Annotated in this window: 62 protein-coding genes and 3 tRNA genes (2 of these 65 cut by a window edge); 43 read left to right on the top strand and 22 right to left on the bottom strand. The window is 67.7% G+C overall.

Going from position 1 to position 53,741, the window contains the following annotated elements; translation table 11 throughout:
• The 15 genes from ACODTB_RS17305 to ACODTB_RS17235 all read left to right on the top strand — a co-directional run.
• Window positions 1-444: the 3' portion of a hypothetical protein gene (locus tag ACODTB_RS17305; RefSeq protein WP_488929546.1), read on the top strand. Its footprint begins 78 nt before the window's first position; 444 of the gene's 522 nt are visible here — the last part of the coding sequence; its start codon lies beyond the left edge, outside the window; it ends in the stop codon at window positions 442-444.
• 164 nt (window positions 445-608) lie between these two features.
• The gene (locus ACODTB_RS17300; RefSeq protein ID WP_488929545.1) at window positions 609-875 is read left to right on the top strand and encodes a hypothetical protein; all 267 of its coding nucleotides are present in this window, start codon (window positions 609-611) and stop codon (window positions 873-875) included.
• Window positions 872-1,306 (top strand): hypothetical protein, encoded by a 435-nt coding sequence (locus ACODTB_RS17295; protein WP_488929544.1) that lies wholly within the window; start codon window positions 872-874, stop codon window positions 1,304-1,306. The genes ACODTB_RS17300 and ACODTB_RS17295 overlap by 4 nt, the downstream gene beginning before the upstream one ends.
• Window positions 1,303-1,593 (top strand): hypothetical protein, encoded by a 291-nt coding sequence (locus ACODTB_RS17290; protein WP_488929543.1) that lies wholly within the window; start codon window positions 1,303-1,305, stop codon window positions 1,591-1,593. The genes ACODTB_RS17295 and ACODTB_RS17290 overlap by 4 nt, the downstream gene beginning before the upstream one ends.
• On the top strand, window positions 1,590-1,913 hold the full coding sequence (locus tag ACODTB_RS17285) for a hypothetical protein (RefSeq protein WP_488929542.1): 324 nt from the start codon (window positions 1,590-1,592) through the stop codon (window positions 1,911-1,913). The genes ACODTB_RS17290 and ACODTB_RS17285 overlap by 4 nt, the downstream gene beginning before the upstream one ends.
• Before the next feature lie 150 nt (window positions 1,914-2,063).
• On the top strand, window positions 2,064-2,381 hold the full coding sequence (locus ACODTB_RS17280; protein ID WP_488929541.1) for a hypothetical protein: 318 nt from the start codon (window positions 2,064-2,066) through the stop codon (window positions 2,379-2,381).
• A gap of 43 nt (window positions 2,382-2,424) precedes the next feature.
• A complete protein-coding gene (locus tag ACODTB_RS17275) occupies window positions 2,425-2,781 on the top strand; it encodes a hypothetical protein (protein WP_488929540.1) in 357 nt (118 codons plus the stop codon).
• 3 nt (window positions 2,782-2,784) lie between these two features.
• Window positions 2,785-3,216, top strand: a complete 432-nt coding sequence (locus ACODTB_RS17270) for a hypothetical protein (RefSeq protein ID WP_488929539.1) — start codon at window positions 2,785-2,787, stop codon at window positions 3,214-3,216.
• Complete coding sequence (locus ACODTB_RS17265; RefSeq protein WP_488929538.1) at window positions 3,209-5,173, top strand: ParB/RepB/Spo0J family partition protein; 1,965 nt, start codon at window positions 3,209-3,211, stop codon at window positions 5,171-5,173. The genes ACODTB_RS17270 and ACODTB_RS17265 overlap by 8 nt, the downstream gene beginning before the upstream one ends.
• A complete protein-coding gene (locus ACODTB_RS17260) occupies window positions 5,170-5,682 on the top strand; it encodes a hypothetical protein (protein WP_488929537.1) in 513 nt (170 codons plus the stop codon). The genes ACODTB_RS17265 and ACODTB_RS17260 overlap by 4 nt, the downstream gene beginning before the upstream one ends.
• A gap of 7 nt (window positions 5,683-5,689) precedes the next feature.
• The gene (locus ACODTB_RS17255) at window positions 5,690-6,067 is read left to right on the top strand and encodes an ASCH domain-containing protein (protein WP_488929536.1); all 378 of its coding nucleotides are present in this window, start codon (window positions 5,690-5,692) and stop codon (window positions 6,065-6,067) included.
• On the top strand, window positions 6,064-8,085 hold the full coding sequence (locus ACODTB_RS17250; RefSeq protein ID WP_488929535.1) for a DNA cytosine methyltransferase: 2,022 nt from the start codon (window positions 6,064-6,066) through the stop codon (window positions 8,083-8,085). The genes ACODTB_RS17255 and ACODTB_RS17250 overlap by 4 nt, the downstream gene beginning before the upstream one ends.
• Window positions 8,082-8,576 carry a Lar family restriction alleviation protein gene (locus ACODTB_RS17245; protein ID WP_488929534.1) on the top strand — a complete coding sequence of 165 codons (495 nt, stop codon included), beginning with the start codon at window positions 8,082-8,084 and terminating at the stop codon, window positions 8,574-8,576. The genes ACODTB_RS17250 and ACODTB_RS17245 overlap by 4 nt, the downstream gene beginning before the upstream one ends.
• Window positions 8,573-8,791: a hypothetical protein gene (locus ACODTB_RS17240; RefSeq protein ID WP_488929533.1), complete on the top strand. Its 219-nt coding sequence runs from the start codon at window positions 8,573-8,575 to the stop codon at window positions 8,789-8,791. The genes ACODTB_RS17245 and ACODTB_RS17240 overlap by 4 nt, the downstream gene beginning before the upstream one ends.
• Window positions 8,791-9,234 (top strand): hypothetical protein, encoded by a 444-nt coding sequence (locus tag ACODTB_RS17235; RefSeq protein WP_488929532.1) that lies wholly within the window; start codon window positions 8,791-8,793, stop codon window positions 9,232-9,234. Before ACODTB_RS17240 ends, ACODTB_RS17235 begins: the two co-directional genes overlap by 1 nt.
• A 163-nt stretch (window positions 9,235-9,397) precedes the next feature.
• On the opposite strand, the gene ACODTB_RS17230 is transcribed toward ACODTB_RS17235, so the two are convergent.
• Window positions 9,398-9,598, bottom strand: a complete 201-nt coding sequence (locus ACODTB_RS17230) for a hypothetical protein (RefSeq protein ID WP_488929531.1) — start codon at window positions 9,596-9,598, stop codon at window positions 9,398-9,400.
• A gap of 53 nt (window positions 9,599-9,651) precedes the next feature.
• Here ACODTB_RS17230 and ACODTB_RS17225 point away from each other — a divergent pair, with 53 nt between their 5' ends.
• The 4 genes from ACODTB_RS17225 to ACODTB_RS17210 all read left to right on the top strand — a co-directional run bounded on the left by ACODTB_RS17225 (window position 9,652) and on the right by ACODTB_RS17210 (window position 12,569).
• Window positions 9,652-10,167 (top strand): hypothetical protein, encoded by a 516-nt coding sequence (locus ACODTB_RS17225; protein WP_488929530.1) that lies wholly within the window; start codon window positions 9,652-9,654, stop codon window positions 10,165-10,167.
• Window positions 10,164-11,015, top strand: a complete 852-nt coding sequence (locus ACODTB_RS17220; protein WP_488929529.1) for a DNA adenine methylase — start codon at window positions 10,164-10,166, stop codon at window positions 11,013-11,015. The genes ACODTB_RS17225 and ACODTB_RS17220 overlap by 4 nt, the downstream gene beginning before the upstream one ends.
• The gene (locus ACODTB_RS17215) at window positions 11,012-11,236 is read left to right on the top strand and encodes a hypothetical protein (RefSeq protein WP_488929528.1); all 225 of its coding nucleotides are present in this window, start codon (window positions 11,012-11,014) and stop codon (window positions 11,234-11,236) included. Before ACODTB_RS17220 ends, ACODTB_RS17215 begins: the two co-directional genes overlap by 4 nt.
• A gap of 217 nt (window positions 11,237-11,453) precedes the next feature.
• A complete protein-coding gene (locus ACODTB_RS17210) occupies window positions 11,454-12,569 on the top strand; it encodes a tyrosine-type recombinase/integrase (RefSeq protein ID WP_488929527.1) in 1,116 nt (371 codons plus the stop codon).
• A gap of 103 nt (window positions 12,570-12,672) precedes the next feature.
• Here ACODTB_RS17210 and ACODTB_RS17205 read toward each other — a convergent pair.
• From ACODTB_RS17205 to hrcA, 3 genes are all read right to left on the bottom strand, one after another.
• A tRNA-Arg gene (locus ACODTB_RS17205) sits at window positions 12,673-12,749 on the bottom strand.
• Window positions 12,750-12,777: 28 nt separating this feature from the next.
• Window positions 12,778-12,854: transfer RNA gene (locus ACODTB_RS17200), tRNA-Ile, on the bottom strand.
• A 21-nt stretch (window positions 12,855-12,875) separates the two neighbouring features.
• Window positions 12,876-13,895: a heat-inducible transcriptional repressor HrcA gene (gene hrcA, locus ACODTB_RS17195; RefSeq protein WP_291113961.1), complete on the bottom strand. Its 1,020-nt coding sequence runs from the start codon at window positions 13,893-13,895 to the stop codon at window positions 12,876-12,878.
• A 100-nt stretch (window positions 13,896-13,995) separates the two neighbouring features.
• Here hrcA and ACODTB_RS17190 point away from each other — a divergent pair, with 100 nt between their 5' ends.
• Genes ACODTB_RS17190 through rapZ form a run of 3 tightly spaced genes read left to right on the top strand, consistent with a single transcriptional unit; the run spans window position 13,996 to window position 17,551 of the window.
• Complete coding sequence (locus ACODTB_RS17190; protein ID WP_297394066.1) at window positions 13,996-14,907, top strand: NAD kinase; 912 nt, start codon at window positions 13,996-13,998, stop codon at window positions 14,905-14,907.
• Window positions 14,908-14,966: 59 nt separating this feature from the next.
• Entirely contained in the window at window positions 14,967-16,610 is a 1,644-nt protein-coding gene (recN, locus tag ACODTB_RS17185; protein WP_291113966.1) for a DNA repair protein RecN, read from the top strand.
• Between the two features lie 17 nt (window positions 16,611-16,627).
• Window positions 16,628-17,551, top strand: coding sequence for an RNase adapter RapZ (rapZ, locus tag ACODTB_RS17180; RefSeq protein ID WP_291113969.1), 924 nt, complete (start codon window positions 16,628-16,630; stop codon window positions 17,549-17,551).
• Here rapZ and mutY read toward each other — a convergent pair.
• The 3 genes from mutY to mutM all read right to left on the bottom strand — a co-directional run bounded on the left by mutY (window position 17,548) and on the right by mutM (window position 21,517).
• Window positions 17,548-18,597 (bottom strand): A/G-specific adenine glycosylase, encoded by a 1,050-nt coding sequence (mutY, locus tag ACODTB_RS17175; RefSeq protein WP_291113970.1) that lies wholly within the window; start codon window positions 18,595-18,597, stop codon window positions 17,548-17,550. The two genes, rapZ and mutY, sit on opposite strands and share 4 nt — an antisense overlap.
• 44 nt (window positions 18,598-18,641) lie before the next feature.
• The gene (locus ACODTB_RS17170; RefSeq protein WP_291113972.1) at window positions 18,642-20,588 is read right to left on the bottom strand and encodes a dynamin family protein; all 1,947 of its coding nucleotides are present in this window, start codon (window positions 20,586-20,588) and stop codon (window positions 18,642-18,644) included.
• Window positions 20,589-20,701: 113 nt separating this feature from the next.
• Entirely contained in the window at window positions 20,702-21,517 is an 816-nt protein-coding gene (mutM, locus tag ACODTB_RS17165; RefSeq protein WP_291113975.1) for a bifunctional DNA-formamidopyrimidine glycosylase/DNA-(apurinic or apyrimidinic site) lyase, read from the bottom strand.
• 92 nt (window positions 21,518-21,609) lie between these two features.
• Here mutM and ACODTB_RS17160 point away from each other — a divergent pair, with 92 nt between their 5' ends.
• The 7 genes from ACODTB_RS17160 to pth all read left to right on the top strand — a co-directional run bounded on the left by ACODTB_RS17160 (window position 21,610) and on the right by pth (window position 27,495).
• Window positions 21,610-23,385, top strand: coding sequence for a tetratricopeptide repeat protein (locus ACODTB_RS17160; protein WP_291113977.1), 1,776 nt, complete (start codon window positions 21,610-21,612; stop codon window positions 23,383-23,385).
• On the top strand, window positions 23,382-23,888 hold the full coding sequence (locus ACODTB_RS17155; RefSeq protein ID WP_291113979.1) for a lipoprotein insertase outer membrane protein LolB: 507 nt from the start codon (window positions 23,382-23,384) through the stop codon (window positions 23,886-23,888). The genes ACODTB_RS17160 and ACODTB_RS17155 overlap by 4 nt, the downstream gene beginning before the upstream one ends.
• 14 nt (window positions 23,889-23,902) lie before the next feature.
• Complete coding sequence (locus ACODTB_RS17150; RefSeq protein ID WP_291114049.1) at window positions 23,903-24,781, top strand: 4-(cytidine 5'-diphospho)-2-C-methyl-D-erythritol kinase; 879 nt, start codon at window positions 23,903-23,905, stop codon at window positions 24,779-24,781.
• Between the two features lie 90 nt (window positions 24,782-24,871).
• A tRNA-Gln gene (locus ACODTB_RS17145) sits at window positions 24,872-24,948 on the top strand.
• A gap of 97 nt (window positions 24,949-25,045) precedes the next feature.
• On the top strand, window positions 25,046-26,020 hold the full coding sequence (locus tag ACODTB_RS17140) for a ribose-phosphate pyrophosphokinase (RefSeq protein ID WP_291113981.1): 975 nt from the start codon (window positions 25,046-25,048) through the stop codon (window positions 26,018-26,020).
• A 99-nt stretch (window positions 26,021-26,119) separates the two neighbouring features.
• Window positions 26,120-26,755 carry a 50S ribosomal protein L25/general stress protein Ctc gene (locus ACODTB_RS17135; RefSeq protein WP_291113984.1) on the top strand — a complete coding sequence of 212 codons (636 nt, stop codon included), beginning with the start codon at window positions 26,120-26,122 and terminating at the stop codon, window positions 26,753-26,755.
• Between the two features lie 71 nt (window positions 26,756-26,826).
• Window positions 26,827-27,495, top strand: a complete 669-nt coding sequence (pth, locus tag ACODTB_RS17130; protein ID WP_291113986.1) for an aminoacyl-tRNA hydrolase — start codon at window positions 26,827-26,829, stop codon at window positions 27,493-27,495.
• On the opposite strand, the gene ACODTB_RS17125 is transcribed toward pth, so the two are convergent.
• The 5 genes from ACODTB_RS17125 to ACODTB_RS17105 form a co-directional block, all read right to left on the bottom strand.
• Window positions 27,441-27,743: a YfhL family 4Fe-4S dicluster ferredoxin gene (locus tag ACODTB_RS17125; RefSeq protein WP_291113989.1), complete on the bottom strand. Its 303-nt coding sequence runs from the start codon at window positions 27,741-27,743 to the stop codon at window positions 27,441-27,443. The two genes, pth and ACODTB_RS17125, sit on opposite strands and share 55 nt — an antisense overlap.
• 92 nt (window positions 27,744-27,835) lie before the next feature.
• A complete protein-coding gene (gene coaD / locus ACODTB_RS17120) occupies window positions 27,836-28,354 on the bottom strand; it encodes a pantetheine-phosphate adenylyltransferase (protein WP_291113992.1) in 519 nt (172 codons plus the stop codon).
• A 36-nt stretch (window positions 28,355-28,390) separates the two neighbouring features.
• Entirely contained in the window at window positions 28,391-29,005 is a 615-nt protein-coding gene (rsmD, locus tag ACODTB_RS17115) for a 16S rRNA (guanine(966)-N(2))-methyltransferase RsmD (protein WP_291113995.1), read from the bottom strand.
• 20 nt (window positions 29,006-29,025) lie between these two features.
• Entirely contained in the window at window positions 29,026-30,363 is a 1,338-nt protein-coding gene (locus ACODTB_RS17110; protein ID WP_291113998.1) for a M16 family metallopeptidase, read from the bottom strand.
• A gap of 18 nt (window positions 30,364-30,381) precedes the next feature.
• Complete coding sequence (locus ACODTB_RS17105; RefSeq protein ID WP_291114001.1) at window positions 30,382-31,845, bottom strand: M16 family metallopeptidase; 1,464 nt, start codon at window positions 31,843-31,845, stop codon at window positions 30,382-30,384.
• A 41-nt stretch (window positions 31,846-31,886) separates the two neighbouring features.
• On the opposite strand from ACODTB_RS17105, the gene ftsY reads away from it, so the two are divergent.
• From ftsY to ACODTB_RS17080, 5 genes are all read left to right on the top strand, one after another.
• Window positions 31,887-32,915 carry a signal recognition particle-docking protein FtsY gene (gene ftsY / locus ACODTB_RS17100; RefSeq protein WP_291114004.1) on the top strand — a complete coding sequence of 343 codons (1,029 nt, stop codon included), beginning with the start codon at window positions 31,887-31,889 and terminating at the stop codon, window positions 32,913-32,915.
• Between the two features lie 59 nt (window positions 32,916-32,974).
• On the top strand, window positions 32,975-33,814 hold the full coding sequence (locus ACODTB_RS17095) for an undecaprenyl-diphosphate phosphatase (RefSeq protein WP_291114006.1): 840 nt from the start codon (window positions 32,975-32,977) through the stop codon (window positions 33,812-33,814).
• Entirely contained in the window at window positions 33,811-34,131 is a 321-nt protein-coding gene (locus ACODTB_RS17090) for a hypothetical protein (RefSeq protein ID WP_291114010.1), read from the top strand. Before ACODTB_RS17095 ends, ACODTB_RS17090 begins: the two co-directional genes overlap by 4 nt.
• Window positions 34,132-34,138: 7 nt before the next feature.
• Entirely contained in the window at window positions 34,139-35,278 is a 1,140-nt protein-coding gene (locus ACODTB_RS17085) for an FAD-dependent oxidoreductase (protein WP_291114013.1), read from the top strand.
• A 109-nt stretch (window positions 35,279-35,387) separates the two neighbouring features.
• Entirely contained in the window at window positions 35,388-36,176 is a 789-nt protein-coding gene (locus ACODTB_RS17080; protein ID WP_291114016.1) for a DUF4399 domain-containing protein, read from the top strand.
• Window positions 36,177-36,184: 8 nt separating this feature from the next.
• On the opposite strand, the gene ACODTB_RS17075 is transcribed toward ACODTB_RS17080, so the two are convergent.
• The 3 genes from ACODTB_RS17075 to selD are packed head-to-tail and all read right to left on the bottom strand — an operon-like array spanning window position 36,185 to window position 38,370.
• On the bottom strand, window positions 36,185-36,892 hold the full coding sequence (locus ACODTB_RS17075; RefSeq protein ID WP_488929526.1) for a haloacid dehalogenase type II: 708 nt from the start codon (window positions 36,890-36,892) through the stop codon (window positions 36,185-36,187).
• Window positions 36,889-37,272: a RidA family protein gene (locus tag ACODTB_RS17070; RefSeq protein ID WP_488929525.1), complete on the bottom strand. Its 384-nt coding sequence runs from the start codon at window positions 37,270-37,272 to the stop codon at window positions 36,889-36,891. Before ACODTB_RS17070 ends, ACODTB_RS17075 begins: the two co-directional genes overlap by 4 nt.
• Window positions 37,273-37,293: 21 nt before the next feature.
• Window positions 37,294-38,370, bottom strand: a complete 1,077-nt coding sequence (gene selD / locus ACODTB_RS17065) for a selenide, water dikinase SelD (protein WP_488929524.1) — start codon at window positions 38,368-38,370, stop codon at window positions 37,294-37,296.
• Window positions 38,371-38,548: 178 nt separating this feature from the next.
• On the opposite strand from selD, the gene ACODTB_RS17060 reads away from it, so the two are divergent.
• On the top strand, window positions 38,549-39,823 hold the full coding sequence (locus tag ACODTB_RS17060; RefSeq protein ID WP_291119613.1) for a hypothetical protein: 1,275 nt from the start codon (window positions 38,549-38,551) through the stop codon (window positions 39,821-39,823).
• Here the strand turns inward: ACODTB_RS17060 and egtD are convergent.
• From egtD to ACODTB_RS17030, 6 genes are all read right to left on the bottom strand, one after another.
• A complete protein-coding gene (gene egtD, locus ACODTB_RS17055; protein WP_291119616.1) occupies window positions 39,798-40,799 on the bottom strand; it encodes an L-histidine N(alpha)-methyltransferase in 1,002 nt (333 codons plus the stop codon). The two genes, ACODTB_RS17060 and egtD, sit on opposite strands and share 26 nt — an antisense overlap.
• A 9-nt stretch (window positions 40,800-40,808) precedes the next feature.
• Window positions 40,809-42,140 (bottom strand): ergothioneine biosynthesis protein EgtB, encoded by a 1,332-nt coding sequence (gene egtB / locus ACODTB_RS17050; RefSeq protein WP_291119620.1) that lies wholly within the window; start codon window positions 42,138-42,140, stop codon window positions 40,809-40,811.
• Between the two features lie 4 nt (window positions 42,141-42,144).
• Entirely contained in the window at window positions 42,145-43,278 is a 1,134-nt protein-coding gene (locus ACODTB_RS17045; RefSeq protein WP_488929523.1) for a PQQ-dependent sugar dehydrogenase, read from the bottom strand.
• Window positions 43,279-43,350: 72 nt separating this feature from the next.
• A complete protein-coding gene (locus ACODTB_RS17040; RefSeq protein WP_291119626.1) occupies window positions 43,351-43,938 on the bottom strand; it encodes an NnrU family protein in 588 nt (195 codons plus the stop codon).
• 82 nt (window positions 43,939-44,020) lie between these two features.
• On the bottom strand, window positions 44,021-44,989 hold the full coding sequence (locus ACODTB_RS17035) for a DMT family transporter (protein WP_291119627.1): 969 nt from the start codon (window positions 44,987-44,989) through the stop codon (window positions 44,021-44,023).
• Complete coding sequence (locus tag ACODTB_RS17030; protein WP_488929522.1) at window positions 44,986-45,756, bottom strand: FadR/GntR family transcriptional regulator; 771 nt, start codon at window positions 45,754-45,756, stop codon at window positions 44,986-44,988. The genes ACODTB_RS17035 and ACODTB_RS17030 overlap by 4 nt, the downstream gene beginning before the upstream one ends.
• 141 nt (window positions 45,757-45,897) lie before the next feature.
• Between ACODTB_RS17030 and ACODTB_RS17025 the strand changes: the two genes are divergently transcribed.
• The 8 genes from ACODTB_RS17025 (at window position 45,898) to ACODTB_RS16990 (ending at window position 53,489) form a co-directional block, all read left to right on the top strand.
• Window positions 45,898-46,707 (top strand): NAD-dependent epimerase/dehydratase family protein, encoded by an 810-nt coding sequence (locus ACODTB_RS17025; protein WP_291121105.1) that lies wholly within the window; start codon window positions 45,898-45,900, stop codon window positions 46,705-46,707.
• A 14-nt stretch (window positions 46,708-46,721) separates the two neighbouring features.
• Window positions 46,722-47,627 carry an SMP-30/gluconolactonase/LRE family protein gene (locus ACODTB_RS17020; RefSeq protein WP_291121107.1) on the top strand — a complete coding sequence of 302 codons (906 nt, stop codon included), beginning with the start codon at window positions 46,722-46,724 and terminating at the stop codon, window positions 47,625-47,627.
• Between the two features lie 75 nt (window positions 47,628-47,702).
• A complete protein-coding gene (locus tag ACODTB_RS17015; protein ID WP_291121109.1) occupies window positions 47,703-48,665 on the top strand; it encodes a TRAP transporter substrate-binding protein in 963 nt (320 codons plus the stop codon).
• 72 nt (window positions 48,666-48,737) lie between these two features.
• The gene (locus ACODTB_RS17010) at window positions 48,738-49,226 is read left to right on the top strand and encodes a TRAP transporter small permease (RefSeq protein WP_291121111.1); all 489 of its coding nucleotides are present in this window, start codon (window positions 48,738-48,740) and stop codon (window positions 49,224-49,226) included.
• Window positions 49,217-50,506, top strand: coding sequence for a TRAP transporter large permease (locus tag ACODTB_RS17005; protein ID WP_291121113.1), 1,290 nt, complete (start codon window positions 49,217-49,219; stop codon window positions 50,504-50,506). The genes ACODTB_RS17010 and ACODTB_RS17005 overlap by 10 nt, the downstream gene beginning before the upstream one ends.
• Window positions 50,507-50,527: 21 nt before the next feature.
• Complete coding sequence (locus ACODTB_RS17000) at window positions 50,528-51,499, top strand: Bug family tripartite tricarboxylate transporter substrate binding protein (protein ID WP_488929521.1); 972 nt, start codon at window positions 50,528-50,530, stop codon at window positions 51,497-51,499.
• Between the two features lie 8 nt (window positions 51,500-51,507).
• On the top strand, window positions 51,508-52,419 hold the full coding sequence (gene kdgD, locus ACODTB_RS16995; RefSeq protein WP_291121117.1) for a 5-dehydro-4-deoxyglucarate dehydratase: 912 nt from the start codon (window positions 51,508-51,510) through the stop codon (window positions 52,417-52,419).
• 5 nt (window positions 52,420-52,424) lie between these two features.
• Complete coding sequence (locus ACODTB_RS16990; RefSeq protein ID WP_291121119.1) at window positions 52,425-53,489, top strand: aldose epimerase family protein; 1,065 nt, start codon at window positions 52,425-52,427, stop codon at window positions 53,487-53,489.
• Here ACODTB_RS16990 and ACODTB_RS16985 read toward each other — a convergent pair.
• Window positions 53,479-53,741, bottom strand: partial view of a hypothetical protein gene (locus ACODTB_RS16985; RefSeq protein WP_291121121.1) — the 3' portion only. 226 nt of this gene lie beyond the right edge of the window; 263 of the gene's 489 nt are visible here — the last part of the coding sequence; its start codon lies beyond the right edge, outside the window; the stop codon is at window positions 53,479-53,481. The genes ACODTB_RS16990 and ACODTB_RS16985 overlap by 11 nt on opposite strands.

Raw genomic sequence — 53,741 nt, 5'->3', positions numbered from 1 at the left:
GTCACACTAAGTGCGCCCTTCGACACAGCTCAGGCAGCTTCGATGCTTCAAGATGGTTTGAACACCATTAAGGGCAATGCGTTCCTGCGTCAACGTGGCGGCGGCGTTGTAACTTGCGCAGGTTCGATTGTGTATTTGGTTCCAGGAACCGAACACGCCAAACAGCGATTCGCTGCGCTTTACCCCGGTGGCGGTAGTGCAGGAATCAACCGACGCTTTGACCCCGTGTTTGTGCCCGACTCGAGCGAATATAAGTCAGCAGTCAAAACGACGAAATGCGATTCCCAGGGCAATTTCTTATTCGATCGGGTCGCCGACGGCACCTTCTATCTCACGACGACTGTCAACTGGCAAGTGGGAGGAATCAATCAGGGAGGCAACTTGATGCATCGAGTTCAAGTCAAGGGGATAGAAACAGCGAATCTCGTAATGACCGGGGACTGAGGCTCAAACCACCCGAACCGCCCGCAGCAAGCGGGCTTTTTTTCGTCCGCGTGCAACTACCGTTCATCGGAAATCTAGCCATGACTCTAGCCATTGGCTCGTGATAGGCTAGCTTTGGGCTAGACTTTCTCCAGCGCGTCCATCGACGCCATGTGGAGCAAGTCATGCCATCTCAGCGGATCTCGAATCAGGAGGCCAGCCAGGCCCTCCAGACCCAAGCGGTCACTGTCGTCGAACTGGATGAGCGCGAGAGCGGCTTCGCGCTGCTGACGCAGTTCGGCATCACCGATTTCGCAGACACCGAGCCGGCCGAGCTGGCTCTGGTGCCGATCGAGGCCGACCACCTGCGTCGCCAGATTGATCGCGCTGCGGGCCACTCGCGCTACGACGACTCGGCCTTCTCCGTGCAGCGCATGGAGGTCTCGCCGTGAGCAAAAGCCTTCGACCAGGTGCGGCCAGCACCAAATCCCGCCGCGCCAAACGCGCACTCGTCCCGCAGGTGTCTGCCACCGTTGCGAAACTGATCGCGACGATCCAAGCCGAGGCCGAGGCAGCCACTCTGGAAGCGCTCAGCGCCAAGGACGGCATCCTGGTGCTGCAGCCCATTGAATCCGGTTCGGCGCATTTCTCGGACTACGGCGAAACCCTGGTGTTCCGGGACGCGCATGGCGCGGCGGTCCGCTACTACCAACGGCTTGAGCTTCCTGAGAAATGGCGTGGTAGTGAGCTTGAGCGCACCTGGCACCCGTCCCATTTCCGGGTGTACGTCACCCGCGTCGACGGTGAAGGCCGCCAATGGGAGGCCTGCCTTGGCATACACGTCACCGACGAGTTCGGCACTCTCGTGGCGGTGCCGGAATGAAGCGCCGCACCCTTGTGCAGACGTGTGCACGCTGGCTCCTCGGGCCGCTGCTCTTCCTGGCGCTCCTCGCCCTCGGCGCCATCCTCGACGACCCGCGCGCGGCCCAGGCCAGCGCCGACGACATCGCGCAGGCAGAGCGCGACGCACAGCAGCAGGCCGACGATGACGCGTACTGGCTGCGGATCTGCCGCCACCAGTTCGGCGCAGGCGCCCTGCTGCTGCGGACGCACGACGGCGACGTGGTCTGCAGGCCGGCGACGCACGTTGCGAGAGGCGGTGCCCTGTGAGCGCGCAGCACACATCGGGACCGCTCCTCGGTCTCTTCTTCAACGGCGCTCAGATTCGCCTGCCCAAAAGCGGTCATGTGGCGGACAGCCCTGGCGCTCCCGGATCTACCGTGATCGCTCGGCTCGAAGGCATCGACGAGGCCAAGGTTTTCGCTGCCACTGGCCGAGCAATGGCCGCCGCGCCTGAACTACTGGCCGCTGCGCGAGTTCTGGCCGCGCGCGGGTTTTTCACGCCGACGTCCTGCGCTGATGCGGCAACTCTGAAGGACATGGCCGCGATGCGCGCCGCCATCGCCAAAGCCACCGGGAGCGCGTCATGAACCCCGGTACGCCCAGCGAAGGTCACGACTGCGCCGTTCGGATCATGCGCATGCGCGGCCTTGTGCTCCGCGGCACGGCCCTGGAGCCCATCCCCTTCCGCCAATTTCCGCCTCCGATCTGGAAGCGCGAGCCCATCCCGGAGCAAGGCCATGAACAGCCCAGCGCCCGCCGCCCTGCCTGAGGTCGATGACGAGTTGCTGCGGCGCGCTTGGCGCCTGCTGCGCCCTCCATGCTGGCCGGAGACCTATGAGGCCTCCATGCGCGACCCCCTGCGCGCGCAGATGGTCCAGATGTACGCACGCCAGTTGCTGCGCTCGGACGCCAAAGCGAACGCCCGCGCGGCCTGGCCTGCAACCGCGCTCACCACGCCCGCGCTGGCACGCGAACGGCGCTGGCCAGCACCCGTATCCGTCTCGCACGGCGTCGACCGCAAGCGCGCAGCTGCTGGCGATCGAGACGACGACTGATTTCCCCACCCCTGTCCAACCACCTTCAAAAGGAAGGAAGCCCATGCTTTCGCCCAATCCTGAAACCGAACGCCCCGAGGTGCGTTACCCCGTGCTCAAGCTGCCGAAGCTGGAGCTGTACTTTGCCTGTGGTTCGCTCCTCTGGCTGCGGCAGATCAACAACGACCCCCTGGTGCGCGTGATCGAGCATGAGGGCAATGTCACCGCCGTGGATCTGCGCGATCTGTGCCCGTCGCTGGAAGCGGACTACATCAACGCACGCGAGAACGATCGTGCCGGAGTCATCTACTTTCACCTCAAGCTTACGTTCAAGACGCTGCCCGAATTCCTCACTGCGGCAGCGGCCATGCCCCTCAACCGCCGCCGTGTTCCGGCGCGGGCGAAAGCCGGGATGCACTGAGCAATGCCGGCTACCGCCCCCATCACCATGCAGGTGCTCCAGCACCTGTACACCCACGGCGCCAGCACGCGAGCCCAGATCGTCGCAGAGCTGGGGCCCGTGCCCTACAGCACACTGAGCAACCTACGCGTGCTCGGAAGCATCACGATCGACAAGAGCGCCTCGGCCGCGACGTACAGCATCACGCCCCGCGGACAGAAGAAGCTGCTGGGCCTGCGCGGAGCACCTCACCTGCGCCAAGAGCAAGCCCGTCGCACCGAGCTGATGCGCCAGGCCGCGTCCTATCACGGCACCGAGACCACACAGCCGAGCAACCGCCCTGGGTCGATGGACGCATTCGCGCTGCCCAGCCGCATCGGCGACCGCCTTTTCTGGCCGGACGGCCGAGTCACTCGCATCAACCCCACCACCAACGGAGAACGCAGCCATGGCTGACGAAGAGATGAACACGGGCGCGGCAGATGCTGCCGTTGCCGAAGAGAACCTGATCGGGCGCCAGGTGCGCATCAAGGACGATGCGAAGGACACGGGCACCGAGAACCCGCACATGTGGGCCGGTCTGTATGGCGCGATCGACAGACCGTCGCCGTTCGGTGGCTGGATGGTGGCGATCGGGAAGAAGTCCAAGTACTTCCCCATCTCCGACCTTGAGCTGCTCGAATCCGGTGTCGGCGACGACAAGCAACCCGAGCCCATTCAAGCCGGCGTTGCGATCAGCACGGAGACCCGCCTGGCGACGGTGCACCCGCTGCAGGCGGTGAATAGCCTGACCAACCCACGTCGCCGCCGAGGGCTGGACGTGGACAGCCTGCGGGCCCTGGCTGACAACATCATTGCGCACGGCCTCGCTCAGCCCATTCTGGTGCGACCTCTGCCCGCGTCGCGCCTTGAAGACACCGCCCACCTCGATCCACGCCCAGCCTACGAAGTGATCGCAGGCGAGCGCCGCTGGCGCGCTGCTCAAATCGCCGAGCTGCCCCAGGTGGACTTCTTCGTGCGCGAGATGTCCGACCAGGCCGTGCTGGAGATCCAGCTGGTTGAAAACATCGAGCGCGAGGACCTCGATGCTATGGAAGAGGCGGAAGGCTTCGCGCTGCTGCGCGACAAGCTGGGCTACACCGTCGAGCAGATCGCGGACCGCATCGGCAAGGGCAAGGGCGCCAGCTACGTGCGCAAGACCATGAAGCTGCTCGACCTGACGCCAGCGAGCCGCGATGCAATGTACGAAGGCCACCTCGGGCGCAGCACCGGGCTGCTGGTCGCGCGCTACCCAGCCGACCGCCAGGCCGAGGTGGTGCAGTTCATCATGGGCAAGGCGATCAAGACACCCACCGGCACGGAGCCGGCGCCGTACCGCCAGATCGCGCCCCAGATCTACTCCTACTTCAACACCAAGCTCGCCGGCGCGCCTTTCGACACAGAGGACGCGTCCCTGGTGCTCGGTGCCGGCGCCTGCAGCGTTTGCCCAAAGCGCACGGGGGGCAGCAGCGACTTGTTCGGGGACGAGCCCAACGCCCCGGAGGCCTGCGCCGATGCTGCGTGCTTCGACTTCAAGCGCAAGGCCAATGTGCAGCGCATCCGCGAGACGGCACAGCGCGACGGCGTGAAGGTGATCGATGGCGATGAGGCCGCAGCTGCCATGCCCACCCCCCATGCGCGCCACCTGCAGGGCCTGGTGCGTCTCACCGACACGGCCTACACCGAGAAGGGCGACGACGGGAAAGAGCGAGAGGTCACCTTCGACGACGCGCTTCGCGCGATGGGCAAGAAAGCACCGAAGGCCCGCGTGTTCATCAATCCGCACTCCGGCGCGGCCGAGAAGGTGATCACGCTGGATCTCGCCAACAAGCTCACGCCCGCCGAGGAGCCGACGCCTGCGGCCGGAAAGGCCAAGCCCGCCCCTGTGGTAGATACGTCTCCGCCCGAGGTCCTCGCCTTCCGCGACAGCCACGTGCGCAAGGCCGTCCTTTTCCGGATCTTCGATGTGATCCGCACCGGCGAGCGCACCGTCGACGATCTGCTGCACGTGGCTCGCATTCTGTTCCTCCACGGCGATGAGCCGCCGTCGCCACGGACAGAGGAGTACCTGGGCTGGACCGCCGACCTCGAAGACCGAGAGGACACCGAGGTGGTGGGCATCGTGACGGAGAAGCTCAACGCAATGGATGCCGACCAACTCGGCCAGGCGATCGCCATGGCCGCGGTCGAGCAGCTGCTCACAGGCTGGGGATACAGCACCGAAGAGCAGGATCAACGCCTCATTACGAGCTACGGCATCGACATCCTGGCGGTGCGGGACAAGGTGGCCGAGGATCTCCAGCGGATGACCGAGGGCGCACCTGACGACGCCGGGCCCGACAACCAAAACACCGGCGAGGAGGAAGTGGCATGAGCACCGTACTGCAAAGCTGGGTTGCCCAATTGCCCATGATGCAGCAGACCGTGCTGCTCACCGCCATTCGAGGGCCCGACGGTCAGCCGAAGTACGGCGCCATCAAGATGCTGCTGCGCTGGTATCGCCGCTGCGTGCTGCTGTCGGCGCTTGATGGTCGCGTGTTGAACGACCCGATCGAACCGAACGGCGGCTCTTTCACTGGCCCTTCCCTGGACGGGCCCGACGATCTTGATCCGTGGACGGATCGCATGCAGGAGCATGTGCACCAGTACTTGCGAGATCTTGACGCCATCCCCCACCACTTCCAACTGCATTTCATGCATGCCGTGGAGATCGTGGGCTACAAGCACCCCGATATCGGCATCCGGCACTTCTGGCAAGAGGTCTATGCACGCCTGGTCCACGACATGCACGTCTGGCCCGAAACCGAAGCGCAGCTCGACGCCCGCCTAGGCGACACCCGCGAGGGCTGGCTCGATCGCGCCGACCCGGCGACCGTGAGGTGACACCAGGATGATCACCCTCTCTGTTCGCCAACCCTGGGCCTGGGCGATCGTCAACGGCCACAAGCCTGTCGAGAACCGTGACTGGCCCACCCAATTCACCGGACCTATCTTGATCCACGCTGGCAAGACCATGTCTCGCCGCTACTATGAGGAGGTGAGCGAGGACTTGGTAGCGCGTGGCTTGGTGGCTGCGGTGCCGGCCTTCGAGGATCTACCGCGCGGCGGCATCGTTGGCATCACGACCATCTTCGGCTGCGTGCAAGAAATGCCCTCCGGCTGGTTCACCGGTCCACATGGATTCCTGCTGAAGGACTCCCGGCCGCTGCCATTCCACCCGTGCAATGGGCAACTGAAATTCTTCGACGTCCGAGGTGTGAACCTATGAACACCACCGTGGAGATCCGCCACTTCCATTTCTTCTGCGGCAGCGGTTTCGGCGCCAAGGGATTCAACAAGGCCAACCCGCGCGTGGGCAGCCTGCAGGCCAAGTTCCGCTGCATCGGCGGCATCGACGTGCTGCCGCCCGCCATCCGCGACTTCTCGCGGTTCGGTGGCGTGCCAGGCACCGTGATGGATCTCTTCGACCGCGACCAGTACCGCGCCTTCCACGGCCGCGAACCCGGGCCGGAGTGGCGTGAGGCCATGCCCGCCGATATCCAGCGCGCCGCTGGCGGGGAGCGTCCGCACATCATCTTCCTGTCGGCGCCGTGCAAGGGCTTCTCCGGGCTGCTGGCCGAGGGCAAGAGCAAGACCGACAAGTACCAGGCGCTCAACCGCCTCACGCTGCGCGGCGTGTGGCTGATGCTGGAGGCCTGGGCCGACGACCCGCCCGAGCTGATCGTCTTCGAGAACGTGCCGCGTATCGCCACGCGCGGGCGCCACCTCTTGGACCAGATCGTCGACCTGCTGCGCGCCTACGGCTACGCGGTAGCCGAGACGACGCACGACTGCGGCGAGATCGGCGGCCTGGCACAGAGCCGCAAGCGCTTCCTGCTGGTGGCCCGCCACGCCGAGAAGGTGCCCGCCTTCCTCTACGAGCCCACCAAGAAGCCGCTGCGCGCCGTGGGCGACATCCTGGGCCGCATGCCGCTGCCGGGCGCCGCGATCGCGGGCCCCATGCACCGCGTGCCCAGCCTGCAGTGGAAGACCTGGGTGCGCCTGGCCTTCGTCGAAGCCGGCAGCGACTGGCGCAGCCTCAACAAGCTGGCGGTCGAAGATGGCAAGCTCCGTGACTTCCTGATCGTGCCCGACATGCACGCTGGCGTGCTGGGCGTGAACGGGTGGAATGGCAGCATGGGCACCGTCACCAGCCGGGGCATGCCCAACAACGGCAACTTCGCCGTTGCAGACCCGCGGACGGAGGTCTATTCCGCCGGCTACGGGGTGAACCCCTGGGACGCTCCCACGGGCGCCATCGCGGGCGAGTCGCTGCCCAGCAATGACCGGTTCGCCATCGCTGATCCTCGCTTTGAGCAGTCGTCGAAATGGCAGGATGGCCAGGCGCTGGGCGTCCGCCGCTGGGACCAGACCACCGGCACCGTAGCGGGTCAGCAGGGCCCGCTCCAAGGCGCCTACAGCGTGGCCGACCCCCGCCATTCCGGCCCGGCAAAACACTCGAACGAGTTCCGCATCGTCGCTTGGGACAAGGCTTCCATGGCGGTCACCAGCGCGCACGGCAGCGGCCAGGCGGTTGCCGATCCGAGGCAGCCAGGTGAGCCGTTCGCCAAATACGGCGTGACACCATTCGACGAGCCAGCAAACACGGTGATCGCCGGCAGCACCACGGGCCAAGGAGCCTTCGCGGTCGCCGATCCTCGATCGCAGCGAGGCGGCAAGCCGTTCAGCAAGTACCCGGTCTCTCAGTGGGAGGGTTCGACCGGAACCGTGATCGGGGGCGACGACACCGGAGCCTATGCAGTCGCTGACCCGCGCCCAGGCATGGCGCGCGAGCGCGGCGACCACTACCTCACCGGTGGCCACTATGGCGTGGTCCCGTGGGCGGACGCCGCCGGCGCGGTCAGCGCCTCGGCGTGCCACGACAACGGCAACTGGAGCGTGGCGGACCCGCGCCCGATGCCCGCGCCAGCCGAGAAGCTCGTGGCCAGGATCCGCGCGCTCGACGGCACCTGGCACCGCCCGTTCACCACCCTGGAGCTGGCCGCCCTGCAGTCCCTGCTCGACCCCGAGGAAAGCTGGGTGCCGTGGCAGCTCGACGGCGAGAGCGATCAGGCCTGGCGCGAGCGCATCGGCAACGCCGTGCCCAGCGCCGCGGCCGAGGCGATCGCGCACGTGATGGGCGAGACGCTGCTGCTGGCGTGGTCGGGCGAGACCTTCATGCTGTCAGCTCAGCCCGTCTGGGTGCGGCCCCTGCAGATCGCCATCAGCGTGCGAGGTGCAGCATGAGCGCGCACAAACCCGACCCGTGCCCGTTTTGCGGCGGTCGCGCCGAGTTCAAGGCAGGCCACTACACCGGCTACGTGATGTGCCTCAAGTGCGAGGTCATGGGTCCGAACCTGCCAGAAGCGGAAGCTGTCGAGGCGTGGAATCAGCGCGCCGCCCTCGCCGGCAAGCCGCCTGCCGGGGAGCAGAAGCCGGTGGGGTTCATGTCGGCAAAGCAGCTTCCATTGATCGCAGACCCGCACTGCGAAGGTGGCGTTTACATCCCGATGCGCAAGACGCCCGCCGGCCTCCTTACGCTTGCGCTCTACGCGGGGCCGCAGCCCGAGCAGGTGGCGCAGGACAGGGAGTACGCCGAGAACTACCGTTTGATCCGTCGCGGCCAGCACTGGTCCGTCGTCGATGGCATCGGCAACACCCTGCGGGGCGAGGACTTGGACGCCGCAGTTGATGCCATCCGCGCAGCCCGCGCCCGGGGTGAGAAAGGCGGTGCGTGATGCACGGATACCCATTCTGGTTCGGTCTGCTGCTGCACCCTTTAACCTGGGTGCTTCTGGTCGCCCTGGTGCTCGCCATCGTGATCTGCGTTGTCCATTTCGGTTGGCGGCGCGCCCTCTTTCGGCTCCTGCTGGTGCTCTTCGGCCTGCTGTTCCTGTTGCACCCGGATACCCGCGCCTGGTGGGCGAAGTGGTGGCGGATGGGAGGTCTGTGATGCCGATCAAGCCTGAAAACCGCGCCCGCTACCCGAAGGACTGGATGGCCATCAGGGAGCGCATCCTGGCGCGCGCGCACCACTGCTGCGAGCACGAAGGCTGCACCGCCCGGCACCGTGAAGTAGGCTACTGGCGCGATGGGGTGTGGACCCGCATGGGCCATGCCTTGCGAGACGCCGGCTTCAAGGCCGGTGACACAGTGGCCTGCGCCGACGGCACCGACATCAAGCTGATCATGATCGTCCTGACGATTGCCCACCTGGACCACACGCCCGAGAACTGCGCCGACAACAACCTGCGCGCCTGGTGCCAGCGGCACCACCTCGCATACGACGCCGAGCACCACAAGATCACGGCCTACGCGACCCGGAGGGCAGCTGCGAACACCCTGGAGATGTTTGCGGATCGGGTTCCGAAGGAGGTTGCTGATGGCTGTCATTGAGAACGCCGCCACGTCGCCAGAGGCCATCGCTGAGTGGAAGGCCGGCATGCGAACGATGGCGCGCGAGGAGTTGATCGCCCAGCAGCTCGTCCAGCGAGGCGCGGAGCACGCCCTGGTCACCTCCTGCCGCGGCGAAGCGACGCGTGATGATTGCTCGTCCAGCTCAAGACAACATCCGTTCCGCCTCAGCGATGGCCAGCTCCAGCGTGGGGAACAAGCTGTCGCTGTCCCCGGTGTCCGGGAAGCCCTCCTCGGAAATGGTGTCGATCACCCACCCGTTTGGATACCGCACGAACGTAGCCACGCCGGAGCGCTTGCCGCTCACGATGTCCAGTGTCTTGACTTCGAGAACGCCGTCTTCCATAGGCACTCCTTTGAAAGCAACAGTATGGCCCAGTCTGCTGAGGTGCAGCTTCCATGAGCCGGAAATCTTCTCTCTACGCCAGAAAGCGGCTCCACCCAGAAGCCCGCGAGCGCTCAGACGGCATCACCACAGCGCGCATGAACACGACCAGGCTGTCACCGGCCGAGCTGGAACACATTCTGGTGCCGCTGCAGGGCGCGGTGGCCAGCGCTCGCACCGCCTCGGCCACCTACGAGCAATTCGTGCAGTTGACCACCGCCATGCACAAAGCGCGCGCGATCGACGATTCAGGCGTCTTCCGGGGACTTCGGACGATGGTGGACGGCGCCGAAGAGACGCTCAATGCAATAGGCTCGCGCGCCCAGGCGAGCGGCACCTGGTTGGCTCCCACCCTATATGGGCACGAGATGGTCGCCCTGGATGACTTGGCCTGGGCATACCGGCTCATGCTGCTGGAAGTGACCTATGCCGAGTTCCACCGAGCTGAGCGCCTCGCCATCGCGCGCGTCGCCAGCTCTGGCGGTAGGTTGATCATTCGTTCGACGGCAAAGGAAGGATCCAATTCGTGACGATCTCCCGTCCCGCGATGCGGTACCACGGCGGCAAGTTCCGGCTGGCCACGTGGGTCATGCGCTTCTTTCCACCCCACCGCATCTACACCGAGGCGTTCGGTGGCGCGGCCGGCGTGCTGCTGCAAAAGCCACGCAGCCACGGCGAGATCTACAACGATCTCGATGACAACGTTGTGGCGGTGTTCCGGTGCCTGCAGCAGCCCACGCTGCGCGACCGCCTGGTGCAGGCCTGCACGCTGACACCCTATGCTCGCTCGGAGTTCGACCTGGCGTGGGAACACACGGATGATCTGGTGGAGCGCGCCAGGCGCACGCTGATCCGCGCGCAGATGGGCTTTGGGTCCGCAGGCGCGGTCAAGGGAAGCACAGGCCTGCGCACAGACACCATGCGCCAGTACACCACCGCGCAGATGGACTGGGCTGCCTACCCTCCGATCCTGCTGGACGTGGCTGAGCGCTTCCAGCAGGTGCTGATCGAAAACCGCCCCGCCGTCGACGTGCTTCGCGACCACGACAGCCCACAGACGCTGCACTTCGTAGACCCGCCCTATGTGCACAGCACGCGTGAGCTGCGTTCCAAGGGGGGGTACCGCCACGAGATGACGGACGCAGATCACGCCGGGCTGCTGCAGGCGCTCTCCGGCCTCGCCGGCATGGTGGTGCTGAGTGGCTACGAGTCCGACCTGTACTCAAGTGCTCTGGTGGGCTGGGAAGCACACACCACGCAGGCGCGCATCAGCTCGGGCCGAGGTACTGGCGTGCGCACGGAGACCGTCTGGATCAACCCGCACTGCCGCGCGGCGCTGGCCAGCGCCGTCGGCGGGCTCTTCGCTGAGGCCGCATGAAGCTCATCATCGAACTCACTGCCGCGGCCTCCGGTGTGCTCGGCACCGTTCTGCTCGCCCTCAACGGCCCCCAGGCCGGGTGGGGTTTCGTGGCCTACCTCGCCAGCAACGCGGGCTGGATTGCCTTCGCGTGGATACACCGGCACTGGGGACTGCTCGGCCAGCAGATTGCATTCACGGCATCGAGCTGCCTGGGCATATGGGTGTGGCTCCTGAAATGACCTACGGCTTCCAAGCCCGAATGATCCGGCAGAAGCTCGCGCCGGCGTACTGCGGCGTGGACAAGAACAAGTTCAACGCCGAATTCCGACCCCACCTCACTGAGGTGCCCCTGGGGCCGAAGAGCCTCGCCTACGACCGCCACGAGCTCGATGAGCTGCTCGACGCGTATATTGCGACCCATGGACGCCCGGGACCGCAAAAGAGAAAGGACGAAATATGCGAACCCGGACAAGAGGAATCCAGCTCAACGATGACGGGAGCCGGACGCTCAACCAGGTCTACAAGGGCCAACGAATCTTCGAGCGACTCGGCAAGGCCAGCCAGGCGGACGCAGAAGCCGAACTCCGGCGAAGGCGAGACGACATCGCCGCGCAGGAGCTTCGAAACGGTGCTGAACGCGTGTGGGCGGATGGCGCGAGGAAGTACCTGATCGAGTGCCAGCAGCGCAAAGCGCGCTCGCTGGACACGATCGCGTACCACGTCGACATTCTGCTGCCCTACATCGGCGACAAGCCGATGTGGGAGGTCTGCACGGAGAGCCTTGAGGAGTTCATCAACGACCGACTGGATGAAGGCGTGAAGAATGCCACCGTCAACAGGTCGCTGGAAGTGGTCCGAACGGTCACGAACCGCGCCGCACGCGTGTGGCGCGATCGAGGCAAGCCCTGGATTGGAGCGGCCCCCCTCATCGAGATGCTGGACGAGGCGGCCCAGGCCCGAGCGCCGAGACCGATCTCGTGGGCAGAGCAGGCGAACCTTCTACCGAGGTTGCCTGATCACCTGGCGGAGATGGTGGACTTCACCGTCAACACCGGCGCCCGCGACGAGAACGTGTGCGGCCTGCGGTGGGAATGGGAACGGCCGGTGCCGGAGCTGAAGCGCAGCGTGTTCGTGATTCCGCCCGAGTATTTCAAGACCAACCGCTCACACGTGTTGGTATTGAACGACAGGGCATGGGACATTGCGCAGCGCCAACGTGGAAGGCACCCCGACTATGTGTTCGTTTACAGGCGGGAGCGCGTGAAGAATCTCGACCTCGCGCCGGCGATGCAGTATCACCGGATCGGGACGATGAACACCAACGCGTACCAGGCCGGCCGCAAGGCTGCAGGGCTGGAGACGGTGCGGGTCCACGACCTTCGCCACACCTACGGCCAGCGGCTACGCGATGCCGGCGTGAGCAAGGAAGATCGGGCGCTGCTGCTCGGTCACGCTGTTGAGGACATGCCTGAACACTACGCCACGGCCACTGTGGCGCGGTTGTTGGATGCAGCCAACAGCGTTGCCCAGACGAGAGACCGAACGACCCTGCTTCGCATCGTGAACGGGTGAGAGAGGAAGGAAGCGACTGAGAAAAGTCGCGCAGAAAGTCGCGCAGCAAAGAAAAACGGGCTAGCCCTTTTGGAGCTAACCCGTTGTTCTACTTAGTAAAAAGTGGTGCGGCTGGCAGGAATTGAACCCACGACCCCTTGGTTCGTAGCCAAGTACTCTATCCAACTGAGCTACAGCCGCGAAGCCTCGAATTATAGCAGCATTTTTTTGGTAGGCCGTGTTGGACTTGAACCAACGACCAAAGGATTATGAGTCCTCTGCTCTAACCAACTGAGCTAACGGCCCGCCCGAGGATTGTAGGGGGGCTTATTTGTGGTGGCTGAGCGCGTTACCAACCAGCTTGGCCGTGACATCAACGATCTGGATCATGCGCTCGTACGACATGCGCTGGGGGCCGATCACACCCAGCGTGCCCACCACTTGGCCGTCCACCTCATAAGGGGCGGTCACCACGGACAGGTCTTCGTAAGGCACGACCTGGCTTTCACCACCGATGTAGATGCGCACCCCATCGGCCTGGGCTGACACATCGAGCAAACGGATCAGCTGGGTCTTCTGTTCGAACAGGTCGAACATGCGGCGCAGGTTGCCCATGTCGCTGGAGAACTCGCTGACGGAGAGCAGGTTTCGTTCGCCCGACACCACCACTTCGTCCTGGGCCTCGCTCGCCTCAGCTCCGATGTCCACCGCCGCCTTCATGAGATCGGCGATCTCGCCGCGCAGGGCGTCCACCTCGGTCTTGAGGCGCTCGCGCACCGCTTCCATGGTGAGGCCGGAGTAATGGGCATTGAGAAAGTTGGCGGCTTCCAGCAGTTGTGGCTGGGTGAAGTTGACCTGCGTGTGGATGATGCGGTTCTGCACGTCGCCCTCGGGCGACACGATGATCACGAGCACGCGCCGTTCGGACAGGCTGAGGAATTCGATGTGGCGGAACACCGAGGCGCGCCGGGGTGCCATGACCACGCCCACGAACTGCGACAGGTTGGACAGCATCTGCGCGGCGTTGCTGATGACGCGATGCGGCTGCCCCGCCTCGATGCCCGAGGCACCCATTTCGCTTACCGCAGGCAGGCTTTCGCGGCGCACCGTGAGCATGGTGTCCACAAACAGCCGGTAGCCACGGGCCGTGGGGATGCGGCCGGCCGAGGTGTGCGGGCTCGCGATCAGCCCAAGCTCCTCGAGATCGCTCATCACGTTGCGGATGGTGGCCGGCGACAGCTCCATGCCGGCGGCCCTGGCGAGCGTGCGCGAGCCCACGGGCTGGCCGTCGGCGATGTAACGCTCGACGAGGGCTTTGAGCAACAACTTGGCGCGGTCATCCAACATGGCTTCATTTTAAGGACGGATGCCCCCGGCAGTACCGCCGACGCACAGGGTTTTATGCCATTCCGCCACAGGAAAGCTGTGTTGTAATTTCCGAATGAGCATGTCAACCGACACCCGGTCCACGACCGCCCGATGGAACCGGCCCCTGCGTTTTGCGCATGTCGTCATTGTGGGCAAGTACCACGCACCCGGTGCGCGCAATGCGGTGGACGAGATCGCGCACTTCCTGCATGACGAAGGTTGCGACGTTTCGCTGGAAAAGGAAACCGCTGCCAACACGGGCTTGCTGCAGTATCCGGCGCTCGACGTGCCGGCCATGGGCAAGGCTTGCGACCTCGCCTTGGTGGTAGGCGGCGACGGCACCATGCTCGGCATCGGGCGCCAGCTCGCGCGTTATGGCGTGCCACTGGTGGGCATCAACCAGGGTCGGCTGGGCTTCATCACCGACATTCCGTTCGACAGCTACCAGGAAAAGCTGCGCCCCATGCTGCGCGGCGAGTTCGAGGAAGACGCGCGCGCGCTGATGGCGGCCACGGTCTGGCGCGATGGCCGCTGCGTGTTCGAGGCCACGGCGCTCAACGACGTGGTGGTCAACCGGGGTGGCGTAGCGAGCATGATCGAGTTGCGCGTGGAGGTGGACGGCCATTTCGTGGCCAACCAGCGCGCCGACGGCCTCATCATCGCGTCGCCTACCGGCTCGACCGCCTATGCCTTGTCCGCCGGCGGCCCCCTGCTCCACCCCGGCATCGGCGGCTGGGTGATGGTGCCGATCGCGCCACACACGCTGTCCAACCGGCCAGTGGTGATCCCTTCGCACAGCGAGATCGCGGTTGAGATCGTCTCGGGCCGCGACGCCAGCGCCAACTTCGACATGCAGACGCTCACCAGCCTGCTGCATGGCGACCGCATCGTGGTGCGCCGCTCCGAACATGCGCTGCGCTTGCTGCACCCGGTGGGCTGGACCTACTTCGACACCTTGCGCAAAAAGCTGCACTGGAACGAAGGGGCCTGAAAGCCCGGTCAGAATAGCGGCTGCTCTCCGATTTCATCAACGCCGCGCCTCTTACACCCATGAGCCTCAGACGCATCGTTTTGCGCGACTTCGTCATCGTGCAGTCCCTCGAACTGGAGCTCGGCTCCGGCTTTGGTGTGCTCACCGGGGAAACGGGCGCCGGCAAGTCCATCCTGATCGACGCCTTGCAACTCGCGCTGGGCGCGCGCGCGGAAAGCGGTGTGGTGCGCGAAGGTGCGGCACGCTGCGACATTGCGGCCGAGTTCGATGCCCCCCCTTCGCTCACGCCGTGGCTGGAGGAACAGGGATTTCCCGTCGAAGACGGCCTGCTGCTGCGCCGCACCGTGGACACCGAGGGACGCAGTCGGGCCTGGATCAATGGCAGCGCGGCCACCGTGACCCAGCTCAAGGCCCTGGCCGATGGCCTGGTGGACATTCATGGCCAGCACGCCTGGCAAAGCCTCACGCGCACCGATGCGGTGCGCGACCTGCTCGACGCCTATGCCGGCATCGACACCGCGCCGGCGGCCCGGGCCTGGACACAGTGGCGCCAACGCCGCAAGGCGCTGGATGCCGCCACCGAAAAACAGGCCACGCTGCAGCAGGAAAGCGAACGCCTCGCCTGGCAGATCGCGGAACTCGACAAGCTGAGCCCTCAGGCAGGTGAATGGGAGGAGCTCAACACCCAGCACAGCCGGCTCGCCAACGCCCAGGGCTTGCTTGACGCGGCCCAGGTCGCCGCAAACGCGCTGGACGAAGACGATACCAACGCCGCTGCCCTGCTCCACCGTGCGCTCTCGGCCCTTCAGGCGCAGGCCCACATCGAACCGCAGTTCGCCAGCGCCATCGAAGCGCTGGAGGCCGCTCTCGCTCAGGTGCAGGACACCGTGCACAGCCTGCACCAGTACAGCCGCCACACCGAACAGGACCCCGCCAGCCTGGAGGCGCTGGACCAGCGCCTGTCGCTCTGGGTCTCGCTGGCGCGGCGCTACCGCCGCACGCCGGAAGAGCTGGCCGAGGTGCACGCGCAATGGAAGGCCGAACTCGCCCAGGTTGACCAGGCGCTGGACATCGAAGCCCTGCAACGCGCTGAGCGCGCCGACTGGAAAACCTTTGGCACCGCCTTGCAGGCCATCAGCAAGGAACGACAGAAGGCCGCCCCCAAGCTGTCCAAGGCCGTCACAGCCACCATGCAGACGCTGGGCATGCAAGGCGGGGTGTTCGAAGTGGCCTTGCTGCCGCTGGAGGAACCCCAGGCCCAGGGCGCGGAGCAGGTCGAGTTCCGCGTCGCCGGCCACTCGGGCGCCACACCCAAGCCGGTCGGCAAGGTGGCTTCGGGCGGTGAGCTGTCTCGCATCGCCTTGGCCATCTCGGTCGTCACCAGCCGCTTGGGCCAGGCGCCCACGCTGATCTTCGACGAGGTGGACTCGGGCATCGGTGGGGCCGTGGCCCACACCGTGGGCCAGTTGCTGCGCCAACTCGGCAAGGACCGCCAGGTGCTCGCCGTGACCCACCTGCCCCAGGTGGCCGCATGCGCCGACCACCACCTGCTCGTGAGCAAGCAGGCCGTGGGTCGCCAGACCCAGAGCACCGTCGAGCCCATCGCCACCGACGCGCGCGTGCGCGAACTCGCCCGCATGCTGGGCGGTGGCGAACAGTCCGAAATCTCGCTGGCGCATGCCCGCGAAATGCTGTCCGTTTGAAGAACGCAGTCGTTGCCATGAACCCGATTGACGACACCCCGATCCACCTGGTCCTGATCACCGGCATGTCCGGCTCGGGCAAATCGGTGGCGCTCACCGCGCTCGAAGACGTGGGCTTCTACTGCGTGGACAACCTGCCGCCCGAATTGCTCGAGTCCTTCATCGAACTGGAGCAGAGCAACCAGGCACCCCGGGTGGCCATTGCCATGGATGTGCGCAGTGCCGCCTCGCTGCCGGGCCTGCCCAGACGCCTGGCCCAGCTGCAGCGCCGCGCCCACCGGCCGGTGCACCTCACGACGGTGTTCCTGGACGCCACCACCGACACGCTGGTGCGCCGCTTCTCGGAAACGCGCCGCCTGCACCCCCTCTCGCTCAAGCAGGCCCATGACCAGCACCGCGCGTTGACCGACGCCATCGAACACGAACGCGAGCTGCTGGCCGAATTGCGCGAACAGGCGCTCGTGCTCGACACCAGCCTGATCCGCCCCACGCGCCTGCGCAGCCAGATCAAGGACCTGCTCGGAGCGACGCAGGCGCCCTTGACGCTGGTGTTCGAGTCCTTCGCGTTCAAACGCGGCATTCCCATGGACGCCGACTTCGTGTTCGACGTGCGCATGTTGCCCAACCCGCACTACGAACCCGAACTCAAACCCTTGAGCGGGCTTGATGCCCCGGTGGCCGCCTACCTCGCGGCCCAGCCCGAGGTGGGGCAGATGGAGGAGCAGATCACCGCCTTCCTGCGCCACTGGCTGCCGCAGATGCTGCGCGACCACCGCAGCTACGTGACGGTGGCGATCGGCTGCACTGGCGGCCAGCACCGCTCGGTGTACCTGGTGGAGCGGCTGGCCGACACCTTCGCGCCCGACTGGTTCACGCGCGTGCGCCACCGCGAAGACGACAATTGGCCCGGGCCGGCGAGCCAGGCGGCCGAGCTGACTTAACTCAAGGCCGACAACAGCTGGCGCACAGGCGTCGGCAGACCGTGGTCGATCAAGGCACCTGCGGGCACCCATTGGCCTTCGGGCAAACCGCCCGACCCGTGACCTTCCCGCAGATCCAGCAGCAAGGGATGCAGGCGCAACTCCCGGTGGGTAAGGCTGTGCGACATCGGCTCGAGCGGCTGCAGCCGCTGGGCAAACCCGGAGGGCAGTGACGCCTGCAAGGCCGGCTCGTCGGCGAACACGGGCGGGCAGTACAGCCCGGCCCAGATGCCGGGTGCGGGCCGGCGCTCCAGCCAGAAGGCTTGTTGCCCATCGACACCGGTGCTCCGCACCAGCAACAGCCACCAGTTCTCGAAACGGCGTGCCACGCGGCGGGTCTTGACCGGAAAACGCGCAATCTGATCCGTCCCGTGTGCGCGGCACACCATCTGCACCGGGCAGCGCCCGCACAGCGGCTTGGTGCGCTGGCACACCGTCGCGCCCAGGTCCATCAGCCCCTGCGTGTAGGCCGTCATGTCCTCGCGCGTGGGGGCGTCCGGCAACAAGGCCTGGGCGAGCGACCAGAGTTCGCGCTGCGGCCCGGCTTGCGCCAGGTCGCCTTCGAAGGCGAGCAGGCGCGACAACACCCGGCGCACATTGCCATCGAGGATGGAAATGCGCTCGCCGTGGCAGAACGCCGCGATCGCTGCAGCGGTGGAGGCACCGATGCCGGGCAAGGTTTCGAGTTGCTCGGCCGTGCCGGGGAACACACCGTGGTGGTCCTTCACCACCGCCTGTGCGCAGCGATGCAGGTTGCGCGCCCGGCTGTAGTAGCCCAGGCCGCTCCACAAGGCCATCACGTCGTCGGGCAAAGCCGCGGCCAAGGCACGCACGTCCGGGAAACGATCCAGGAAGCGGGGGTAATAGGACAGCACGGTGCTGACCTGGGTTTGCTGCAGCATGACCTCCGACAGCCACACCCGGTAGGGATCGCGGGTGTTCTGCCAGGGCAGGCCACTGCGGCCCGAATGGCGCTGCCATTCAATGAGCCGGGGCGCAAAAGTCATGGGCAGTGCCGCCCGCACGGGGTCCCCCGAAATCGCCTCGGCGCTCATGCCACGAGCGCTTCGTCGGAAGGTTCTTCTTCGGGTGCGGCCAGCAGGTGCTCGGTGAGCTCGGCCAGTTTGACGTCGAGCTGATTCAGTTCGGCCTGGTGCGATTGCAGCTCCCGGATGCGTTCGTCCAGACCGCCAGCGGCCTGCTGGATGCGCGAGACGGCCTCGATGCGCCGGCTGAAATTGCGGCGGCGCTCGCGCAACTGCGCGTCGAGCTGGGCGGCGGCAGACTTGTTCCACAACTCCACCTCGTTGACCGCGGTGTCGTACACCACGCGAAGCCGGCTCATCAGCGCACGCGCCAGGCGCTCGGCAAACTCGGGCTGCGCCAGGCGCAGCGCATTGCCCAGGCTGAGGTACTGCAAGTGGCTTTTCTCGATCAGGTCGAGGTCTTTCACGTACTGCCCCAGGCGCGGTGGCGTGGGAGCCTGCAGTGAGAAACCGTACTCGGCATTGAGGTTCTTGAAGCTGCCTTCAAGCATGGACTGGATGTCGCCCGCCATGCGGTCGGCCTTGCCCATGTCCGTGCGCAGGCGGTCGAAGGTGTGATCGTAGGCGCGGCGCACGCCCAGCTTGATGCCGGGCTGCTTCAAGGCCTTGCCCAGGGTCGCCACCTCGGCCTTGAGATGGGAAGAGCTGAGCATGGCGAACAGGTCCTTGAGCAGGCGCAGGTGCACCGAGCGCACCGCCTGGATCTTGGCACCGCTCGCATCGAAATCGGCCTGCTCCTGCTCGATGCGCAGGCGCATCTGCTTGATCACACCGGTGTTCTTGCCGCGCAAGCCTTCGAGCTCCTGGATCTGCTCCACCAGGTCGCGCGCGCGGGTGTGCACCATGCGGCCGGTTTCCGAGCGAAGCGCCTGGATGCCATTGGCCACGGCCGCGCCCAGGATCTTGCGGCGCTGACCCAGCAGATCCACGCCCAGAGCGGTCTCCAGCTCCATCAGGTTGCTGGCGGCCAGCAGCTTCTTGTCGCGGTGCACCTTGGCCAGCAGGCCCTTCTGCGCCGACACCGCCAGCACCTGGCGCGGCGACAGGCCAAGGATCTCGGCCGAGTCGGTGCGCTGCGAGGCGATCTGCAACTGCACCTGCTCGGGCGAGCTCAGTGCGTCCCACATGGTGTCGATCTTGTTGAGCACCACCAGCCGGGACTCGCGCCCCTCGCCCAGCACCGCAAGGTGCTGGCGCCAGATGGTCAGGTCGGACTTGGTCACGCCGGTGTCGGCCGCGAGGATGAACACCACCGCGTGAGCCTGCGGCAGCAGGCTCACAGTGAGCTCCGGTTCGGCGCCGATGGCGTTGAGGCCCGGCGTATCGAGAATCACCAGGCCTTGCTTGAGCAAGGGATGCGCCATGTTGATCAGCGCATGCCGCCACTTGGGCACCTCGATCAGGCCGTCCGGACCAGGCAAGGGGTTGTCTTCGGGCACCTCGTCGTGCCAGAACCCCAGCGCCGCCGCTTCCGCCTGCGTCACGCGGCGCACCTCGGCCACCTTCTGGATCGCGCGCGCCAGCTGCTTGGGGTCGTTCACGTCGAGATCGACCCGCTCCCATTTCTCCAGCGCATTGCGCCAGTCCAGCAACGATTGCGGCTGCAGGCGGGTTTCGATGGGCAGCAGGCGCAGGCACGGCGGCACTTCCGCGTCATAGCCCAGCTCGGTGGGGCACATGGTCGTGCGGCCCGCGCTGGCGGGCATGATGCGGCGGCCATAACCGGCGAAGAACACCGCGTTGATCAGCTCGGACTTGCCGCGCGAGAACTCGGCCACGAAGGCCACCATGATCTTGTCGTTCTTGACCTGTGCGTGCAGCTGATCGAGGCGCTCGCGCACGCCGGACTCCATGAGGTCGTGGTCGGTCAACCATTCGGACAACAGCTTCAGGCGCAAGGCAAACTGCTTGCGCCACACACCGTGCTGATCGAATTCCTGGTTGAAGCTCATGGGCCTTGTGTCTCTGTCAATGGGTCAATATAGCATCGGCACACAGGAGAAAGCCGACCGGTCGGAAAGACCGACAGCCGGGCGCCCGGGCACAAAACCGCGCTGCTGGCGCGTCACTTTTTCTGACACGCGGGGCAGAAGAATGTGGACCGCTGGCCCTGCCGCATTGCCTTGACCGGCGTCCCGCAAACCCGGCAAGGCCGGCCCTCACGGCCATAGACCATGGCATCGAGCTGGAAGTAGCCGCTCTGCCCCTCGGCACTGGAGAAGTCGCGCAAGGTGCTGCCTCCCAACGCCACCGCTCGCTGCAGCACCGACACGATGGCCGCGTGCAGCCGCGCCGCGCGAGGTTTGCTCAGGCGATCGGCGCGCAGCGCGGGGTGAATGCCCGACATGAACAGCGCCTCCGACGCATAGATGTTGCCCACGCCCACGACGATGTCGCCCGCCAGCAGCACCTGCTTGATGGCGGAGCGCCGCAGCTTCAGGGCTCGATGGAAACTCACTGCATCGAAGCCGATCTCCAGGGGCTCGACGCCCAGGCCGCCCAGCAGCTTGAGCACCCGGGCGTCCTCCAGAGACGGGGCATAGACCACCGCACCAAAGCGGCGCGGGTCGTGCAGGCGCAGCACCCCGTGGCTGGTCGACAGCTCGAAGTGGTCGTGCACGCCGCGCGGCGGCAGGCTGGGGGCGAACTGCAGACTGCCCGACATGCCCAGGTGCAACAGCAACACCCCCTCGTCCAGATGCACCAGCAGGTACTTGCCACGCCGCGCCACTGAGCGCACCTGGCGCCCGGCCAGGCTCGAAGGCTCACAGCCCAGGGGCCAGCGCAGCGGCTTGCCCAGGGACAGCGCGCGCACCTGGGCGCCCGCGATGCGGTCGGCAAAGCTGCGGCGCGTGACTTCGACTTCGGGCAATTCGGGCATGGTGGGTGGTTTTTCTGCAGAGGGCCGGAACGCCGGTGCGGTCTTGGGGTCACACCCCCGTGCCCCTGAACCCTTCCCATTATCATGACCCGATGAACACCTTGCACCGCACCGCGACCCTGGTTCTCTTGGGCTTGGCTTTTGGCGCGGCCGCGCAGCCTGCCCCACCGGCCGCGCCACCCGCAGCCGCCGCCCAGCCCACCGCAAGCGGGCCCGCCGTGGTCAATTCGGCCCTCAACGCGCCCCTCTTCTACCAACTGCTGCTGGGCGAACTCAATGTGAGCGCGGGTGAGCCGGGCACGGGCTACTCGCTCATCCTGGACGCGGCACGCCGCCAGAAAGATCCTGAGCTGTACCGGCGCGCGGTGGACGTGGCCTTGCAGGCCCGCTCGGGCGAGGCCGCGCTGACCGCGGCACGCGCCTGGGCTCAGGAAATTCCGAACAGCTCGGAAGCCAACCGCTTCGTGCTGCAGATCCTGCTGGCGCTCAACCGCGTGGGCGAGACCGGCCCGGTGCTGCAGGCCATCCTGCAAGCCAGCCCGGTGACCGAGCGCAACGACACCATCAACGCCATCCCGCAAACCTACGGGCGCATTGCCGACAAGGCCCTGGCCGCTACCGTGGTGCGCGAGGCCCTGGTGCCCTCGCTCAAACAACCCTTCCATGCCGCGGCGGCCTGGACCACCGTGGGCCGCATGGAGCTGGCGCAGGACCAGCTGCCCCAGGCCCTGGCGGCGGCGCGCGAAGGCCATGCGATCGATCCGGCATCGCCCTACCCGGCCCTGCTCGCGCTGGAATTGATGGAGCGCGGGCAAACCGACGCCGAGGCCATCGTGCGGCAGCAACTGCAGACCGGCAATGCCGCCACGCCCGGCGACACCGCCGTGGCGCTGGCCTATGCCCGAATCCTGGTGGACTTGCAACGCAACAGCGAAGCGCGAGCGCAACTCGAAGCGCTCACCGCGCGCCAACCCGACCAGGCCGAGCCCTGGTTGCTGCTGGCTTCGCTGCAGGCGCAAGACAACGCGTTGGCGCCGGCCACGGCGTCGCTGCAGAAGTACATGGCACTGGCGCGCCAGTCGGGCGACGAGCGCACCGCGCGCGGCCTGACGCAGGCCTACCTGCTGATGGCGCAGATCGCGGAAAAGCAGAATGACTTTCCCGCCGCCAATGCCTGGCTGGACCGCATCGAGAACGCCGACGACATCATGGCCGCCCAGATGCGGCGCGCCTCGCTGCTGGCCCGCCAGGGCCAGTTGCCTCAGGCACGCGCGCTGTTGCGAGGCCAGCCCGAGCGCCGACCCGAAGACGTGCGCCTCAAGCTGGTCGCCGAAGCGCAGTTGCTGCGCGACTTCAAGGCCTACCAGCAGTCCTACGAGGTCTACAGCGAGGCCACCGCCCGCTTCCCTGAAGACACCGACCTGATCTACGACCAGGCCATGATGGCCGAGAAGGCAGGAAAACTCGCCGACATGGAGCGCCTGCTGCGCCAGCTGATCGCCCTCAAGCCCGACTACCACCACGCCTACAACGCGCTGGGCTACTCGCTGGCCGAGCGCAACATGCGCCTGCCGGAAGCCAAACAGCTGATCGAGAAGGCGGTCTCGCTCGCGCCGGGCGATGCCTACATCCAGGACAGCCTGGGCTGGGTCGAATTCCGCCTGGGCAACAACGCGCGCGCCCTGTCCATCCTGCAGGCGGCCTACGGCAAACGGCCGGACCCCGAAATCGCGGCGCACCTGGGTGAGGTGCTGTGGGTGCAAGGCCAGCGCGAGCAGGCGCTGAAGATCTGGCGCGAAGGCCTGCTTCTCGCGGCCGACAACGAAACCCTGCAGGCCACCCTCAAACGCCTGCAAGTCAAACCATGACCGTGCGCGCTTTCCCCTGGCCCAGGTTGCAGAGCCGCGTGGCCGTGCTGGCCGTGGCCGCGGCGCTCTCGGCCTGCGCCACACCGCCTCGCTCGGCACTTCCTGGCGAAACGGTGTGGAGCGGCCGCCTGTCCCTTCAAGTCGACAGCGCGCCACCCCAGTCGTTTTCCGCCGCGTTCGACCTGCGCGGTGCTCCCACCGAGGGCGAGTTGCAACTCACCTCGCCTCTGGGGAACACCCTGGCGATCGTGGTGTGGACGCCCCAGAGCGCCGAGTTGCGCCAGGGTGGCCAGGTCACCCGGCGCGGCAACCTGGACGAGCTGACCACCGAACTCAGCGGCACGGCGGTGCCGGTCGCGGCGCTGTTCGGCTGGTTGCGCGGCGAGCAAGGCGATGTGCCAGGCTGGCAGGCCGATCTGTCGCGCCAGGCCGAAGGCCGCATCACGGCACGCCGCTCCACACCCTTGCCCACCGCCGAACTGCGCGTCGTCTTCCAGCCATGACGCCCCACGCCCCCGTGCAGCGCCTGCTGGACGTGCCTGCGCCCGCCAAGCTCAACCTCTTTCTGCACATCACCGGCCGACGGGCCGACGGTTACCACCTGTTGCAGTCCATCTTCATGCTGGTGGACTGGTGCGACCACCTGCATTTCGAGCACCGGGCCGATGGCGCGATCAGCCGCGAGGACCTCATGCCCGGCCACCTGCCGGCCGAAGACCTGTCTGTGCGGGCCGCAAGGGCCTTGCAACAGGCCACCGGCTGTGCTCACGGCGTGCACATCGGCCTGGAAAAACGCCTGCCCGCCGAGGCCGGCATGGGCGGCGGCTCCTCGGACGCGGCCACGACCCTGCTGGCCCTGAACCGCCTCTGGGGACTGGGGTTGAAGCGGTCGCAGCTGGCAGCGATCGGTTTGCAACTGGGCGCCGACGTGCCGTTTTTCATTGGTGGGCGCAGCGCCTGGGTGGAGGGCGTGGGCGAGCAACTCACCCCCGTGGCCCTGCCGTCCACCCGCTTCGTCGTGGTCAAGCCGCCCACGGGCGCCTCCACCCAACGCATCTTTGGCTCGTCCGAGCTCAAACGCGACACAAAAACTGCTACAATCCAAGGCTTTGCTGCAAATGACTCGCGTGAAGGCGCGGTGATCGATCTCCAGAAAGTTCTGGCCGTCGGACACAACGATCTTCAACCCGTGGCGCAGGCGCTCTGTCCCGATGTGGGACATTGCATTCGATGGCTCGACAGCCATGGATTGCAAGGGCGAATGACCGGATCGGGAACCGCGGTGTTTGCACAGCTGCCGCAGGCAGTGGACCTGACAGACGCCCCCGGCGACTGGATGGTTCGAGAATGCGGCAACATGGATGCACATCCATTGCTCGACTGGTGCACCGATTAGAATCGGCAGCGCACAGCCCAGGCAGTGGTTGCGCAACCTGCGACGTTTTTGGTTGGTTGTCCGGCATCACGCCGAACCATCGACCTGCGTAGGGGAGTCGCCAAGTTGGTAAAGGCACTGGATTTTGATTCCAGCATGCGAGGGTTCGAGTCCTTCCTCCCCTGCCACCCTGTTTCAACACATCAAGCACCGGAACGGCCACCCCCGGGTGGCCTTTTTTGACGGCGATCTTCTGGGTCCGTCGTTCAGACAGCTGGGAACACCATGCAAGTTCAGCCCCCGGATTTCATGATCTTCACCGGCAACGCCAACCCGGTGCTGGCCTCCGAAATCGCCCAACACCTGGGCACGCAACTCGGCGCGGCCAATGTGGGTCGCTTCTCCGACGGTGAAGTCACGGTCGAGATCACGCAGAACGTGCGCGCGCGCCACGTGTTCGTGATCCAGTCCACCTGCTCGCCGACCAACGAGAACCTGATGGAGCTGCTCATCATGGTCGACGCGCTCAAGCGCGCCTCGGCCGAGCGCATCTCCGCCGTCATCCCCTATTTCGGCTACGCCCGCCAGGACCGCCGCCCGCGCTCGGCCCGCGTGCCAATCTCGGCCAAGGTCGTGGCCAACCTGCTGCAGACCGTGGGCGTGAGCCGCGTGCTGACCATGGACCTGCACGCCGACCAGATCCAGGGCTTCTTCGACATTCCGGTCGACAACATCTACGCCTCGCCAGTGCTGCTGGGCGACCTGCGCCAGAAGAACTACCCCGACGTGCTCATCGTCTCGCCCGACGTGGGTGGCGTGGTGCGCGCCCGTGCGCTGGCCAAGCAGCTCAACTGCGACATGGCCATCATCGACAAGCGCCGCCCCAAGGCCAACGTGTCGGAAGTGATGCACGTGATCGGCGACATCGAAGGCCGCAACTGCGTGATCATGGACGACATGATCGACACCGCCGGCACGCTGGTCAAAGCCGCCGAGGTGCTCAAGGAGCGCGGCGCCAAGAACGTGTATGCGTACTGCACGCACCCGATCTTCTCGGGTCCGGCCATCGAACGCATCGCCAAGGGCAGTGCCCTGGACGAGGTGGTGGTGACGAACACCATTCCTCTCTCGCAGGCCGCGCAGGCCTGTTCCAAGATTCGCCAGCTCTCCGTGGCACCGCTGATGGCCGAGACCATCGCGCGCATCGCCTCGGGTGAGTCGGTCATGAGTTTGTTTGCCGATCAGGACAACCTCTTCTAAGAGGCTGAAGGCAGCAAAAAGCGGGTCGTCTCCATGGTGGGGGCGGCTCTTTTGAAACAGAGGCGTTCTGGTCGCGGAACCCCTCCACAGGAGTCAGTCATGCAATTCGTCGCTTTTGAGCGCGCCAAGCAGGGTACGGGTGCGAGCCGCCGTCTGCGCAACACCGGTCGCGCGCCCGGTATCGTTTTCGGCGGTGACACGCCGGCCGCCACGATCGAACTCGATCACAACGCCCTGTGGCACGCCCTGAAGAAGGAAGCGTTCCACTCGTCCATCCTCGACATGGAACTCGCTGGCAAGGTGCAGAAGGTTCTGCTGCGCGACGTGCAATACCACCCGTACAAGCCGCAAGTGCTGCACGTGGACTTCCAGCGCGTGGACGACAAGACCCGCCTGCGCAAGAAGGTGCCGCTGCACTTCGTGAACGCCGAGAACTCGCCTGCGGTCAAGACCGACAAGTGCGTGATCAGCCATGTCCTGAACGACATCGAAATCGAGTGCCTGGCCACCCAGCTGCCCGAGTTCATCGAAGTGGACCTGGGTGAAGTCACCAAGGGCGCCACCGTGCACACCGGCGACATCAAGCTGGCCAAGGGCATCAAGCTCGTGACGCACGGCCGCAAGAACATCACCGTGGCCACCGTGGTGGAACCGGTGGAAGAAGTGGTCGCCGCACCGGTGGCCGCTGCCGCCGACGACAAGAAGGCCGCCGCCAAGGGCAAGGGCAAGAAGTAATTCCAGCCCCTGCAGTCAAAAAGGCCCGCATGAGCGGGCCTTTTTATTTTCCGCCTCGATAATCCGATCCCATGATCAAACTCATCGCCGGCCTGGGCAACCCGGGGCCGGAATACGAACACACGCGCCACAACGCCGGCTTCTGGTGGGTGGACGAGGCCGCGCGCCTGCTCAAAGTGTCCCTGCAGATGGAGCGCGGGCACTTCGGCCTGGTGGCGCGGGCCAACGTGGGTGGCCAGAGTGTCTGGCTGGTGGAGCCGCAGACCTTCATGAACCTCTCCGGCAAGTCGGTGGCCTCCGTCGCTCGCTTCTTCAAGATCGCCCCCGAAGAGGTGCTGGTGGTGCACGACGAATTGGACCTGGCACCCGGTGAGGCCAAGCTCAAGAAGGGCGGCGGACACGCGGGCCACAACGGCCTGCGCGACATCCACGCGCAGCTCGGCAGTGCCGACTACTGGCGCCTGCGCGTGGGCATCGGCCACCCGGGCAACAAGAACGAAGTGGCGAACTGGGTGCTGAAGAAGCCCTCGCCCGACGACCGCATCGCGATCGCGCAGGCGCTGGATCGCTCGCTCAAGGCCTTGCCGCAGTTGATCGCGGGCGAAATGGACAAGGCCACGGCCTTGATCCACACCAGCAAGCCGCCGCGGCCCAAGCCACCGCGGCCGGCCACCGCGCCAGCGCCTCAGGCCGAGGCGGGTGGCGGGGCTGCCGTGTCACCGGCGGCCGACAAGGGCTGACCGGCTTTCTGCAGGCGCTGGTATTTCTCCCACAGCGTCTCGCGCGACTCGACGTGGTCCGGGTTGATTGGAATGCAGTTCACCGGGCAGACCTGCACACACTGCGGCTCGTCGAAATGCCCCACGCACTCGGTGCAGCGCGCCGGGTCGATTTCGTAGAAGTCCTCGCCCATGGAGATGGCCTGGTTCGGGCACTCGGGCTCGCACACATCGCAGTTGATGCATTCGTCGGTGATCAGCAAGGCCATGGTCAGGCTGCGGCGCAGGGCCGCCCCAGGCAAAGCCGCACCCCCGCGGGGGGCAGCGAAACAGCGAAGCGTGAAGCGTGGGGGCTCATGTTCTAAGCCTGCAGGGGCTTGGGGACGAGCCGCGCGGCCACGGCGCCGCTCACCATCTGCGACACATCACCACCGAGCTGTGAGATCTCGCGCACCAGCGTGCTGGAAATGCACTGCAACTCGGCCTGCGGCAGCAGGAACACCGTCTCCACCGCGGCATTCAGCTTGCGGTTCATCGCCGCCATCTGGGCTTCGTAGTCGAAGTCGGTGAGGTTGCGGATGCCACGCACCACGGCGGTCGCGCCGTGCTGCCGGCAGAAATCCATGATCAGGCCTTCGAAGGGCAGCACCCGCACCCGCCCTGGCATGCGGGACGCGACCTCGGCGGCCATGTCCAGCCGCTCCTGCAGCGTGAAGCGGGTTTTCTTGTGGTGCGCGATGGCCACCGCGATGACCACTTCGTCGAACAGCAGCGCGGCGCGGCGCGCCACGTCCTCATGGCCCAGGGTGATGGGGTCGAAGGTACCGCTGTAGACCGCCACGCGGCCACCGCCGCCGGTTGAAGCAAGGGCTGAGCTCATGCCGAAGATTATGCGCGAGGGGCCCCGCGCCGCGCCTCACTGGGCCAGCAATGGCCGCAACAGGTGAAAGGCCACCGCCCCGGCCTTGCCTTGCCGATGCACCTGCAGGCCGATCTGGGCCAGTTCGTCCTCGCTCCAGGCCCGCGGGGCCTCCAGGTAGACCAGGCCGTCCCCTTGCACCGCCTGGCGCGCGGCGGCCAGCGCGGCGGCGTACAAGGCCTCGTTCTGGCCATCACCAAAAGGCGGGTCGAGGAACACCACATCCAGCCCTTGCCCGGCCCGCTGGCGCAGCGCCGCCACACCATCGCCCCGCTCCACGCGCACGCCCGTGGCCTTGAGCTGGGTGGTGATGCGGCCCAGGTTGGCGAGCAAGGCGCTGTCCTGCTCCACCAGCACCACCTCCACCGCGCCGCGCGAGGCAGCCTCCAGGCCCAATGCCCCGGTGCCGGCGAAGGCATCGATGCAGCGCCAGCCGCTCAGGTCCTGCCCGAGCCAGTTGAACAGGGTTTCGCGCACGCGCGAGGGGGTGGGCCGCAGGCCCGGGCGGTCGGCCACAGGCAGCTTGGTGCGTTTCCACTGGCCACCGATGATGCGCACCTCGTGGGGGGCGCTCGCGGCGGCGCGCGCGGCGCTGGGGGCAGGCTTTTTCATGGCAGCGAGCTTACGCGACCTCAGGGTTGCGCACCCACCACCACGGTGACCATGCGGTCGGGCTGCAGCACGCGCGCGAAGGCCCGCTGGATGTCGGCCACGCTCAGGCGCTCGATCTCCTTCGTCCAAGTGTCGAGGTAGTCCAGCGGCAGGTCGTTCCAGGCGATGTTGGCCACGTTGTCCAGCAGCTTGCGGTTGCTGTCGAGCCGCAGGGCTTCGCCGTTGATGAGGTAGTCCTTGGCGGCCTGCAGCTCGGCCTCGGTCGGGCCCCTGGCGACGAAGTCGCGCACCACTTCCCGCACCACGTCCACCGCCTGCGCCGCCTGGTCGGGCCGGGTGGTCAGGGCGATCTGGAAGGCGCCGGCCTGGCGCGCCGTCAGGAAGTAGCTGGACACACCGTAGGTCAGCCCGCGCTTCTCCCGCACCTCGGTCATCAACCGCGAGACGAAGCCACCACCGCCCAGCACGTAGTTGCCCACGTAGAGCGCAAAGAAGTCGGGGTCGGCGCGGGCCACACCGGGCTGGCCGATGAGCACCTGCGCCTGCGCGGCGGCAAAGGGCAGGCGCTGATCCACCGCCTTCGCCAGCGGCTGCACGGGCGGCAGATCGGACAAGGCCGAACACCCATGCGGCTGCACGGCCGCCATCAGCCGGCCCACAATGCGGTCGGCGGTGGCGCGGTCTACCGCCCCCACCATCGACACCTGGGCGCGGCAGCTCACCACATGGCGGTGGTAGAACGCGCGCATGTCGGCCACCCGGATCGCGTTGAGGGTGCTGGCATCGGCCCGGAACCCATAGGGATGGTCGCCATACACGGCACGGCCGAACGCACGGCTGGCCTGCGTGCCCGGTCGGTTCTCGGCCTCCTTGAGCGCGGCCAGCAGGCGCTCGCGGTCGCGCTGCCACACGCGCTCGGGCCAGGCGGGTGCGGCCAGCTGGCGCGCGGCCAATGCCACCGCGCGGTCGAGCAGATCGGGTTCGGTCAGGGTGCGCAGTGAAACGCTGAAGCGGTCCAGGGTGATGCCGGCACCGAATTGGGCGCCCAGGTCGGCCCAGGCCTCGCTGAGCTGGTTCTCGTCGAGCGCGGGCAGTCCGGGCTGCGCGGCCACACCGCCCGAGAGCAGTCCGGCGGTCGCGCTTGCCAGGCCGGCCTGGGCCGCGGGATCACGGCGCCGGCCGCCATCGAAATCGATCTGCACGTCCAGCATGGGGATCGAGGGACTGGCAATGAGGTGCACGCGCGCGCCGCTGGCGTGCGTCCACTGTTCGATGGGGATGGTGGCCTGGGCGGTGCCCAGGGTGCTCAGCAAGAGCAGGGCCGGCAAGCTTCGGCGCAGCAGGGTGAACAGGGTCATGGTGTGTCGCGGCTCGCTTCAGTGGCGCGTCAGCGCGGGCCGAGGACCGGTCTGGGCCGCAGGAGCCGCTTCGCGGCGCGAGGGATCGGGCACCAGCACGCCGGTGCTGAGCTGCTCGTCGGAGAAATAGCGCTGCGCCACCGACTGCACCTGGGCCGCCGTGACCGCGCGCAGGCGGGCCATCAGGCGGTCACCGGCGTCCAGGCCCATGCCGTTGATCCAGTAGCCACCCAGCTCGCGCGCCTGGTTGGCCAAGGAGTCGAGCTTGTAGATCTCGCCAGCGGTCCATTGCGTCTTCACCCGCTGCAGTTCTGCTTCCTGGATGCCTTCGCGGGCGATGCGCGCCACCTCGGCCTTGAGCGCGGCCGAGGCCATCTCGGTCGTCACGCCGGCCGAAGGCACCGCCGTGAGCATGAAAAGCTGCGGGCCCCGGCCCATGAGGCCGTAGGACGAGCCCGCGCTGTCGGCCAGCCGCTTGCCGCCCGTGCCCACGCCCTGCACCAGAGCACGGTCCAGGCGCGCACCGTCGTAACCGTCGAGCACGGCCGAGAGCACGGTCAGGGCGAGGGCATCGCGGTCGGTCTCGTTGTCCACCTCGGCGCCGCGCCACTGCGGCACCTTGTACGCCAAGGCCACCAGGGCCTGGTCGGCCACGGCGCGGTACTCGAGCCGGCGCGGCCCCGCCTGGGCGGGCTCCTCGCGCGGCTTGCGCGCGGGCACGGCCGCGGCGGGCAAGGCGCCGAAGTGTTTCTCGGCCAGCGCGCGCACCTGTGCCACGTCCACGTCGCCCGCGATCACCAGGGCGGCGTTCGCCGGCACGTACCAGCGGCGGTAGAACGCGCGCGCGTCGTCGGGCGTCATCGCCTCGATGTCGCTCATCCAGCCGATCACGGGCCGGCGGTACGGATGGGCCTGGTAGACCATGGCGTTGAGCGCCTCGAACATGCGGGCGCGCGGCGACTCTTCGGTGCGCTGGCGCCGCTCTTCCTTGATCACTTCGATCTCGCGCTTGAACTCGTCGTCGTCCCACTGGTTGCGCGCGAAACGATCGGCCTCCAGCTGCATGGCGGTTTCGAGGCGGCGCGCGGGAATCTGCAGGTGGTAGGCGGTGGCGTCGCGCGTGGTGAAGGCGTTGTCCATGCCGCCGAAGGCGGCCACGCGGCGCGAGAATTCGCCCGCCTTGATGTCGGGCGTGCCCTTGAACATCATGTGCTCCAGCGCGTGCGCCACGCCGCTGGTGCCATCGACCTCGTCCATGGCACCCACCCGCACCCACAGCATCTGGACCACGGTGGGCGCGCGGCGGTCGGGCCGAACGATCAGCGTCAGGCCATTGGCCAGCGTGAACTGCTGCGCCAGGGGGGCCTGGGCGGTGCTCGGTGGGGGGGAAACCGGGGTGGCGGGCGACTGGGCCAGCGCGGTGCCGCCCGCCATCGCCAGGACCATCAGGAGTGCAGAACAGCGCTGCTTGGTCAGCGGCATAAGGCGTTTCATAGAATGCCATGGATTCTAGAGTTGGAAAAATGTTCTCGTTCTTTCGCAAAAAAGCCCCCACCCCGCCCACGCCAGCCCTGCCCGAGGCCCCCACGCCCTCGCCTGCGGCGCCCACGCCAGTCGCTGCGGCCTCCACTCCGGCTGCGCCCGCGGCCGCGCCGCGCCAGGGCTGGCTGGACAAGCTCAAGGCCGGCCTGCGCAAGACCGGCTCGGGCATCGCCACCGTGTTCACCGGGACCCAGATCGACGAAGCGCTCTACGAAGAGCTGGAGTCGGCCCTGCTGATGGCCGACACCGGCGTGAAAGCCACCACCCACCTGCTGGCCGACCTAAAGCGCCGGGTCAAGGAGAGCAAGACCACCGACCCGGCCGCCGTGAAGGGCCTGCTGGCCGATGCCATCGCCGACCTGCTCGCCCCCCTGCAGAAGCCGCTGGTGATCGGCGAGCACAAACCCACCGTGATCATGGTCGCGGGCGTCAACGGCGCGGGCAAGACCACCTCCATCGGCAAGCTCACGCGCCACCTGGCCGACAGCGGCGCGTCGGTGCTGCTCGCGGCGGCCGACACCTTCCGAGCCGCCGCGCGCGAGCAGCTGGCTGTCTGGGCCGACCGCAACACGGTGGAAATCATCACCCAGCAAGGCGGCGACCCGGCCGCCGTGAGCTTCGACGCCGTGACCGCCGGCAAGGCGCGTGGGCGCGACGTGGTGCTGGTGGACACCGCCGGGCGCCTGCCCACGCAGTTGCACCTGATGGAAGAGCTGCGCAAGATCAAGCGCGTGGTGCAGAAGGCCGACGCCGGCGCGCCGCACGAGGTGCTGCTGGTGATCGACGGCAACACCGGCCAGAACGCGCTGATGCAGGTGAAGGCCTTCGACGACGCGCTGCAGCTCACCGGCCTGGTCATCACCAAGCTCGACGGCACCGCCAAGGGCGGCGTGCTCTGCGCGATCGCGCGCGAGAAGCCGGTGCCGGTGTACTTCATCGGGGTCGGCGAGAAGCTCGAAGACCTCGAAACCTTCGACGCGCGCGAATTCGCGCAGGCCCTGCTGGCCTGAGGCCCTCGGACAGCGCATCCCTATACTTCGCGCACCATGCCGCATTGCCTGTCCTACCCATGAGCCCCACCACCGCCTGGCTCGAAGCCGCCTTCCTGGGCCTGATCCAGGGCCTGACCGAATTCCTGCCCATCTCGTCGAGCGCGCACCTGCGCATCATCGGCCCGCTGCTGCCCTCGGGCGGCGACCCGGGCGCGGCCTTCACCGCCATCACCCAGATCGGCACCGAAGCCGCCGTGCTGCTGTACTTCCGGCACGACATCGTGCGCATCTTCCTGGCCTGGTGGGCTTCGCTCACGCAACCGGCCAAGCGCCAGGACCCCGACGCCCGCATGGGCTGGCTGATCATCATCGGCTCGGTGCCCATCGTGGTGCTGGGCCTGCTGTTCAAGGACGCGATCGAGGGCTCGCTGCGCAACCTCTACATCACGGCCACCATGCTGATCGTGTTCGGCATCATCCTGGGCGCGGCCGACCACTACGGCCGGCGCGAGCGCCCGCTGAGCCAGCTCACCTGGGGCCACGGCCTGCTGTTCGGGCTGGCCCAGGCGATGGCGCTGATCCCCGGTGTCTCGCGCTCGGGCGGCACCATCACCGCCGGCCTGCTCATGGGCTACACGCGCGAAGCGGCCGCGCGCTACTCGTTCCTGCTGGCGATTCCCGCCGTGATGGGCTCGGGCTTCTACCAGCTGCTGCGCAGCTGGCAGCATGGCAGCCCGGTCGCGCCCGGCCCCACCGCCCTGGCCACGCTGATCGCCTTCGGCGTGGGCTATGGCGTGATCGTGGTCTTCCTCAAGCTGGTATCGACACGCGGCTACATGGCCTTCGTGTACTACCGCATCGCGCTGGGCCTGCTGGTCTTCGGCCTGCTCGGCGCCGGCATCCTGAGCGCCCATTGAACACCCTGCTGCCCATGACCGGCTCAGCACCCACCACGACCGGGTTCTGGGGCCGGCGTTGGCAGGGCCAGGTCGCCTGGCGCACGCTGTTCTGGCGCGACATGCTGGCCTTGGGCAGCGTCATCAACCTGTGCACGGGCTTCGCGGCGCTGATGCTGGTCTCGCAAGGCCCGCCGATCGCATGGGCCCTGGCGGTGCACTTCGCTCCCCTGCCGTACAACGGTTTCCTGCTCGCCTCGCTCTGGCGCACGCCCGGACGCCCCGCGCCGGTGAAACTCGCCGGCTGCGCCTGGTTCGCGGCCATGCTGGTGGTCTGAGGCAGCCATGCACCACGGCATCAAGAAACTCCTGCTGCTCGGTGCCGGCCAGGCCCATCTGCAGGTGTTGGCGCGCCTGGCGCGGCACCACCCGGGCAACCTGGACGTGACCCTGCTCACGCCGTTCGTGCACCACACCGGCCAAGGTTGCCTGCCCGGCTTCATGACCGGCCAGCACACGGCGGACGAAGGGCGCGTCGCGCTCGAACCGCTGGTGCGCGCGGCCAGCGCACGCTGGCTGCAGGGCCGCTGCACCGGGCTCGATGTGGCGTCGCGCCAGGTGCAGGTTGCGGCCACGGGCGGCGCGCAAGGCGTGCCGGCCACGCTGGGCTACGACCTGCTCTCCATCGACACTGGCACCGTGCCCGACCGCGCCTGGCTCGACGCCGAGATGCCGGGCGCCAACCACCACGCCCTGCACCTGAGCCCCATGGAGGCCTTCGTGGCGCTGTGGCCCCAGGTGATGGCACTGGCGCAGCAACAGGCCGTCTCGGTGGCCATCGTGGGCGCAGAAGCCGATGGCATCGAACTCGTGTTCGCGGCCGAACAAGGCATCCGCGAACACGGCTTGCCGGGGGCCCGCTTCACGCTCATCACCGGGGGCGACGAGGTCGGCACCGATCTGCCACCCGGCGTGCGGCAGCGCGTGCTGCGCCAGCTCAGGCGCCGCGGCATCACGGTGCTGCGCGAGGCTTGCGTGGGCATGAGCGAAGGCCAGGTGCACCTGGGCAATGGCGCCCGCCTGGCCTGCGACGTGCCGCTGCTGGCCATGGGCGTGCGCACCCCCACCTGGTTGCCCGCCAGCGGCCTGGCGCTCAACGAGCGCGGGCAGGTGTCGACCGGCCCGACCCTGCAAAGCACCAGCCATCCGCAGGTGTTCGCCACCGGCAGCGTGGCCGCCCGCGTGGATGGAGCGCCTGGCGACATGCACGCCGGTGCGGCATTGGCCCACAACCTGCTGGCCGCGCACGAAGGCACCACGCTGCGCGCCCTGCCCCCCTCGCGCCCGCGCATGGCCCTGCTCGCCTGCGGCACGGGCCACGCCATCGCGAGCTGGGGGCCGCTGACCCTGGCCGGTGGCTGGGTCTGGGGCTGGAAAGACCGCATCGACCGCGGTTTTCTGGAACAGCACCGCGTGACACGTTGACGACGGCCCGGCCAGGCCCGGCGCCTGGCCATGCTCACACCCCCTGGGGTATGGGCCGGATTGGATAGACTTCGCAACGGCGTCCCCGCCCACCACCGATCCGCCCGCCATGCGCGCCTCCACCCGACTTGCCTCCCTCATCCTCGCCTCGGCCGCGGTGCTGCCCGCCCTCGCGCAGACCCCGCCTGGCACGACCCACCCCTGGCAAGCCGCACCGCCCCGCCTGACGGCCGAGGCCTATTTCACCAACCTCAAAGATGGGGACCGCATCGAGACGCCCTACCTGCTCAAGTTCGGGCTCTCCGGCGGCTGGGGCCTGGCACCCATTGCGCAGCCAGGCCGGGCCAAAAGCGGGCACCACCATCTGCTGGTCAACCGCGACCTGCCGCTGAACTTCAAGCAGGCGCTGCCCTTCAACGACCAGTACATCCACTTCGGCAAAGGCCAGATGGAAACCGTGCTCACCCTGGAGCCCGGCACTTACACCCTGCGCATGCTGCTGGCCGACCAGAACCACCTGCCCCACTTCGTCTACAGCAAGCCCGCCACCATCACGGTGACGAAGAAGAACCCGACCGACCCCAAGACGCTGTCGGTCAAGGGATTGGCCCTTCAGCTGGAAGGCCCGGTGGTCAAGCGACCGTTCCGCGTGCAGTTTCACGCCTCGGCGCTCAACGTGGCCCATCAGGCGCAGCGCCTGCCCGAAACCGGCCACTTCCGCCTGACCGTCTCGCCCGCCTCGGGCGCCCCGGTCGTGATGGATTTTGTCGAAGGGCAGACCGAGGTCTGGCTCTCGCCGCCAGCGGGCAGCTACGGCCTCAAGCTGGAGCTGCTTGACAACCTCGCACCCGGCAAAGCGCTCACCGACGCGATCAGCGCCAGCGTGCGCGTCGAGTAAGAAAGACCCTAGCAGCCCAGCTGATCGGCCAGGTGCCCGAAATCGCGGGCATGCCAGGTGTTGGTCGCCACGGGCGACACGTCCTTGGGCCGGGCGGCACCGAACTCCAGCGGGCGCTCCACATAGGCTGTGGCCAGGCCGCAGGCGCGCGCCGCCGCCAGGTCGTCGTGGTGCGCGGCCACCAGCATCACCTGCTCGGGCCGCAGGCGGAACACCTCCACGGCGCCCAGGTAGGCGCGCGGGTCGGGCTTGTAGGCGCGGAACACCTCGGCCGATAGCACGCAGTCCCAGGGCAGGCCGGCGCGCTTGGCCATGTTCGTGAGCAGGCCCAGGTTGCCGTTGGACAGCGTGCAGATCGTGTGCCGCGCTTTCAGGCGCAACAGGCCGGCCACTGCGTCGGGCCAGGGATCGAGCCGGTGCCACACGCGGTTGAGGTGATCGCGCTCGGCCTCGCTCAGGTGGGTCAGGCCGAAGCGGGGCAGCAACGCCTCCAGCACCATGCGGTGCAGGTCGTCGATCAGCGTCCAGCCCAGCTCGCCCGAGCGCACGCGCTGCATGGCGGGCTGGTAGCCCGCGCGCCAGGCGGTGGCGAAGGCATCGGCATCCACCTGCGGGTGGAGCGCCTGCACCTCTCGCACGATGCTGCCGTGCCAGTCGACCACGGTGCCGAAGACATCGAACACCAGAACAGGGGTAGCGGGCGCAGCCATGTTCATCGCGCCTTGAGCGCAGTGACCTCGACCTCGATCTTCATGCGCGGGTCCAACAGGCCGGCCGACACCATCATCGCCGCGGGGCGCGCTCGGCCCAGGTGCTTGCGCAGCACCGGCCAGCAGGCCTCGAACAGCGAGGCGTCGGGCAGCACGTAGTTGACGCGCACCACGTCGTCCAGGCTCGCACCGGCCTGCTGCAGCGCGGCCTGAATGTTCAGGAAACATTGTTCGGCCTGCTGCACCACGTCGTCCGAGATGCTCATGGTGGTGTAGTCGAAACCGGTGGTGCCCGAGACGAAGACCCAGTCGCCCGCGACCACGGCGCGCGAGTAGCCGATCTGTTCCTCAAAGGGCAAGCCGGAGCTGACGTGCTGTCGTTGCATGGTGCGAGGTCCCTTGTTCATTCAATCCACCCGCAGGCGAGCGCTGTCGGCGCTCGCCGCCACGACCTCGCCGATCTCGGCCGCCGCACCGAAGCCGTGGCGGTGGAACACCGCCAGCACCTCGGCCACGGCCTCGGGCGCGCAGGCCACGAGCAGGCCGCCGCTGGTCTGCGGATCGCTCAGCAGCGCCTGATCCACCGGCTGCAATCCGGCGCCCAGCCGCACCTCATGGCCGTAGGCCGCCCAGTTGCGCCCCGAGGCGCCGGTGACCATGCCGGCCGAGGCCAGGCCGCGCACGCCTTCGATCAGCGGCACGCGGGCCATGTCCAGCCGCACCGTGGTGGCCGAGCCGCGCGCCATCTCCAGCGCATGGCCGGCCAGGCCGAAGCCCGTCACATCGGTGAGCGCGTGCACGCCCTCCAGTGCGGCGAGATCGGGGCCGGCGGTGTTGAGCTTCGTCGTGTGCTCGATCATCTGCGCGTAGCCCACGGCTGGCAGCGCGTCCTTCTTGAGCGCGGCCGACAGCACGCCCACGCCCAGCGGCTTGCCCAGCACCAGGCGGTCGCCCACCCGGGCGTCGGCGTTGCGCTTGACGCGTTTCGGGTGCACCAGGCCGAGCGCGACCAGGCCGTAGATGGGCTCGACGGAATCGATGGTGTGGCCACCCGCGATCGGGATGCCGGCGGCCTGGCACACGCTCTGGCCACCCGCCAGGATGCGGCCGATGGTCTCGGTGGAGAGCACGTTGATCGGCATGCCCACCAGCGCCAGCGCCATGATCGGCGTGCCGCCCATGGCGTAGACGTCGCTGATGGCGTTGGTGGCGGCGATGCGCCCGAAGTCGAAAGGGTCGTCGACGATGGGCATGAAGAAATCGGTGGTGGCGATCAGCGCCTGCTCGTCGTTGAGCCGGTAGACCGCCGCGTCGTCGGCGGTCTCGATGCCGACCAGCAGTTCCTTGGGAATGGGCATGGCGCTGGTGCCCTTGAGGATGTCGCTGAGCACGCCGGGCGCGATCTTGCAGCCGCAGCCGCCGCCGTGCGAGAGGCTGGTGAGGCGGGGTTCGGTGCGGTGGGGTGAGGCGGTGGAGGGGGTCATGGGTCTCTCGGCAGGCTGGGTCGGGGGAGGCGTGGCTCGGCCGCCATTGTGCGTGCCCGCCTCCGGGAAAAAGATTCCGCCGGTTGATGCCGCTCTAATTCGACTTATGAAGTAAGAAAAATGACTTCACAAAACCCCGCCGGAGGCGAGAATCCGCGCACCCAAAGGAGGACCGCCCATGAGCCGCACCTTGAACGCCCTGCAGGTCGCCGCGCTGCTCGTCTCCGCGAGCTACGGCATCGGATTCCTGTTCGGTTCCGGCGAAATGGCGATGACCCACGGCATGGCGGGGAGCATCTACGGCCTGGCGACGGCCCTGGGCATGCTGCTGCTGGCGCTCTTCGCGGCACGGGTGTGGCGATCGGGCATGGCCATCTGGGACGTCTTCGGGGCGGCCTTCGGGGAGCGCACCGGAAAGGCCGTCGCGCTCCTGTCGGTGATCTGGATGGCCGGCGTGCTGGCCGCGCAGATCCACGGCGGCGTGGCCACGGTCCGGCTGCTGGGGCTGCCCACCCTGGGCGCCTACGCGCTCGTGCTGACCAGCATCCTGCTGGCATCCCGGCTGCGGCTCGGCGCCGCGTCCACCCTCTTCTCCTTCTTCCTGATCGCCAGCGGCGTGGTGCTGGTCCTGGCCTTGATCCACGGCGGCGGCGGAGCCATCTACCTCGAGAGCCCCCAACGCTTCACGGCCGACGCACCGTCCCTGGGCATCGGCGCCATGCTGTCCCTGTCGATCGCGGTGGCGGCCCTGGTCTGCACCGGCGCCGACTACCACCAGTTCCTGCTGGCGGCGAGGCGCGCCTCGGGCGCGGTGATGGGCTGCCTGATCGCCAGCGCGTGTCTGGTCGCCGTCAGCTTCCTGCCCCCTTCCGTGGTGCTCGGCTTCAAGGCAACCGGCAGTCTGGCGAGCCTTCACGACGTCAAGCAGATCATCCCGTTCATCCTCGCCCGGGAAGTCGGCCATTTCGGTGCGGCGGTCAGCGCGCTGGTGCTGGTCGGCCTCTCGGCGGCCGCGCTCGGTTCGGGTGCCGCCATCACCCGCGCCATGGCCGATGCGCTGCGCTCTGCGGCCGGCGGCACCCAGGCCGCCGACCCCGCCTGGATGGGCATCGTGGCCCTGGGCATCGCCACCGCACTGACCGCCCGAGGGCAAGGCATCGTCGCCACGATGGTGTCGGTGAATGTGATCTACATCGGCAGCATCGCGGTGGCCTTCGCGGCCCTGCTGGCGGGCTGGCGCCTCACCCCCTCAGCAGCCTCCTGGGTGATGGGGGCCGGGTTCGTGGCATCGCTGGGCGTCTACCTGGCCCATTGGGCGGGTGTGCCTTTCGGCGATGGCGACCTCGCCTCGCTGATGGCGGGGCTGCTGGCATCGGGGGCGGTTTTTCTGGCGCTGACCGTTCTGGGAAGAGGCCGCAAACAGATGGTCAGGCCGGCGCCCAGAACACACTGAACCACCCATTGGCGTCCGTCCAGTGCCGGGGCGCGCCGAAGCCGGCTTCGCGCAGCAGGGTCTCGAAGTCTTCGGGCGCCCACTTGTACGAGTTCTCGGTGTGCAGGCGCTCACCGTCGGCGAAGCGGCGCTCACCGCCGGGCCAGCGCACGGTCTGCTCACCGATGGCCTGCAGGTGCATCTCGATGCGCGATTCGTCGGCGTTGTACAGCCCCACGTGTTGCCACGCGGCGGGTGCGAAGTCGGCGCCGAGCAGGCGGTTCACGTGCCGCAGCAGGTTGCGGTTGAAGGCCGCCGTCACGCCCAGCGCGTCGTCGTAGGCGGGCTCGAGCACGGCGCGCGGTTTGACGCGGTCCACGCCGATCAGCAGCCCGCCGCCGGTGCCGCCGGCTTCGCACACCGCGTGCGCCTGGCACAGCAGGGCCAGGGCCTCGTCGGGCAGGAAGTTGCCGATGCTGGAACCAGGGTAGAAGACCACGCGCGGTTGCTGCGCCAAGGCGCGCTCGCTGAGCCAGTTGGTGGTGTCGGCGCCCAGCGCGAAGCGCGTGGAGAAGTCCATGCCCAGGCCGAGCATGGGCAGGTCGGCATGGCGCTGCTGCAGGGCGGCCAGCGTATCGCGCAGGTAGTCCACCGAGATGTCCACCGGCACATAGGCCGAGGGCTGCAGCACAGGAAAGAGGCGCGCGGCCTTGGCGCAACTGCCCGCGCCCAGGTCCACCATGACCGCACCTTCAGGCACGTGGCGCGCCATGTCCGCCCCGTGTTGCGCGAACACGGCCGCCTCGGTGCGCGTGGGGTAGTACTCGGGCAATTCGGTGATGGCGTCGAACAGCCTCGAACCCAGCGCGTCATAGAAGAACTTCGGTGCGATGCGCGCCGGCGTGTCCATGAGGCCGGCGATCAGTTCCGGGTGCGCAGCGCCGGGGCGTGGGTGGTGCAGCTGGACGAAATGCGGGGCCTGGTCGATGTATCGCATGAGGGTCTCCTAAGCGCTTCGCGCCAGCCGCAGGCCGCTGAACTGCCAGCGCGCGTCGGTGGGGAAAAAGTTGCGGTAGCTGGCGCGCAGCTGCGACGCCGGCGTGGCGCACGAGCCGCCGCGCAGCACGTACTGGTTGATCATGAATTTGCCGTTGTACTCGCCGACCGCGCCTTCGGCGGGCTGGTAGCCGGGGTAGGCGTGGTAGCCGCTGCTGGTCCATTCCCAGACATCACCGTACATCTGCAGCAGGCCATCGCCTGCGGCGCGCGCGGGCAGCGGGTGCAGCGCGTGGCCTTCCTGCAGGTTACCCTGCACGGGCAACTCGGCCGCGGCCGCTTCCCACTCGGCCTCGGTGGGCAGGCGCGCGCCGCGCCAGTCGGCGTGCGTGGCGGCAGCCCAGCGCGCGAAGGCGTCGGCTTCGAAGTGGCTGATGTGCGTGACCGGGGTGTGCGGGTCCAGCGGCGCTTCACCGTGCAGGGTGAACACGGTGGGCAAGGTGGCCGAGGCCTCCGGCGGCAGCGTCCAGTACAGCGGTGCGCGCAGGCCTTGCGCGCGCACCCAGTCCCAGCCGGCGGCGAGCCACCAGCGCGGCTCGGTGTAGCCACCGTCCTGCACGAAGGCCCACCACTCGCCGTGCGTGACCAGCCGGTTCATGAGGGCGTAAGGCTCCAGCCACTGGCGATGGCGCGGCAGCTCGTTGTCGAATGCGAAGCCTTCGCCCGCGTGGCCGATCTCGACCAGGCCACCGGGTTGCTCAACCCAGCGCGGCGCCACCGTGGTCACGGACACCAACGGCCAGTGGCGCTGGTAGACCGGGCGCAAGGGGTTGATGGACAGCAGGTGCTTCACGTCGGTGAGCAGCAGTTCCTGGTGCTGCTGCTCGTGGTGCAGGCCGAGTTCGATCAGGCGCAGCGCATCCGCGCTGTCGGTGTGTCCGATCAGATGGGCGATGCGCGCGTCCACCTGCTCGCGCCACTGCCACACGGTGGCGAGGTCGGGCCGCGTGAGCAGGCCGCGTTGCGGTCGCGAGAAGGGCTCGCCAACGCCCTGGTAGTAGCTGTTGAAGAGCACGCGGAACGCGGGGTCGAACGGCTTGAAGCCGTGCTCGAAGCGTTCGAGCACGAAGGTCTCGAAGAACCAGGTGACGTGCGCGAGGTGCCATTTGGTCGGGCTGGCATCGGGCATGGACTGGGCCTGGCAGTCCTCGGGCGAGAGCGGCGCGGCCAGCGCGCGGCTGCGTTCGCGCACCGCCGTGTAGTGGCGCGCGAGCCCCGCGCGGTTGGGCAATGCGTCCGAAAAAGAGCGCTGTGGGTCAACCGGTCGGGGCGTGGAGTTCATGGTGTCAGCTTCCGGGCTTGAGCCGCAACAGCTGGCCGTCGCGGTCGTCGGTGAGGAGGTAGATGAAGCCGTCCGGGCCCTGGCGCACGTCGCGCACGCGCTGGGCCAGTTGGGGCAGCAGTTTTTCTTCGCGCACCACGCGGTCGCCGTCCATCACGAGGCGCACGAGGTACTGGAACTTGAGCGAGCCCACCAGCAGGTTGCCCTGCCAGTCCTTGCCATAGGGGCCGCCTTTCACGAAGGCCATGCCCGAGGGCGCGATGGAAGGTTTCCAGTACAGCAGCGGCTGCTCCAGGCCATCCTTGCTGGTGAGGCCGTCGCCGATCTGGCCGCCGCCGTAGTTCTCGCCGTAGGTGATGACGGGCCAGCCGTAGTTCTTGCCGGCGTCGGTGCGGTTGAGCTCGTCACCGCCCTGCGGGCCGTGTTCGATGGTCCAGAGGCGGCCATCGGGGCCGATCGCCGCACCCTGCACGTTGCGATGGCCCAGGCTCCAGATCTCGGGCAGGGCGCCGGCGCGGCCAATGAAGGGATTGTCGGGGTGCGCGCGGCCATCGGGGCGCACGCGCACCACCTTGCCATGGTGGTTGTCCAGCGTCTGCGCATCGGCCATGCGCTGGAACCGGTCACCAAGGGCCAGGAACAGGCTGCCGTCCTCGGCCTGCGCGATGCGGCAACCGAAGTGCAGCCGGCTGCTCACCTTGGGTTGCTGGCTGAAGATGACCCTGACGTTTTCCAGCGACCGGGCATCGGCCGAGAGGCGCGCCGAGGCCAGCGCGGTGGAGTTGCGCATGCCCATCGCGCCGGGCTCGGCGTAACAGAAGTGCACCGTGCGGTTGCGCGCGAAGTCGCGGTCCGTCACCAGATCGAGCAGGCCGCCCTGCCCCACCGCGTCCACGTCGGGCACGCCCTTCAGGGGCTCACCCACGCGGCCGTCGGTGCCGATCACGCGCATGCGGCCGGGCCGCTCGGTCACCAGCATGCGGCCCTCGCCAATGAAGGCCACCGCCCAGGGGTTGTGCAGGCCGCGAGCGACGACTTCGGTGGTGACAGCGGGGACTTGCGCATGCGCGGCAGGGGCAAACAGCGTGCCCAGGAGGACCAACAGAGGCAGCAAGGGGGCGGTGAAGGGACGGGTCATGGTGGTGTGGAAGGGATGGCGGAAAAAGAGGCGGCAAGGCGGTTGGTGCGCGCGAACCGCTCAGGGTTCCCCTCAGCCGCCCATGGGGCGCACGCCGAACAGCCAGGCGTGGGCCCAGTACACGAAGAGCAGGTAGACCGCCAACCCGCCGACCAGCGCGATCGCGTCGTTGGCCGTGCTGCCGGGCAACGCGGGCGGGCTGCGCAGCAGGCCGGCGGCTGCGCGGCGCTTGACCGAGATGCGGTCGGCCACGGCCCAGGCCAGAAAGCCGCCAAACAGCAGCACATCGGCCAGCGTGCCATTGGCCAGCAGGTGGGCCAGCGCCCAGCACTTCACGGCCAGCAGCATGGGGTGTTTCGCCACACGCTGAATGCGCCCGGGCAGGTAGGCCGCGAACAGCAGCACGAACACCGGCAGCATGAGCAGCAGCGCCAGGTGGCGCAGGCCGGTGGGCGGTGTGTAAAGCAGCACCGGGGCCTGGCGCGCGAGGCTGTAGCCCCAGACGATCAGCGCCAGACCGACGAAGGAGACCAGCGCGTACGCGCCCTTGTAGCCGCCTTCGCCCATGCGCCCGGCCAGCGCGTGGCGGCCTTGCGGCGAAACGATGGACACCGAGTGCACACCCAGGAACAACACCAGACCGACGATCAACCACGTCATGACAACCCCTTTGGCTGGTGCGCCGCCGGGTGCACCGGCAACGCGTTGGCGAAAGGGCACTGTAGCGCCGCTGGCGGCGCGGTCAACCCGCCGGATTGGCCGCGCTGGGCGGCGGGCGCCGGTCGGTGGTGACGAGCCAGATGCCGCCGCACACCAGCAGCAGGGCCACGGCGTTGCGCCAGGCCAGGATCTGCTCGCCCAGGAACAGCGCGGAGAGCAGCGCACCGAACACCGGAATCAGGAAGTTGAACACCGAGACCATGCCGACGCGGTTGTATTTCAGCAGCGCGGCCCACAGCGCGAAGGCCGCCGCCGAGAGCACGGCCATGTAGAGCAGCAGCACGGCCGGCGCGAGCGACATGCCGTGCAGCGCACCGCCGAAGGCGTGGCCCGCCAGCAGCAGCGCCAGGCCGCCAATGGCCAGCTGGCAGCCGGTCATGACCATGGCGTCGATCCGCTGCGACAGCCGCTTGCCGTAGATGCTCGCGGCCGAGAGCACGAAGGCCGCGATGACGATGAAGCCCTCGCCCAGCAGCGTGAAGCCCGCGTCCAGCCCCTGGTCGCCGCTGCGCAGGTTCACCGCCATCACGCCCGCGAAGCCCACCAGGCAGCCCAGTGCCTTGCGGTGATCCAGCCGGTCGTTGTGGTAGATGAAGTGCGCCAGCAGCACGCTGAAGAAGGTGCCGGTGGCGTTGAGGATGGAGGCCTTGACGCCGGTGGTGTGGGCCAGGCCGACGTAGAAGAACACGTATTGCAGCGAGGTCTGCGCCAGCCCGAGCAAGGCGATGCGGCCGATGCTGGCGCGCGGCAGCGCGAACACCGGCCGCCCGATGGCGCGCGCGATGCCCAGCAGCAGCACACCCGCGAGCAGGAAGCGCCAGCCCGCGAACACGAGTTGCGAGGCCGTGTCGTCTCGGCCGATGGACAGCAGCGCATAGCCGCTCTTGATGGCCGGGTAGGCGCTGCCCCAGAGCAGACAGCACAGGGTGGCGAGCAGCACCACGTTGCGCGGCCGGCTGAAGAAGGCCGCGCCGCCGAGGCGGTCCGTCATGCGGGGCTGTCGGGTTGGGCGCGGCGCAGGCGTTCGCGGCTGTTGGAGAGGTGCAGGCGCATGGCCTGGCGAGCGGCCTCGGGCTCACGCAGGCGGATCGCGTTGTAGATGCTCTGGTGCTCGCCGTGCACGCGCCGCAGGTAGGCCAGGCGGCCTTCGGGCGCGCTGCTGGCCGTGTTGAGGCGGGTGCGCGGAATGATCATCGTGCCCAGGTAGGTCATGAGGTCGGCGAAGTGGCGGTTGCCGGTGGCGCGCGCCACTTCCATGTGGAACTGGAAGTCCGAGGGCACGGCGTCGGAGACATCGTCGATGGAGGCCTCGAAGGCCGCGAGCGCGGCGGCCATGTTCTGCAGGTGGCTGTCATTGCGGCGCTGCGCGGCCAGGCTCGCGGCCTCGCTCTCCAGGCTGATGCGCAGCTCCAGCAGCGAGATGACGTCGGCCACGGTGGCGAAGTCCTCGGGGGCGACGCGGAAGTTGCTCTGCTCGGGCGGGGCCATCACGAAGGTGCCTATGCCGTGGCGCGTCTCCACCTGGCCCGAGGCCTGCAGGCGCGAGATGGCCTCGCGCACCACGGTGCGGCTGACCGCGAAGCGGGCCATCAGCTCGGATTCGGTGGCCAGCTTGTCGCCCGTCTGCAGCCGGCCTTCGCGCACGTCGGCGGTCAGCGTATCGACGATTTCGGGCACCAGACCGCGCTGCCGGCGCGGGCGCGGGGGCGGCGCTGCCAGGGGCATCGCCTCGTCTCCTAGGGTTTTCACGGGGTGCATTGTTTTTTCCTTGACACGCCATTGTGGCGTTCACACAATTCGCCCAAGTTGTCTGACAACCGACAACAGACAACAAGATGGCCGGACTGTAGCAAACCCCTCGCGAATGTCCAAGCCCTTCGAGACAAGACCGCACACACCATGGACGTCATTCTCAAAACCCACCACCGCCTGCTCCTCACCGGCGCCGCCGGCGGCCTGGGCACCGCACTGCGCGAGCGCCTCAAACGCAACTGCGAGGTGCTGCGCCTGTCGGACCGCGCCGATCTCGGCGCCGCCAGGACCGGTGAGGAAATCGCGTTGGCCGACCTCGCCAATGCGGACGAGGTCGATGCCATGGTGCGGGGCTGCGACGCCATCGTGCACATGGGCGGCATCTCGGTGGAGGCGCCCTTCGCATCCATCCTGCAGGCCAACATCCTCGGCGCGTACCACCTGTACGAGGCCGCACGGCGGCACGGCGTCAAGCGCATCGTGTTCGCCAGTTCCAACCACGTGACCGGCTTCTACAAGCAGAGCGAGACCATTCACGCCGACCACCCGGCTCGCCCCGACGGCTTCTACGGCCTGAGCAAGGCCTTCGGTGAAGACCTGGCGCGCCTGTACTTCGACCGCCACGGCATCGAGACCGCCTGCGTGCGCATCGGCTCCTCGTTCCCCGAACCCAAGGACCGGCGCATGCTCGCCACCTGGTTGAGCTTCGACGACCTGCACCGCCTCATCAGCGCCTGCCTGAGCACGCCGGTGCTGGGCCACAGCATCGTGTTCGGCATGTCCGACAACGCCGTGACCTGGTGGGACAACAGCCGCGCGCGCCACGTGGGCTACGTGCCCCGAGACACTTCGGACGTGTTCCGCGAGGCCGTCTTCGCGCGCACCAGCGCACCCGACCTGAACGACCCCGCCGCGATCTACCAGGGCGGCGGCTTCGTCAAGGCCGGCCCGTTCTGAACGGCACAGCCACCATGACCACACAGGCCGAACTCGTCCTCGACGCGCGCAACGGCGTGGGCGAGAGCCCGGTGTGGGACGCGCAGCGCCAGTCCCTGTTCTGGCTGGACATCCCCGGCCGCGCGCTCTGGTGCTGGAACGCGGCCACCGGGCAATCGCGGCAATGGGCCACGCCCGAGATGGCCGGCTGCATGGCATTGGCCGCCGGCAGCGAAGCGACGCCACACGGCCGCTGGGTGGCCGCCATGGAAAGCGGCGTGGCGGTGCTCACGCCGCAGGACGACGGCGAACTGACCCAGGAAGCACGCGCCAGCGTGCGGCACCCGCAGGGCGGCATGCGCTTCAACGACGGCCGCTGCGACCGCCAGGGCCGCCTGCGCGCGGGCACCATGGTGATGGACATGTCGCTGGCCGCGCCCGCGGGCAGCCTGTATGCCTTCGACGGCGCCGCGCTGCGCGCGCTCCAGGGCGGCTTCATCACGCCCAACGGCATGGCCTTCAGCCCCGATGGCAAGACCATGTACCTCTCGGACTCGCACCCCAGCGTGCAGGCCATCTGGGCCTACGAGTACGACACCGACAGCGGCACGCCGCACCACCCGCGCGCCTGGGTCGACATGAAGGCCCTGCCCGGCCGGCCCGATGGCGCGGCGGTGGACGAAGACGGCGGTTACTGGATCTGCGGCAACGACGCCGGCCTGGTGCACCGCTTCACGCCCGGCGGCCGGCTCGACCGATCGCTGGCCGTGCCGGTCAAGAAGCCGGCCATGTGCGCCTTCGGCGGCAGCGGGCTCGACACCTTGTTCGTCACCTCGATCCGGCCCGGTGGCGACCTGTCCGACCAACCGCTGGCGGGCGGCGTGTTCGCGCTGCGCCCCGGCGTGCGCGGGTTGCCCGAGCCCGCGTGCACGATTTTCTGAGCCCTGCATTCCCACAAGAGGCCCCAGGCCCAAGCCCCTGTTTTCAACCACCCAACCGAAAGCGCTGAGGACGACATGAACATCAAACCCCTCCTGACCATCGTGGCCGCCTGTGCCGCCTTCGCGGCCCAGGCCACCGAGTTCCGCTCGGCCGACACGCACAACGCCGACGACTACCCCACCGTGGCCGCCGTGAAATACATGAGCGAGCTGCTGGAGAGGAAGAGCGGCGGCAAGCACAAGATCAAGGTCTTCAACAAGCAGGCGCTGGGCAGCGAGAAGGAAACGATCGACCAGGTGAAGATCGGCGCGCTGGACTTCACGCGCGTCAACGTGGGCCCGATGAACGCCATCTGCCCGCTGACGCAGGTGCCGACCATGCCTTTCCTGTTCAGCTCCATCGCGCACATGCGCAAGTCGCTGGACGGCCCGGTGGGCGACGAGATCCTCAAGAGCTGCGAGTCGGCCGGCTTCATCGGCCTGGCCTTCTACGACAGCGGCGCGCGCTCCATCTACGCCAAGAAACCGATCAAGACCGTGGCCGACGCCAAGGGCCTGAAGATCCGCGTGCAGCAGTCCGACCTGTGGGTGGCGCTCGTCAGCGCCATGGGCGCCAACGCCACGCCCATGCCGTATGGCGAGGTCTACACCGGCCTGAAGACTGGCCTGATCGACGCCGCTGAGAACAACATCCCCTCGTTCGACACCGCCAAGCACGTCGAGGCCGTGAAGATCTATTCCAAGACCGAGCACTCGATGGCGCCCGAGATCCTGGTGATGTCCAAGGTGGTCTACGACAAGCTGCCCAAGGCGGAACAGGACATGATCCGCGCCGCCGCCAAGGAGTCGGTCGCGTTCGAGCGCCAGAAGTGGGACGAACAGGAGGCCAAGTCGCTCGCCAACGTGAAGGCCGCCGGCGCCGAGATCGTCGAGGTCGACAAGAAGTCCTTCCAGGCCGTGATGGGCCCGGTGTACGAGAAGTTCATGACCACGCCGGACATGAAGCGCCTGGTCAAGGCGATCCAGGACACCAAGTAAACGGCGTCCTCTTTTTTCATCCCACTCCTCCAGCCCTCGTCCGCTCCGGCGGGCGGGGGAGCAAGGTTTCCCATGTTCACCAAATTGTGTGCCGGCTTGTCCAAGCTGTGCCTGATGCTGGCCGTGGCCGGGCTGATCGCGGTCGTCCTGTGCGTGCAGTGGCAGGTGATCGGCCGCTACGTCTTCAACGACACGCCCACCTGGGCCGAGGCCCTGGCCATGCTGCTGGTGCTTTTCGTCACCGCCTTCGGCCTGGCCGTGGGCGTGCGCGACGCGGGCCACATCGGCCTGGAGTCGCTGGTGAGCCTGCTGCCCCTGCGCTGGCAGCGCCGCATCGAGTACGTGATCCACACCCTGGTGGCGATCTTCGGCGCGCTCATGGTGCAAAGCGGCTGGCTGTGGATGACCGCCAAGTGGGGCGAGAAGAAACCCATGCTGCCGGTGCCCGACGGCATCGACTACCTGCCCATCGTGATCGCCGGCGCGCTCATCGTGCTGTTCTCGATCGAACACATCGTCGCGCTGATCCGCGGCACCCTCGTGGAGCCCGCATGGAACTGACTGTCCTGGGGTTGAGCTTCACCCTGTTCCTGATTCTCGGCGTGCCAGTGGCCTTCGCCATCGGCCTGTCCTCGGTCGCCACCATCCTCGTGGCCGGCCTGCCGGTGGCGGTGGTGTTCCAGAAGATGGTCGGCGGCATGCAGGTGTTCAGCTTCCTGGCCATCCCCTTCTTCGTGTTCGCGGGCGAGCTGATGCTGTACGGCGGCATCGCCGACCGCATCGTGCGCTTCGCCAACAGCCTGGTGGGCCACGTGCGCGGCGGCCTGGGCATGAGCAACGTGGTGGGCTGCACGCTGTTCGGCGGCGTGGCGGGCTCGCCGCTGGCCGACGTCTCGGCCATCGGCTCGGTGATGATCCCGCTGATGAAGAAGGAGGGTTACGACGCGGACTACGCGGTCAACGTCACCACCCACGCCTCGCTGGTCGGCGCCATCATGCCGACCTCGCACAACATGATCATCTTCACGCTGGCCACCTCGGGCATCGCCTCGGTGAGCGTGCTCAGCCTGATCCTGGCCGGCCTGATCCCGGCGCTGATCCTCACGGTCTGCAACCTGGGCGCGGCCTACTACGTGGCCGTCAAGCGCGGTTACCCCACGCACGGCAAGTTCCCCGGCTGGGGTGAGGTGCTGCGCGCCTTCGGCGCCGCGCTGCCGGGCCTGCTGGTGATCGTGATCATCCTCGCCGGCATTCTCTCGGGCGCGTTCACCGCCACCGAGTCGGCCTCCATCGCGGTGGCCTGGGCATTGGCCATCACCGTGCTGGTGTACCGCACGCTGTCCTGGCACAACTTCCTGAAAGCCTGCGCCAAGGCCTGCAAGACCACCGGCGTGGTGCTGCTGCTGATCGGCATCTCGGCCGCCTTCGGCTATTTCATGGCGCTCTACGAAGTGCCGCAGCTCACCGGCGAACTCATGAAGTCGGTGTCGGACAAGCCCTGGGTGATCTTCCTCATGATCAACCTGCTGCTGTTCGTGCTCGGCACCTTCCTGGACATGGCGGCCACCATCCTGATCTGCACGCCGATCTTCATGCCGATCGCGATGCAGTTCGGCATGGATCCGACGCAGTTCGGCATCGTGATGCTGATCAACTGCGCGCTCGGTCTCAACACCCCGCCGGTGGGTTCGGTGCAGTTCGTGGGCTGCGCCATCGGTGGCATCTCGGTCGGCCAGGTGATGCGCACCATCGCACCGTTCTACGGCGCGCTGGGCATCTGCCTGATGCTGGTCACCTACGTGCCCGCGTTCTCGCTCTGGCTGCCCGGCCTGGTCAAGTAAACCTTTCAAGGAGAGATCACCATGTCCATCAACCGCCGACAGCTGCTCGCCTCGTCCGCCGCGCTCGCCGTGGCCGGCCTGCCCGCCGCGCACGCGCAGAGCTTTCCGAACAAGCCGCTGAAGATCATCGTGCCCTACCCGCCGGGTGGCTCCTCGGACATCATCGCGCGCGCCATCAGCCAGCCGCTCTCCGACAGCCTGGGGCAGCCGGTGATCGTGGAGAACCGGCCCGGCGCCAATGGCAACCTGGGGGCCGATCTGGTGGCGAAATCCGCGCCCGACGGCCACACCGTGCTGCTGTGCGACGTGGGCGCGCTGGCCATCAGCCCGGCGGTCTACACCAAGCTCTCGTTCGACCCGAGCAAGGACCTGCGCGGCGTGACCATGCTGGCGTACTCGCCGCACATGCTGGCCGTGCACCCCTCCGTCAAGGCCAACAACCTCAAGGAACTGGTGGCCCTGTCCAAGACCACCGACCTGAACTTCGCGGTGACAGCCGTGGGCAGCGCACCGCACGTGGCCGGCGTGGCGGTGGAGCGCGCCACCGGCGCCAAATGGACCTACGTGCCCTACAAGGGCGGCTCGCAGGCCGTGACCGACACGGTGGCCGGCCAGACCCAGGTCATCATGAACGGCATGCTGGCCACGCTGCCCCACGTGCAGAGTGGCCGGCTCAAGGTGCTCGGCATCTCCAAGAAAACGCGCATGCCGCTCGTGGGCGAGGTACCGACGCTGGCCGAGCAAGGCGTGAAGGATTTTGAATCCGGCACATGGCAAGGGGTGCTGGTCGCCAACGGCACGCCACCTGCGCTCATCGCGCGGCTGAACGCGGAGCTGATCAAGGCCATCCGCAGCCCCGACGTGCGTGCCCGGCTGACCGGCCAGGGCGCCGAAGTGGTGACCATGCAGTCTGCCGAGCAGGACCGCTTCTTCGACGCCGAGCGCAAGCGCTGGGGCGCGGTGGTCGCCGAGGCCAACATCAAACTGGACTGAGCCCGCCCGTGAACCCTCAGGAACTCAAATCCATCGTCGGCAGCGGCCTGCTGTCGTTCCCGGTGACCGACTTCGACACGCAAGGCGATTTCGATCCGAAAGGCTATGCCGCGCGCCTGGAGTGGCTCGCGCCCTACGGTGCCAGCGCCTTGTTTGCGGCTGGGGGCACGGGCGAGTACTTCTCGCTCTCGGGTGGCGAGTACAGCGAAGTGATCCGCACCGCGGTCACGACCTGCCGGGGCAAGGTGCCCATCATCGCGGGCGCGGGCGGGCCCACCCGCACCGCCATCGCGCACGCGCAGGAGGCCGAGCGCCTGGGCGCGCACGGCGTGCTGCTGTTGCCGCACTACCTGACCGAAGCCAGCCAGGCCGGCCTGATCGCCCACGTGGAGCAGGTCTGCAAGAGTGTGGACTTCGGCGTGATCGTCTACAACCGCAACGTCTGCAAGCTCACGCCCGACTCGCTCGCCATCCTGGCCGAGCGCTGCCCCAACCTGATCGGCTTCAAGGACGGCATCGGGGACATCGAGCTCATGATGTCGATCTACCTGAAGATGGGCGATCGTTTCTCCTACCTGGGCGGCCTGCCCACGGCCGAGGTGTACGCGGCGGCCTACAAGGCGCTGGGCACCCCGGTGTACTCGTCGGCGGTGTTCAACTTCATCCCGAAGACGGCGATGGCCTTCTACGAGGCGGTGCGCCGCGACGACCACGCCACGCAGCACCGCCTGCTGAAGTCCTTCTTCATGCCCTACCTCGACATCCGCAACAAGGGCGCGGGCTACGCGGTGAGCATCGTGAAAGCCGGCGCGCAACTCGTGGGCCGCGGCGCCGGCCCGGTGCGCGCGCCGCTCACCGACCTGCAGCCCGCCGAGCGCGAGCGCCTGGGTGAGCTGATTCACGCGCTCGGCCCACAATAGGGCCGATGAACCCCGCCCCTTTTCCCCACCTGCTCGACCCCGCGCGCTTCCAAGGCGAAGTGGGCGGCCGGCCCACCGCCCTCTTCTTCCTGCGCAATGCGCGCGGCATGGTGGTGGCCATCACCAACCTCGGGGCCAAGGTGCTGCAGATCGTGGTGCCCGACCGCTCGGGCGTGCTGGACGACGTGGCGCTGGGCTACGACCAACTGGCCGACGTGATCACCGGCTCGCCCTCCATGGGCGCCTTCGTGGGCCGCTACGCCGGGCGCATCGGCGGCGCGCGCTTCACGCTCGATGGGCAGGAGCACCACCTTACGCCCAACGCGGGCGCGCACTGCATCCACGGCGGGCCGCGCGGCTCGCGCCACCGCGTGTTCGACGCCACGCAGACCGACGCCCAGACCCTGCAGTTGCACCACCGCTTCCTCACCGCCGAGGACGGTTTCCCTGGCACCCTGGACCTGCAGCTGACCTACCGGCTCGACGACGACAACGCCCTGGTGCTCGACCACACGGCCACCGCGCTCGACGCACCGGGCCCCGCGAGCTTCACCAGCCACATCTACTTCAACCTCGATGGTGTGGATCAGGGCCAGCGCATCGACGGCCACGTGCTGCAGGTGCCCGGCTCGCGCGAGGTGCTGGCCACCGGGGCGGACGGCATCGCCACAGGGAACCGGGTGCCGCTCGACGGCCACCCGCAGGACCTGCGCACGGCTCAGGTGCTGGGTGAATTGCCCGACATCGACCTGAGCTACGTGCTGGAACCCCAGCCCCCATCCGCCGCACGCCTGTGCGCGCAACTGCGCAGCGACATCAGCGGCCGCACCCTGGACGTGTGGACCACCGAACCGCTGCTGCAGGTGTACACCGCCGGCCAGCTCGGGGTGGCGGAACGCCCCGACCTCGGCAAGTGGGGCGTGCGGCACCGGCCCCGATCGGCCGTCTGCCTGGAGCCCCAGCATTTTCCCAACGCCCCCAACTGCCCGGCGCTGCCGCAGAACACCGTGGCGCCCGGCCGGCCATACCGCGCCACCACGGTCTATCGCTTCGGCACGGTCAACGGTTGAACACCGGCTCCCGTCGGACGCACTCCGGCGGCTCGCCATAACCCGCTGAGCGCACCACGTTCTCCAGGGAGATCTCGACCTGGAACCAGCGGCAGAACGGGTTCACGAAGCGGTAGCTCCAGACCATGCCGCGCTCCCGCCCCAGTCCTTGCACCTCGCCCGGGCGCCCCAGCCAGGCGCGAACCTCGTCGGCGCTCATGCCGGGGTTGATCTGGGTGAAACGCGCCTCGGTCAGCACCTGCTCCGAGCGGA

The sequence above is a fragment of the Hydrogenophaga sp. FG152 genome (genome assembly GCF_057809615.1).
Note: the sequence above shows the minus strand (reverse complement) of the source record. Positions and strands in the feature narration are given on the sequence as shown.

Coding starts and splice junctions, on each gene's coding strand:
- ACODTB_RS17160 (WP_291113977.1), top strand. CDS start 21,610: ATGAACACCTTGCACCGCACCGCGACCCTGGTTCTCTTGGGCTTGGCT.
- ACODTB_RS17045 (WP_488929523.1), bottom strand. CDS start 43,278: ATGACCCGTCCCTTCACCGCCCCCTTGCTGCCTCTGTTGGTCCTCCTG.
- ftsY (WP_291114004.1), top strand. CDS start 31,887: ATGTTCTCGTTCTTTCGCAAAAAAGCCCCCACCCCGCCCACGCCAGCC.
- ACODTB_RS17125 (WP_291113989.1), bottom strand. CDS start 27,743: ATGGCCTTGCTGATCACCGACGAATGCATCAACTGCGATGTGTGCGAG.
- ACODTB_RS17245 (WP_488929534.1), top strand. CDS start 8,082: ATGAGCGCGCACAAACCCGACCCGTGCCCGTTTTGCGGCGGTCGCGCC.
- ACODTB_RS17010 (WP_291121111.1), top strand. CDS start 48,738: ATGTTCACCAAATTGTGTGCCGGCTTGTCCAAGCTGTGCCTGATGCTG.
- ACODTB_RS17075 (WP_488929526.1), bottom strand. CDS start 36,892: ATGAACATGGCTGCGCCCGCTACCCCTGTTCTGGTGTTCGATGTCTTC.
- ACODTB_RS17025 (WP_291121105.1), top strand. CDS start 45,898: ATGGACGTCATTCTCAAAACCCACCACCGCCTGCTCCTCACCGGCGCC.
- hrcA (WP_291113961.1), bottom strand. CDS start 13,895: ATGTTGGATGACCGCGCCAAGTTGTTGCTCAAAGCCCTCGTCGAGCGT.
- ACODTB_RS17235 (WP_488929532.1), top strand. CDS start 8,791: ATGCCGATCAAGCCTGAAAACCGCGCCCGCTACCCGAAGGACTGGATG.
- ACODTB_RS17000 (WP_488929521.1), top strand. CDS start 50,528: ATGTCCATCAACCGCCGACAGCTGCTCGCCTCGTCCGCCGCGCTCGCC.
- ACODTB_RS17140 (WP_291113981.1), top strand. CDS start 25,046: ATGCAAGTTCAGCCCCCGGATTTCATGATCTTCACCGGCAACGCCAAC.
- ACODTB_RS17280 (WP_488929541.1), top strand. CDS start 2,064: ATGAACAGCCCAGCGCCCGCCGCCCTGCCTGAGGTCGATGACGAGTTG.
- coaD (WP_291113992.1), bottom strand. CDS start 28,354: ATGAGCTCAGCCCTTGCTTCAACCGGCGGCGGTGGCCGCGTGGCGGTC.
- ACODTB_RS17020 (WP_291121107.1), top strand. CDS start 46,722: ATGACCACACAGGCCGAACTCGTCCTCGACGCGCGCAACGGCGTGGGC.
- ACODTB_RS17270 (WP_488929539.1), top strand. CDS start 2,785: ATGCCGGCTACCGCCCCCATCACCATGCAGGTGCTCCAGCACCTGTAC.
- ACODTB_RS17255 (WP_488929536.1), top strand. CDS start 5,690: ATGATCACCCTCTCTGTTCGCCAACCCTGGGCCTGGGCGATCGTCAAC.
- egtB (WP_291119620.1), bottom strand. CDS start 42,140: ATGAACTCCACGCCCCGACCGGTTGACCCACAGCGCTCTTTTTCGGAC.
- pth (WP_291113986.1), top strand. CDS start 26,827: ATGATCAAACTCATCGCCGGCCTGGGCAACCCGGGGCCGGAATACGAA.
- ACODTB_RS17250 (WP_488929535.1), top strand. CDS start 6,064: ATGAACACCACCGTGGAGATCCGCCACTTCCATTTCTTCTGCGGCAGC.
- rapZ (WP_291113969.1), top strand. CDS start 16,628: ATGAACCCGATTGACGACACCCCGATCCACCTGGTCCTGATCACCGGC.
- rsmD (WP_291113995.1), bottom strand. CDS start 29,005: ATGAAAAAGCCTGCCCCCAGCGCCGCGCGCGCCGCCGCGAGCGCCCCC.
- ACODTB_RS17110 (WP_291113998.1), bottom strand. CDS start 30,363: ATGACCCTGTTCACCCTGCTGCGCCGAAGCTTGCCGGCCCTGCTCTTG.
- ACODTB_RS17190 (WP_297394066.1), top strand. CDS start 13,996: ATGTCAACCGACACCCGGTCCACGACCGCCCGATGGAACCGGCCCCTG.
- ACODTB_RS17085 (WP_291114013.1), top strand. CDS start 34,139: ATGCACCACGGCATCAAGAAACTCCTGCTGCTCGGTGCCGGCCAGGCC.
- mutY (WP_291113970.1), bottom strand. CDS start 18,597: ATGACTTTTGCGCCCCGGCTCATTGAATGGCAGCGCCATTCGGGCCGC.
- ACODTB_RS17095 (WP_291114006.1), top strand. CDS start 32,975: ATGAGCCCCACCACCGCCTGGCTCGAAGCCGCCTTCCTGGGCCTGATC.
- ACODTB_RS16990 (WP_291121119.1), top strand. CDS start 52,425: ATGAACCCCGCCCCTTTTCCCCACCTGCTCGACCCCGCGCGCTTCCAA.
- ACODTB_RS17080 (WP_291114016.1), top strand. CDS start 35,388: ATGCGCGCCTCCACCCGACTTGCCTCCCTCATCCTCGCCTCGGCCGCG.
- ACODTB_RS17215 (WP_488929528.1), top strand. CDS start 11,012: ATGAAGCTCATCATCGAACTCACTGCCGCGGCCTCCGGTGTGCTCGGC.
- ACODTB_RS17135 (WP_291113984.1), top strand. CDS start 26,120: ATGCAATTCGTCGCTTTTGAGCGCGCCAAGCAGGGTACGGGTGCGAGC.
- ACODTB_RS17265 (WP_488929538.1), top strand. CDS start 3,209: ATGGCTGACGAAGAGATGAACACGGGCGCGGCAGATGCTGCCGTTGCC.
- ACODTB_RS17030 (WP_488929522.1), bottom strand. CDS start 45,756: ATGCACCCCGTGAAAACCCTAGGAGACGAGGCGATGCCCCTGGCAGCG.
- mutM (WP_291113975.1), bottom strand. CDS start 21,517: ATGCCCGAATTGCCCGAAGTCGAAGTCACGCGCCGCAGCTTTGCCGAC.
- ACODTB_RS17035 (WP_291119627.1), bottom strand. CDS start 44,989: ATGACGGACCGCCTCGGCGGCGCGGCCTTCTTCAGCCGGCCGCGCAAC.
- ACODTB_RS17230 (WP_488929531.1), bottom strand. CDS start 9,598: ATGGAAGACGGCGTTCTCGAAGTCAAGACACTGGACATCGTGAGCGGC.
- recN (WP_291113966.1), top strand. CDS start 14,967: ATGAGCCTCAGACGCATCGTTTTGCGCGACTTCGTCATCGTGCAGTCC.
- ACODTB_RS17210 (WP_488929527.1), top strand. CDS start 11,454: ATGCGAACCCGGACAAGAGGAATCCAGCTCAACGATGACGGGAGCCGG.
- ACODTB_RS17060 (WP_291119613.1), top strand. CDS start 38,549: ATGAGCCGCACCTTGAACGCCCTGCAGGTCGCCGCGCTGCTCGTCTCC.
- ACODTB_RS17260 (WP_488929537.1), top strand. CDS start 5,170: ATGAGCACCGTACTGCAAAGCTGGGTTGCCCAATTGCCCATGATGCAG.
- ACODTB_RS17040 (WP_291119626.1), bottom strand. CDS start 43,938: ATGACGTGGTTGATCGTCGGTCTGGTGTTGTTCCTGGGTGTGCACTCG.
- ACODTB_RS17300 (WP_488929545.1), top strand. CDS start 609: ATGCCATCTCAGCGGATCTCGAATCAGGAGGCCAGCCAGGCCCTCCAG.
- selD (WP_488929524.1), bottom strand. CDS start 38,370: ATGACCCCCTCCACCGCCTCACCCCACCGCACCGAACCCCGCCTCACC.
- ACODTB_RS17170 (WP_291113972.1), bottom strand. CDS start 20,588: ATGAGCTTCAACCAGGAATTCGATCAGCACGGTGTGTGGCGCAAGCAG.
- ACODTB_RS17225 (WP_488929530.1), top strand. CDS start 9,652: ATGAGCCGGAAATCTTCTCTCTACGCCAGAAAGCGGCTCCACCCAGAA.
- ACODTB_RS17005 (WP_291121113.1), top strand. CDS start 49,217: ATGGAACTGACTGTCCTGGGGTTGAGCTTCACCCTGTTCCTGATTCTC.
- ACODTB_RS17070 (WP_488929525.1), bottom strand. CDS start 37,272: ATGCAACGACAGCACGTCAGCTCCGGCTTGCCCTTTGAGGAACAGATC.
- ACODTB_RS17275 (WP_488929540.1), top strand. CDS start 2,425: ATGCTTTCGCCCAATCCTGAAACCGAACGCCCCGAGGTGCGTTACCCC.
- ACODTB_RS17155 (WP_291113979.1), top strand. CDS start 23,382: ATGACCGTGCGCGCTTTCCCCTGGCCCAGGTTGCAGAGCCGCGTGGCC.
- egtD (WP_291119616.1), bottom strand. CDS start 40,799: ATGCGATACATCGACCAGGCCCCGCATTTCGTCCAGCTGCACCACCCA.
- ACODTB_RS17290 (WP_488929543.1), top strand. CDS start 1,303: ATGAAGCGCCGCACCCTTGTGCAGACGTGTGCACGCTGGCTCCTCGGG.
- ACODTB_RS17105 (WP_291114001.1), bottom strand. CDS start 31,845: ATGCCGCTGACCAAGCAGCGCTGTTCTGCACTCCTGATGGTCCTGGCG.
- ACODTB_RS17015 (WP_291121109.1), top strand. CDS start 47,703: ATGAACATCAAACCCCTCCTGACCATCGTGGCCGCCTGTGCCGCCTTC.